Genomic DNA, 55958 nt, shown 5'->3' with positions numbered 1-55958 from the left:
CAGCGGCACCGAGATGGTGCCGACCATGGACAGCCCTCCCTTGGCCAGCCCGATCGAAAAGGCGGCGATCACCGCCAGCACCCAGCCCAGCATCTCCATCCGCGCGCCCCCGTGTCCCGCCCCTCCCGAGTAATCCAGCGGCGCAACCGCGGCAATACGCCGCCGCCATTTCCATGTTAGCGGTTGACAACAGCGGTTTTCGCGCCGGACCCGCAGCCAAGGCTTGCGATTCTCATCCCGAGGGACTAGGCCACCGCGCGAACCATCATGGAAATCGGAGGTTAACATGGCCCGACCCAAGATCGCACTCATCGGTGCGGGACAGATCGGCGGCACGCTGGCGCATCTGGCCGCGATGAAGGAGCTGGGCGACGTCGTCCTGTTCGACATCGCCGAGGGCACGCCCCAGGGCAAGGCGCTCGACATCGCGCAATCGGGCCCGTCCGAGGGTTTCGACGCCGTCATGAAGGGCGCCAACGATTATGCCGACATCGCCGGCGCCGATGTGTGCATCGTCACCGCCGGCGTGCCCCGCAAGCCGGGCATGAGCCGCGACGACCTGCTGGGCATCAACCTCAAGGTCATGAAATCCGTGGGCGAGGGCATCAAGCAGCACGCCCCGAACGCCTTCGTGATCTGCATCACCAACCCGCTGGACGCCATGGTCTGGGCGCTGCGCGAGTTCAGCGGCCTGCCGCATGAAAAGGTCGTCGGCATGGCCGGCGTGCTCGATTCGGCCCGCTTCCGCCACTTCCTGTCACTGGAATTCGGCGTCTCGATGCGCGACGTGACCGCCTTCGTGCTGGGCGGCCATGGCGACACCATGGTGCCGCTGACCCGCTATTCGACCGTGGCCGGCATCCCGCTGCCCGACCTGGTCAAGATGGGCTGGACCACCCAGGACAAGCTGGACGCCATCGTGCAGCGCACCCGCGACGGCGGCGCCGAGATCGTCGGCCTGCTGAAGACCGGCTCGGCCTTCTATGCGCCCGCGACCTCGGCCATCGAGATGGCGGAAGCCTATCTCAAGGACCAGAAGCGCGTGCTGCCCTGCGCGGCCTATGTGAAGGGCGCCTATGGGCTGGACGGGCTCTATGTCGGCGTGCCGACCGTGATCGGCGCCGGCGGCATCGAGCGCGTCATCGACATCACCCTGGACAAGGACGAGCAGGCGATGTTCGACAAGTCCGTGGACGCGGTCAAAGGGCTGGTCGCGGCCTGCAAGGGCATCGACGCCACCCTGGCCTGATCGCCGGCCAGCGACGGCAAGGACAGGCCCCGCCGGCTGCGGCGGGGCTTTTTCATGGCGCGGACGCACGGCCCGCGCAGCATAAGGCAGGCCAGCGCCGCGGCGGACGAACCGCTGGCCGTGCGGACCTCCTGGGCCCTGCCTGACCCCCGGCGCGCCCTGATCCGGGACGCGAAAGCGCCGGCCCAGGCCGGGGATTCCCGCCCCGCCGTCCCGGCAGCCGGGGATTTGCGATCACAGCCTCGAAAACTGTGATCACAAAAGGCGGATTACCGCCAGTTTTAGGGATTTCGCCCTTCATGGGGCTTTGGCGCCGGCGTGGAATGTGGCACAAGCCCCGCCAACCGACAACTGCGGGGGAAGACGATGAACATCCATGAATACCAGGCCAAGGCGTTGCTGCGCCAATACGGCGCGCCGGTCTCGGACGGGCGGGTGGTGATGAAGGCCGACGAGGCCAAGGCGGCGGCGGGGGAACTCGACGGGCCGCTCTGGGTCGTCAAGGCCCAGATCCACGCCGGCGGCCGTGGCAAGGGTCACTTCAAGGAAAAGGAAGCCGGTGAAAAAGGCGGCGTCCGCCTGGCCAAATCGGTGGAAGAGGCCGAGGAGCTGACCCGCCAGATGCTGGGCCGCACCCTCGTCACCCACCAGACGGGCGAGACCGGCAAGCAGGTCAACCGCATCTATATCGAGGACGGCAGCGACATCGAGCGCGAGCTGTATCTGGCGCTGCTGGTCGACCGCGGCACCTCGCGCGTCAGCTTCGTCGCCTCGACCGAAGGCGGCATGGACATCGAGGAAGTCGCCGCCTCGACCCCGGAAAAGATCGTGACCTTCAGCGTCGATCCGGCCTCGGGGCTTTCGGATTTCCACGGCCGCCGCGTGGCCTTCGCCCTGGGTCTTTCGGGCCCGCAGGTCAAGCAATGCGTGGCGCTGGTCAAGAACCTGTATCGCATGTTCATCGAGAAGGACATGGAGATGCTGGAGATCAACCCGCTGATCGTGATGAAGGACGGCAACCTCAAGGCGCTGGACGCGAAGATGGGCTTCGACAACAACGCCCTTTATCGCCAGCCCGACATCCTGGCGCTGCGCGACGAGACCGAGGAAGACCCCAAGGAACTCGCCGCCTCGAAATTCGACCTGAACTATATCGCGCTGGACGGCGAGATCGGCTGCATGGTCAACGGCGCCGGCCTGGCGATGGCGACGATGGACATCATCAAGCTGTTCGGCGCCGAGCCCGCGAACTTCCTGGACGTCGGCGGCGGCGCCACCAAGGAGAAAGTGACCGAGGCGTTCAAGATCATCACCTCGGACCCGAACGTCAAAGGCATCCTGGTTAACATCTTCGGCGGCATCATGCGCTGCGACATCATCGCGGAAGGCATCATCGCCGCGGTGAAAGAGGTCGGGCTGCAAGTCCCGCTGGTCGTGCGCCTGGAAGGCACCAATGTCGAGCTGGGCAAGCAGATCATCGGCGATAGCGGCCTGAACGTGATCGCGGCGGATGATCTGTCGGATGCGGCGCAGAAGATCGTCAAGGCGGTGAAGGGCTGACCACTATGGCTAAGGCGGTGGAAGGCAAAGCTGTCGAGATTACGGTTGGAAACGTGGATAACAATCATATCCCCGTTAGCCCAATCAGAGATTTGTTCCCCGCCGACTCGTTCGGCGGAGGAAACAAGTCGGAGGCAGGGAAGCCGATCACCGTCGAGCTTCATACAGTCGGCACGTTCGAAACTGATATTGCAACGGGCAAATGGATTCTTCGCATCAGAGCAAAGGATGCCATTGAGACGTTCTATAGGAATATCAACGCGAAAGACGGAACGCGGCTCTTCTTCGAGAAGATCGGACCGCGCAACTTTCGTGTTTCCGTAATCGCTTAAGGAGAGGCTAATGGCCGTTCTCGTCAACAAAGACACCAAAGTCATCTGCCAGGGGATCACCGGATCCCAGGGCACCTTCCACACCGAACAGGCGATCGCTTACGGCACGCAGATGGTCGGCGGCGTGACCCCCGGCAAGGGCGGCACGACGCATCTGGACCTGCCGGTCTTCAACTCGGTCCACGAGGCCGTGGAGAAAACCGGCGCCAATGCGACCGTGATCTATGTCCCGCCGCCCTTCGCGGCCGATTCGATCCTGGAAGCCATCGACGCCGAGATCCCGCTGATCGTCGCCATCACCGAGGGCATCCCGGTCCTCGACATGATGCGGGTCAAGCGCGCGCTGATCGACAGCAAGTCCACGCTGATCGGCCCGAACTGCCCCGGCATCCTGACGCCGGGCGAATGCAAGATCGGCATCATGCCGGGCTCGATCTTCTCGCGCGGGTCGGTGGGCGTCGTGTCGCGCTCGGGCACGCTGACCTATGAGGCGGTGAAGCAGACCACCGACGTCGGCCTGGGCCAGTCCACCGCGGTCGGCATCGGCGGCGACCCGATCAAGGGCATGGAGCATATCGACGTGCTGCGCATGTTCCTGGACGACCCTGAAACCGAATCGATCATCATGATCGGCGAGATCGGCGGTTCCGCCGAGGAAGAGGCCGCCGAATTCCTGGCCGAGCAGAAGCGCCGCGGCAAGTGGAAGCCGACCGCCGGCTTCATCGCCGGGCGCACCGCGCCGAAGGGCCGCCGCATGGGCCATGCCGGCGCCATAGTCTCGGGCGGCAAGGGCGACGCGGAATCCAAGATCGAAGCCATGAAATCGGCCGGGATCATCGTCGCCGACAGCCCCGCGGGCCTGGGCGAGGCGGTGCTGAAAGCGCTCGGCCGGTAACTTTGCCGCAAGGCTTTTGACTTGGGCGCGGCCCCTGCCTACCTTTACCGGGGGCCGCGCCAGACCTTACCAGCAGGTGCCAGATTGGACCGCCGTCGTCGCCAGATCGTCGCCAGAACCGCCGGGGCAGCGCCCTGCCCGGCCTGCGGCCCTGCCCCGCTGCCCAGCCGAGGCGCGGCATGATCCCGCAGCCCCAACCGCCGGCGGAACGCCCCGCCTCGCCCGTGGCGGCGCAGGACTGGGCGCTTTGCGTCTCGACCTATCAGCGCGGCAAGCTGCTTTGCGACTGCGTGCGTGCCGCGCTGGCCTCGACCGAGCGGCCGGCCGAGATCGTCATCGTCGATGCCAGCGCCGACTGGGCGCAGAACCGCGAGGGGGTCGAGGCGGTGATCGCCGCGGCCGGCGGCTGTCCGCTGACCTATGTGCCGGCCCGGCGCAAATCGCTGACCGTGCAGCGCAACCAGGCCGTCGCGCTGGCCCGTGCCGACATCCTGTTCATGATCGACGACGACGCGCTGCTGCATTCGGATTGCGCCGCGCAGATCATGGCGCATTACCGCGCCGACACGCAGGGCCGGATCGTCGCCATCTCGGCCCGCAATGCGCCGCTGGCCGGCGCGGAGACCGGGGACGAACGCAAGCAGACCAACCGCGCCGGCGCGCTGGCCAGGGGCCGGGCGGGGCCGGTGCAGCGCGGCATCGACCTTGCCCTGCACCACCTGCTGATGATCCCGGCCGAGCAGCGCTTCCTGGGCTACGACCGCCCCGAGCGGCGCTGGCAGGGCGACGCCACCCTGCCGCAGGGGCTGCTGCGCGTCGATTTCATCGTCGGCTTCGCCATGACCCTGCGCCGCCATCTGGCGCTGCGCGAACCCTTCGACGAAGGGCTGGCCGGCAGTTCGATCGCCGAGGATCTGGACGCCAGCTATCGCTTTGGCCGGCACGGGATGCTGGCCATCGCGCCGGATGCGCATATCCACCATTTCGAGGCGGCGGCAGGCCGCGACCGGCGCCGGATCAGCACCATGCTGGCCATGCTCAACATCGCCTATTTCGTCCGCCGCAATTCCGAGCGGCAGGGCCGCGACCTGGCCCGCTATGCGCTGTGGTACCTGCGCATGACGCTGGCCGAACTGCCCAAGGACATCGCCGGAGGCCGCTGGGATCTGCCGCAATTCCGCGGCGCCCTGCTGGCCGGCCGCAACCTGCCCGCCCTGCTGCGCCAGCCGCGCGCCGGGCTGCCGGCATGGTATCAGGATCTTCAGACCAGGCTGATGGCCGGGACCACCCCCGGACATGGCCCGAACAATGCGACCGCCCCTGATCAAGGCGCGAACGGATAGGATTTCCCGGAGGCAAGCCAATGAACGATCAATCCCCAAACTCGGCCTTCCACGATTCGAGCTTCCTGCAGGGCCATAACGCGGCCTATGTCGAGCAGCTTTACGGCCAATGGGCCCAGAACCCGGCGGCGGTGGATCAGGCGTGGGACGCCTTCTTCCGCAGCCTGGGCGACGAGGAGACCGTCGTCACCCGCGAGGCCAAGGGCGCAAGCTGGCAGCGCGCCGACTGGCCGCCGGTGCCCGCCGACGACACCACCGCGGCGCTGACCGGCGAATGGCCGATGCTGCCCAAGTCCGAGGCCAAGGCGGCGCTGGACAAGATCGCCGCCAAGGCCGGCGAAAAGGGCGTGAACCTGACCGACGAGCAGCTCAAGCGCGCCGTGCTGGACAGCGTCCGCGCCATCATGCTGATCCGCGCCTTCCGCATCCGCGGCCACCTGCATGCCGACCTGGATCCGCTGGGCATGCGCGAGATCCCCGACCACGGCGAGCTGGACCCCAAGACCTACGGCTTCACCGAGGCCGACCTGGACCGGCCGATCTTCATCGACAACGTGCTTGGCCTGCAGATCGCCACGATCCGCCAGATCGTCGACCTGATGAGCCGCACCTATTGCGGCACCTTCGCGCTGCAGTTCATGCATATCTCGAACCCCGAAGAGGCCGGCTGGCTCAAGGAGCGGATCGAGGGCTACGGCAAGGAGATCGCCTTCACCCGCGAGGGACGCCGCGCCATCCTCAACAAGCTGGTCGAGGCCGAGGGCTTCGAGAAGTTCCTGCATGTCAAGTATATGGGCACCAAGCGCTTCGGCCTTGACGGCGGCGAGGCGCTGATCCCGGCGATGGAGCAGATCATCAAGCGCGGCGGCGCGCTTGGCGTCAAGGACGTGGTGATCGGCATGCCGCACCGCGGCCGCCTGTCGGTCCTGGCCAACGTGATGGGCAAGCCCTATCGCGCCATCTTCCACGAATTCCAGGGCGGCAGCTACAAGCCCGACGACGTGGACGGCTCGGGCGACGTGAAATATCACCTCGGCGCCTCGTCGGACCGCACCTTCGACGACAACACCGTCCACCTGTCGCTGACCGCGAACCCCTCGCACCTCGAGGCGGTGAACCCGGTGGTGCTGGGCAAGGTCCGCGCCAAGCAGGACCAGCTGTCCGACCAGACCTATCGCACGGCGGTGCTGCCGATCCTGCTGCATGGCGACGCGGCCTTTGCCGGCCAGGGCATCGTGGCGGAATGCTTCCAGCTTTCCGGCATCAAGGGCCACCGCACCGGCGGCTGCATCCATATCGTGGTGAACAACCAGATCGGCTTCACCACCGCGCCGCATTTCAGCCGCACCTCGCCCTATCCGACCGACATCGCGCTGATGGTCGAGGCGCCGATCTTCCACGTCAACGGCGACGACCCCGAGGCGGTGGTCCATGCCGCCAAGGTCGCGACCGAGTTCCGGCAGAAATTCCACAAGGACGTGGTCATCGACATCTTCTGCTATCGCCGCTTCGGTCACAACGAAGGCGACGAGCCGATGTTCACCAACCCGGTGATGTACAAGAAGATCAAGGGCCAGAAGACCACGCTGCAACGCTATACCGAGCGGCTGGTCGCCGACGGCCTGGTCCCCGAGGGCGAGATCGAGGAGATGAAGGCCGCCTTCCAGGCCCATCTGAACGAGGAGTTCGAGGTCGGCAAGAACTTCAAGCCGAACAAGGCCGACTGGCTGGACGGCAAATGGTCGGGGCTCGAGGCCGAGCATGCCGAGGAGAACCTGGGCCAGACCGGCATCGCGCCCGAGACCATGGCCGAGATCGGCGGCGCGCTGACCCGCGTGCCCGAAGGGTTCGACCTGCACAGGACCGTCGGCCGCCTGCTGGAATCCAAGAAGCAGATGTTCGAGACCGGCCAGGGCTTCGACTGGGCCACGGGCGAGGCGCTGGCCTTCGGCTCGCTGCTGCTGGAGGGGCATCCGGTGCGCCTCGCCGGGCAGGATTCGACCCGCGGCACCTTCTCGCAGCGCCATTCGGCCTTCGTCGACCAGGCGACCGAGGAACGCTACTACCCGCTGAACCACATCCGCGGCGGGCAGGCGCGCTACGAGGTCATCGACTCGATGCTGTCGGAATATGCGGTGCTGGGCTTCGAATACGGCTATTCGCTGGCCGAGCCGAACAGCCTGGTCATGTGGGAGGCCCAGTTCGGCGATTTCGCCAACGGCGCCCAGATCATGTTCGACCAGTTCATCACCTCGGGCGAAAAGAAATGGCTGCGCATGTCCGGCCTCGTCATGCTGATGCCGCATGGCTATGAGGGCCAGGGCCCGGAACACAGCTCGGCCCGGCTGGAGCGCTGGCTGCAGATGTGCGCCGAGGACAACTGGATCGTGGCGAACTGCACCACGCCAGCGAACTATTTCCACATCCTGCGCCGGCAGCTGAAGCGGCCCTTCCGCAAGCCGCTGGTGCTGATGACGCCGAAATCGCTGCTGCGCCACCCGCTGGCGGTGTCCACGGCGGACGAGTTCCTGGCCGGCTCGACCTTCAACCGCGTGCTGGTGGACGATGCCGACCGCGGCAAGTCCGAGTTCAAGCTGGCCCCGGACGACAAGATCCGCCGCGTGGTGATCTGCTCGGGCAAGGTCTATTACGACCTCGCGCAGGCCCGCGACGCCGCCGGTGCCGAGGATGTGCATATCCTGCGGCTCGAGCAGTTCTATCCCTTCCCGGCCCAGAGCATGTCCAAGGAGTTGGAACGCTTCAAGGATGCCGAGATCGTCTGGTGCCAGGAAGAACCCAAGAACCAGGGCGGCTGGAGCTTCGTCGAGCCCAATATCGAATGGGTGCTGTCGCGCATCGGCGCCAAGCACGGCCGGCCGCGCTATGTCGGCCGCCATGCCGCGGCCTCGCCGGCCACCGGGCTTGCCTCGCGCCACAAGGCCGAGCAGGAGGCCCTGGTCCACGAAGCGATCACCATCGGGGCCTGACATGGCAGTGGAACTACGCGTCCCCACGCTTGGGGAATCGGTATCCGAGGCGACGGTGGCCACCTGGTTCAAGAAACCGGGCGACCGCGTCGCCGTGGATGAAATGCTGTGCGAGCTGGAAACCGACAAGGTGACGGTCGAGGTGCCCTCGCCCGTCGCCGGCAAGCTGGCCGAGATCGTCGCGCCCGAGGGCACGGTGGTCGCGCCGAACGCGCTGCTCGCGCAGATCATGGAACAGGGCGATGCCGGCCCGGAAGAAATGTTGCCCAAGGCTGATGCGGGCACGAAGGCTCAGGAAGGACAGAGGAAGATGAGCGGAAAATCCGTCGACGTGATGGTGCCCACCCTGGGCGAAAGCGTGACCGAAGCGACGGTCGCGACCTGGTTCAAGAAGGTCGGCGACGCGGTCGCGCAGGACGAGATGCTGTGCGAGCTTGAGACCGACAAGGTCTCGGTCGAGGTGCCGGCCCCCGCCGCGGGCGTGCTGGCCGAGATCCTCGCCCCCGAGGGCGCGACGGTCGAGGCCAGCGCCAGGCTGGCCGTCATCACCGAAGGCGCGACCGCGGCCCCCAAGGCCGAGGCCCCGGCGGCCGCCGCAGCCGCCGTGCAATCGCCCGGCGCCGGCCCGGAAACGCCCGCGCCGCGCAAGGATGTCGAGGACGCCCCTTCGGCCAAGAAGGCCATGGCCGAGGCCGGGGTCAGCCGCGATGCCGTCATCGGCACCGGCCGCGACGGCCGGGTGATGAAAGAGGACGTGGCACGCGCGGCTACCGCCCCTGCCGCCGCCTCGCCCGCCCCGGCCCCGGCCCAGGCGCCGCGCGCGCCGAGTTCCGCCGAGGACGCCGCCCGCGAGGAACGCGTCAAGATGACCCGCCTGCGCGCCACCATCGCCCGCCGGCTCAAGGACGCGCAGAACACCGCCGCGATGCTGACCACCTATAACGAGGTGGACATGAAGGGCATCATGGACCTGCGCAACACCTACAAGGACCAGTTCGAGAAGAAGCACAAGGTCAAGCTGGGCTTCATGTCCTTCTTCGTGAAGGCCTGCTGCCACGCGCTGAAGGAAGTGCCCGAGGTCAATGCCGAGATCGACGGCGGCGACGTGGTCTACAAGAACTTCGTCCACATGGGCGTGGCGGTGGGCACGCCGAACGGCCTGGTGGTCCCGGTGGTGCGCGACGCCGACCAGAAGAGCTTCGCCCGGATCGAGAAGGAGATCGCCGAGCTGGGCCTGCGCGCCCGCGACGGCAAGCTGACCATGGCGGAAATGCAGGGCGGCACCTTCACCATCTCGAACGGCGGCGTCTATGGCTCGCTGATGTCCTCGCCGATCCTGAACCCGCCGCAATCGGGCATCCTGGGCATGCACAAGATCCAGGACCGCCCCGTGGTGGTGGACGGGCAGATCGTCATCCGGCCGATGATGTATCTGGCGCTGAGCTACGACCACCGCATCGTCGACGGCAAGGGCGCCGTGACCTTCCTGGTCCGCGTCAAGGAAGCGCTGGAGGATCCGCGCCGCCTGCTGATGGATCTGTGATCCCTGCCTTCCGGGGGCGGCAGGCCCGCCCCCGGCCAGCCCAAGGCGCCGCGCAACTCTTTCCGGCCTGTTCCCGTTGACCCGCACGGGGCCGCCTTGCCGCTCATCCCGACGGGAAGCCGGGCCGAAACGGAGGAGTCTTCCATGACCCAGATGATCGCCCATTACAGCATCGCCGATTACGCCCGCTTCCGCGCCGCCTTCGACGCGGACGCCGAGGATCGCGGCAATAACGGCCTGTCGCTGCTGCAACTGTGGCGCGAAAGCGACCAGAGCGCCTGGGCGCTGTTCCAGGTCGGGGACGCGGCCGCCGCCAAGGCTTACCTGGAAGGCGCCGCGGGCGTCTTCAACAGCCAAGCCGGCGTCTCGGCCACCGCATTCCATTTCGTCGAGACCGCCTGATGGCCGCCGAGACCACCGCCCTGGCGCTGGCCGCGCTGCTGCAGGCCGTGCAGATCGGCCTGGCCGCCGCCTCGATGAACCGCGATGTCGGCGCGAAGTGGAACGCCAGCCCGCGCGACCGCCAGCCCGAGTTTTCCGCCCTGACCGGCCGGCTGCGCCGCGCGGTGGACAACCATTTCGAGGGGCTGATCCTCTTTACCATCGCCGTCGTGCTGGTAGTGCTTTCGGATGCCGGCTCGGCCCTGACCGTGCTTTGCGCCTGGAGCTACCTGCTGGCGCGGCTGCTTTATGTTCCCGCCTATGCCTATGGCTGGTCGCCCTGGCGCTCGGTCATCTGGGGGGTGGGGTTCGTCGCCACGCTGACGATGATCCTGATCGCCTTATTCACCTGAATCGAACGGGCGGCACCGCGAAAGGCGCCGCGAACTGCAAGGAGACCTGAATGTCCACCTATGACCTGATCGTGATCGGCGCCGGTCCCGGCGGCTATGTCTGTGCGATCCGCGCCGCCCAGCTGGGCCTGAAGGTCGCCTGCGTCGAAGGGCGCGAGACGCTGGGCGGAACCTGCCTGAACGTCGGCTGCATCCCCTCCAAGGCGCTTCTGCATGCCAGCCACATGCTGCACGAAACCCACGAGAATTTCGAGAAGATGGGACTGATGGGCGCCAAGCCCAAGGTCGATTGGGACAAGATGCAGGGCTACAAGGCCGAAACGGTCGCCGGCAACACCAAGGGCATCGAGTTCCTGTTCAAGAAGAACAAGATCGACTGGCTCAAGGGCTGGGCCAGCATCGAGGCGCCCGGCAAGGTCAAGGTCGGCGACCAGATCCATGAGACGAAGAACATCGTCATCGCCTCGGGCTCGGAACCGGCCAGCCTGAAGGGGGTCGAGGTCGACAACGCCGCCGGCGTGGTGGTCGATTCGACCGGCGCCCTGTCCCTGCCCAAGATTCCCAAGTCGATGGTGGTGATCGGCGCCGGGGTGATCGGGCTGGAGCTGGGCTCGGCCTATGCCCGCCTGGGGGCCGAGGTGACGGTGGTCGAGTTCCTGGACGCCATCACCCCCGGCATGGACGGCGAGGTGCAAAAGCAGTTCCAGAAGATCCTGGCGAAGCAGGGGCTGAAATTCGTCCTCGGCGCCGCGGTGTCCGAGGTCGAGGTCGAAAAGGGCAAGGCCGAGGTCACATACAAGCTGCGCAAGGACGACAGCGAGCACGAGATCAAGGCCGAATGCGTGCTGGTCGCCACCGGCCGCCGCCCCTATGTCGCGGGGCTTGGCCTCGACAAGGTCGGCGTGGCGCTGACCGACCGCGGCTTCGTCCAGATCGACGAGCATTGGCAGACCAGCGTCAAGGGCATCTATGCCATCGGCGACGCGGTGCCCGGCCCGATGCTGGCCCACAAGGCCGAGGACGAGGGCATGGCGGTGGCCGAGGTCATCGCCGGAAAGCATGGCCATGTGAACTACGACGTGATCCCCGGCGTGATCTACACCACGCCCGAGGTCGCCTCGGTCGGGCTGACCGAAGAGGCCGCCAAGGAAAGCGGCCGCAAGGTCAAGGTCGGCAAGTTCCCCTTCATGGGCAATGCCCGCGCCAAGGCCCTGTTCCAGGCCGAAGGCTTCGTCAAGATGATCGCCGATGCCGAGACCGACCGGGTGCTGGGCTGCCACATCATCGGCCCGAACGCCGGCGAGATGATCCACGAGGTCTGCGTGGCGATGGAATTCGGCGCCTCGGCCCAGGACATCGCGCTGACCTGCCACGCGCATCCGACCTGCTCGGAAGCGGTGCGCGAGGCCGCCCTGGCCTGCGGCGACGGCGCGATCCACGCCTGATCGGCGGATCGCCACCGAAATCGCCGCCGCACTGCGGCGGGTTTCCGCCGACGGACCGCCCCTGAACCGGGCGGTCCTTTCTTTTGATTTCCCCGACTCTGGCAGCTGCGGCTAATCCCTTGGTCAATGAAAAGACAAGGGGCAGTCATGAAATCCATTATCGGACTGTTGGCGCTGGCCGGCACGCTGGCCGTCGGCGCCTGCGGCGACAACCGGGTCGATCCCGACCGCCGCTATCTGGTCGAACCCCGCGCCTCGGCGGCCCAGGTCGCCGCGCTGCACCCCAACGAGACGCCGGAACTGCGCCGGCTGATCAACAAATACGCCGCGGAATACGACGTGCCGGTGGACCTGGTGCATCGCGTCATCATCCGCGAATCGACCCATCGGCCGGGCGCCCGCAACGGCCCTTATTACGGGCTGATGCAGATCCTGCCCGCCACCGCGCGCGGCATGGGCTATCGCGGCCAGCCCGCCGGGCTGCTGGATGCCGAGACGAACCTGAAATACGGCGTCAAATACCTCCGCGGCGCCTATATGGTCGCCGACGGCAACAAGGACGCCGCGGTGAAATGGTATTCCCGCGGCTATTACTACGAGGCCAAGCGCAAGGGCCTGCTGCAAGCCACCGGCCTGCGCTGAGGCGAGGGACAGAAGATCGCGGGGGCGGCCTTCGGGCCGCCCCTTGCATTACAGCTTGCGGTTGTAGCGGATGAAGGGCGACTTCTGCCCCACCCGGTCATAGAGCATCCGCCCCGGATAATTGTCCTCGGCCGTCAGCCAGTAGACGGCGGGAATGCCGGCGCGATCGGCCTCGGCATAGACGCCCTCGATCAGGGCGCGGGCGATGCCGCGGCCGCGGGCCTCGGGGGCGGTGAACAGATCCTGCAGATAGCAGACCCCCTCGTCGCGCCACAGGTTCGGGTGAAAGACGTAATGCGTCAGGCCCAGCAGCCGGCCGTCCGCCTCGGCCACCAGCCCGTGAAAGTCGCGCGGATCGCGCGCCATCAACCGGGCAAAGGCGCGGTCGTAAAACGAGGGCGGCCGGTCCGCGAAACCATAGAAGACCTGGTAGCCCTCATAAAGCCGCTGCCAGCCCTTGCGGTCCTCGGGACGCAGGGCGCGGATCATCGCTGCCGCCGCGCCATGAAGGCCAGCCGCTCGAACAGGGCCACATCCTGCTCGTTCTTCAGCAGCGCGCCATGCAGCTTGGGCAGCATCTCGCCGGCGGGGCGGCGAAGATCCTCGGGCGCCAGATCCTCGGCCAGGATCAGCTTGAGCCAGTCCAGAAGTTCGCTGGTCGAGGGCTTCTTCTTCAGCCCCTGCACCTCGCGCAGTTCCAGGAACTGGCTCAGCGCCTCGTCGAGCAGCCGCGGCTTGAGTCCCGGATAATGCACCTCGACGATGCGCTTCAGCGTCTCGGCATCGGGAAAGCGGATATAGTGGAAGAAGCAGCGGCGCAGGAAGGCGTCCGGCAGCTCCTTTTCGTTGTTCGAGGTGATGATGACCACCGGCCGGTGCCGCGCCCGCACCATCTCGCCGGTCTCATAGACATGGAACTCCATGCGGTCGAGTTCCTGCAGCAGGTCGTTCGGAAACTCGATGTCGGCCTTGTCGATCTCGTCGATCAGCAGCACCACCTTGCCGGGCGCCTCGAAGGCCTGCCACAGCTTGCCCTTGCGGATGTAGTTCGCAATGTCGTGAACCCGCGCCTCGCCCAGCTGGCTGTCGCGCAACCGCGACACGGCGTCGTATTCGTAAAGCCCCTGCTGCGCGCGGGTGGTCGATTTCACGTTCCATTCGACGATGGGCAGGTCCAGGCTGGCCGCGACCTGGCGCGCCAGTTCGGTCTTGCCGGTGCCCGGCTCGCCCTTGACCAGCAGCGGGCGTTCCAGCGTGATCGCCGCGTTCACGGCCATGGCCAGGTCGGCAGGAGCCACATAGGTTTCGGTCGAGGAAAACTGCATTCGCCTGTCCTTTGCGCAATCTGCGCGACCCTAGCCAGCACCCGCCGGCTTCGCAAGCCGCCGAGGAAAACCTGTCGGAATGGGCTAGTGACAATTGGTCTGCCATACTTTATGCGGGCGCCAAGGATCGGGCATCCAGTCGCCCGGCTCCCGGAGGAACGATGAAAGCCCAGACCTTTCTGCCCGAAGATTATCGCCCCGCCGAAGACGAACCTTTCATGAATGAACGGCAACTGGAGTATTTCCGCCGCAAGCTGATCGCATGGAAGCAGGAACTTCTGGACCAATCCGCGGAAACGCTGGAAGGTCTTCAGGACAGCGCCCGCAACGTGCCGGACCTGGCCGACCGCGCCTCCGAGGAAACCGACCGCTCGCTGGAACTGCGCACCCGCGACCGCCAGCGCAAGCTGGTGACCAAGATCGACGCCGCGCTGCGCCGCATCGAGACCGGCGAATACGGCTATTGCGAAATGACCGGCGAGCCGATCAGCCTCAAGCGGCTGGACGCGCGCCCCATCGCCACCATGACGCTGGAAGCGCAGGAACGCCACGAACGGCGCGAGCGCGTGCATCGCGACGACTGACCCGCCGGCCCCTTCGGGGGCCGCTTTCGCAGCCAAGGGCGCCATGTCCGGCCTGAAGCATCACCCCGTCACCATCATCGGCGCAGGCGTGGCCGGCCTGACCGCGGCCTGCGCCCTGGCGCAGCGCGGGGCAGAGGTCACGGTGCTGGAACGCGCCGGCGCCCTGCGCGAGGTGGGCGCAGGCTTGCAGATCTCGCCCAATGCCTGCCGGGTCCTTGCGGCGCTGGGGCTCGAATCCCGGTTCCGGGCGATCTCGCTGCCCTCCGAACGGGTCGAGCTGCGCGATTCGACCGGCCGCATGGTGGCGCGGCTGGACCTGGCGCGGCATCGCCCCGGAGATCCGTTCCGCCTCGTGCATCGCGCGCGGCTGGTCGCCCTGCTGGAAGAGGCCGCGCGAGAAGCCGGCGCCCGCATCGAACTGGGCCATGACGTCGCCGAACTGCCCGAGGTGCCGCTGCTGATCGGTGCGGACGGGGTGAAAAGCCGCCTGCGCGCGGTGCTGAACGGCCCCGAGACCCCCTTCTTCACCGGCCAGACCGCCTGGCGCGCGCTGATCCCGGCCGAACCCGATGCCGCGCCGGTGGCGCAGGTCTTCATGGGACCGGGCCGGCACCTGGTCAGCTATCCGCTGGGCCAGGGCCAGCGCAATATCGTCGCCGTGGTCGAACGGCCGGACTGGCAGGAGGAAGGCTGGTCCATCCTCGGCGAGCCCTCCGAGCTGCGCGCCGCCTTCGCCCGCTTCGGCGGCCCGGTGCCCGGCTGGCTGGAACGGGTCGAGCAGGTCGGCATCTGGGGCCTCTTCCGCCACCCGGTCGCCGCGCATTGGCAGGACGGCCGGCGGGCGCTGATCGGCGACGCGGCCCATCCCACCCTGCCCTTCATGGCGCAGGGCGCGGTCATGGCGATCGAGGATGCCTGGGTGCTGGCCGCCTGCCTCGACGCGGGCCCGGACCAGGAAGCCGCGCTGGCGCGGTTCCAGACGCTGCGCCAGCCGCGCTGCCGACGCATCGTCGAGGCGGCCAATGCCAATGCCCGCAACTACCACCTGCGCGGCCCGACCCGCGCGGTCGCCCATGCCGGGCTGCGCGCCGTCTCGCGCCTCGCCCCGACCCGGCTGATCGAGCGCTTCGCCTGGCTCTACGACCACGACCCGACGGCCCTCTAGCCGGGCGCCCGAACTTCTCTGTTCCCCAAATACCCATACGGCAGCGACGCCGGCACGGTCGCATGGGTATTTGGGGAACAGAGAAAGCGCCGGGGCGCGCCCCATGGCGCGCCCACGCCCGTTTCACGGTTTCTCGAATACTCCCGCCGACGCCGCCGCCAACGCGACGCCGCAGACGGTCAGGCGGCCCTTTCGACCGCCGCGACGATGTTCTCGACCACCTCGCGCAGCACCGTCTCGTCCTCGGCCTCGGCCATGACCCGGATCAATGGCTCGGTGCCGGACTTGCGGATCAGCACCCGGCCGCAGCCGTTCAGCCGCGCCTCGGCCCGCGCGATCTCGGTCTGGACGCTATCCTGGGACAGCGGATCGGCACCCTGGGCATAGCGCACGTTCTTGAGGAGTTGCGGCACCGGCTCGAACTGCGCCACCAGGTCCGAGGCACGCCGGCCGCTGTCCGCCAGCGCCGCCAGGAATTGCAGGCTGGCGATCAGCCCGTCGCCGGTGGTGGCGTAGTCGGTCATCACGATATGGCCCGACTGCTCGCCGCCCAGGTTGAAGCCTGCGCCGCGCATCCGCTCGACCACGTAGCGGTCGCCGACGGCGGTGCGCTCCAGCCGCAGCCCGCGGCTTTGCAGGAAGCGTTCCAGCCCCAGGTTCGACATCACCGTCGCCACCAGCGCGCCGCCGCGCAGCCGGCCCTGCGCCGCCCAGCGGTCGGCCAGCAGCGCCATGATCTGGTCGCCATCCGCCACCTGGCCCTTTTCGTCCACGATCATCACCCGGTCGGCATCGCCGTCCAGGCTGATGCCCATGTCGGCGCCATGTTCCAGCACCGCGCGGGCGCAGGCCTCGGGATGGGTCGAGCCCAGCCCGTCGTTGATATTGTGCCCGTTCGGGGAAACCCCCAGCGGGATCACCTCGGCGCCCAGTTCCCACAGCACGTCCGGCGCGGCGCGATAGGCGGCGCCGTTGGCGCAATCCACCACCACCTTCAGCCCCTCCAGCCGCTGGCCCGAGGGGAAGGTGGTCTTGGCATATTCGACATAGCGCCCGCGCCCGTCGTCGATGCGCTTGGCGCGGCCGATGTTCTGCGGCTGGGCCGGGACGATCTCGCCCGCGACGATGGATTCGATCTCGGCCTCGGCCTCGTCGGACAGCTTGAAGCCGTCGGGGCCGAAGAACTTGATGCCGTTGTCCTGCGCCGGGTTGTGGCTAGCCGAGATCATGATGCCGACATCCGCCCGCATGGACCGCGTCAGATAGCCCACCGCCGGCGTCGGCACCGGGCCCAGGAGCAGCACGTTCATGCCGGTCGAGGTCAGCCCCGCCGTCAGCGCGTTTTCCAGCATGTAGCCCGACAGGCGCGTGTCCTTGCCGATGACGACGCGGTGGTGATCCTCGCCGTTGCGGCGGAAATAGCGGCCGGCGGCGGCACCCAGGCGCAGCGCCATCTCGGCCGTCATCGGATGGGTATTGGCGCGGCCCCGGACGCCGTCGGTGCCGAAAAGTTTCCTGCTCATCTTGCCCCGCTCATCTTGTCTATATGGTCACGGCCCGCCAGAGGGCGAGGCCCTGCCTTGTTTCTGCCACGTCATGGACGCGGTGGATCTGTATGCCCTGCGCGATCCCGTAGAGTGTTACCGCCAGCGTCCCCGGCACCCGGTCCGCCGGCCGCTCGGCCCCGCCGATGCCGCCGATGAACCGCTTGCGCGACACCCCCAGCAGCACGGCGCAGCCCAGCCCGTGATAGACCGAGATCCGCCGCAGGATGGCCAGATTATGCTCTTGCGTCTTGCCGAAACCAATGCCCGGATCGATCACGATCCTGTCGCGCGGGATGCCCGCCGCCTCGGCCCGCGCGATGCGCTCGGCCAGCGCGTCATAGACGTCCAGCAGCACGTCGCCATAGCTCGGGTTGTCCTGCATCGTCTCGGGGATGCCCTGGGCGTGCATCAGGCAGACCGGCACGCCCGCCGCGGCCACCGTCCCGGCCATGGCCGGGTCGAAGTCGAAGCCCGAGACATCGTTGACCAGCCCCGCCCCGGCTGCGATGGCGGCCCGCGCCACCTCGGCCTTGCGGGTATCGACCGAGATCGCCGCCAGGCCACGGCCCGCGACGATGGCGGGGGCGAGGCGGGCGATTTCCTCGGCCACCGGCACCTCGCGCGCGCCGGGCCGGGTCGATTCGCCGCCGATGTCCAGGATCTCGGCCCCCTGTGCGGCCAGCAACCGCGCCTGCTCGGCCCCGTCATAGGCGCCACCGTCCGAGAAGCTGTCGGGCGTGGCATTGACGATGCCCATGATGCGCGGCCGGTCCAGGGACAGGCCCAGCAGCGGCGCGCGGGGCGCGGTCAGCGCCGCCAGCACCGCATCCGGGGCGCGGTCCACCACGCGCGGCGCCTCGCCGCGGCGCAAAAGCTCGCATTGCGAGAAACGCACCCAGCCGCCGGCCAGCTGCCAGCGGCCCGTCTCAGATGGGATGGGGCGGAAGTAATCGGTCATGCCTTGCGTCTCTACGCCGGCGCACGGCCGATTCAAGCACGAAGATCAAAGACGTGCGGTCGGAATGCAAAAACCTGCCGGCACCGCCGGCTGGGCGGCGCCCTCGGGCAGCGCCCAGTCGAGGCAGCTTGCCCCCAGCCGCTCGGCCAGCCACAGCGCCAGCGCCTGCGGCTCGGCCGCCAGCCCGGCCACGTCGCGCACCATGCGCGCGGGCGCCCAGACCACGGCGCGGCCTTCGGTCGCGGCCCAGTCCAGCTCAGTGCGGCTGTCGGCCACGGTCAGCCCCAGCCGGCCGGCCAGGGCCCAGGCGGCCTGGTCCAGCGCCAGCAGCGCGATCTCGCGCAGGTTGCCGCCCTGCGGCAGCGGCAGGCCCGGCGCATCGGGAACCAGCGCCACCGCGCCCTCGGGCAGGGCCAGGTCGCGGCCGTGAAAGACCACCCGGATCGGCGCCCGGACCTGGTCGGCCTCGACCCGCGCCTGGCGGCGCACCAGCGTCACCCCCAGCGCGCCGGGGATGCGGTCCAGCTTCTCGACCGTGACCGAAACCTGCGCCGCGCGCGGATGCGCCAGGATCTGCGCCGCGATCTTCTCGGCCAGCGTCTCGAGCAGGTCATAGCGGCGATCCGCCAGCCCGGCCGCCACGGCGCCGGTCAGGATGTCATAGGAAAGGATCCGGTCCACCTCGTCGTTGACGCCGACGACATGGGTCGCCAGTTCCACGTCGATGTTGAAGCGCAGGCGCTGCGGCTGGCCGCGTTCGGTCTGGAACGCGCCGATCTCGGCCGAAAGGATATAGTCGCGCAGGTGGATACGGTCAGGCTGGTCCATGCCGCCCGTGTTTTCAGGAAAACGGCCCCGCCGCAAGGGACAGGGCCGCGCATGGCATGGCAGATTTGCGTCGCCGCCTAGGTCGCCGCCTCAGTTCGAGGCCAGCCGGCGATCCGAACGGTAGAAGGTATGGCTGCCGATCCGAATCGTGCGCTCGAACCGCTTGGACCAGGAGGGGCTGACGCCGCGGGCGTGGAAATAGGTCGCGCCGTTGGTCAGGGTGCGCGGCGCGCCGGCCAGGGCGGCCATGGCCACCCTTTGCACCCTGGCGTAGGTGCCCTTTTCGCGGATGCGGGCGTTCTTGTTATAGGTGAACTGGCCGCGCTGGTTCACCACGCCGCAGACGGTCTTGGGAAACCGCGGATGATCGACGCGGTTCAGGATCACCTCGGCCACGGCCTGCTGGCCCTGGACGCCCTCGCCGCGGGCCTCGAAATACAGCGCCTCGGACAGGCATTGCAGATCGGCGGGATTGATCTGGACGGTCGCCTGGCGCGTCGCGCGGCCGGACTTGGTTTCATAAGCGACCTGGTGCTTGCCGTCGGCCATGGCCGGAGTGGTTGCGACAGGGGAAAGGGCGACAGCCACACACACGGAAACGCGCGCCAGCCATGACTTGCTAATCGACATGTTGGTCCTGTTTTCGGTCCGGGCCCGGCCCGGTCTGGTTCGTCGGAAGGTCCGCCCGAGGGGTGCCCCGTGGGCGGCGGTCTGGCGTTAAAGGCCCGAAACAGGGCGGGCCGATCCAGCCCACATGGACGTGAGGGACGCGATTCGCTTGAAATCAAACGATTTTGGCGGAAACCCGCCGACGACAAAACGGCCAACGGGCAGATTCCGGCCAAAACCGGCTGGTCCTAGGACTCCGTCCCGGCCGCCGATTCCGCCTCTTCCCGGCCCATGAGAATCGATTCCTGCGCCGCAGCGAGCCGCGCCACCGGCACCCGGAAGGGCGAGCAGGAAACGTAGTTCACCCCGGCCCGCAGGCAGAAGGCGATGGATTCGGGGTTGCCGCCATGTTCGCCGCAGACCGAAATGGTGATATCGGGCTTGTGGCTGCGGGCGCGCTCGGTGCCGATGGCGACCAGCTCGCCCACCCCGTCGCGGTCGAGGATGTGGAACGGATCCTCGGAATAGACGCCCTGGTTGACATAGGTGCCCATGAAGCGGCCGGCGTCGTCGCGCGACAGCCCATAGGTCATCTGCGTCAAGTCGTTGGTGCCAAAGGACAAGAAGGCCGAATGTTCCGCGATGTCGCCGGCGCGCAGCGCGGCGCGCGGCGTCTCGACCATCACGCCCAGGCGATAGGTGAAATCCTTGCGCGTCTCGTTCCTGACGGCAGCGGCGACCGCGTCGATGCGGTTCTTGACCAGCTCGACCTCGCGCCGGGCGCTGACCAGCGGGATCATGATCTCGGGCACCACCGGGTCGCCGTTGTGGCTGGCCTCGATGGTGGCCTCGAAGATGGCGCGGGCCTGCATGTCATAGATCTCGGGCACGGTGATGCCCAGCCGCACGCCGCGCATGCCCAGCATCGGGTTGAATTCCGACAGCGCCTCGACCCGGCGGGTCACGTCCGACAAGGGCAGGTCCAGCGATTCGGCAAGTTCCCGCATGCCTTCGCGGTCATGTGGCAAAAATTCGTGCAGCGGCGGGTCGAACAGGCGGATGGTGACGGGCAGCCCGGCCATGATCTCGAACAGCGCCGCGAAATCGCTGCGCTGCATCGGCAAGAGGCGTTCCAGCGACAGGCGCCGGTCCTCGGGCTTGCCGGCGAAGATCATCTCGCGCATGGCCGGCAGGCGCTCGTCGTCGAAGAACATGTGCTCGGTGCGGCACAGGCCGATGCCCTGGGCGTTGAACATGCGGGCGGTGCGGGCGTCCTCGGGCGTGTCGGCATTGGCGCGGATCCTGATGCGGCAATGCGCGTCGGCCCATTCCAGAAGCTGGGTGAAGCTTTCGTCCAGCGCCGGCTCCAACATCTCGGCGGCGCCGGCCAGCACCTCGCCCGAGGTGCCGTCGATGGTGATCTCCTCGCCCTCGTGGAACAGCCTTCCGCCGACCAGCATGGTGCGGGCGCGGGTGTCGATCGAGATGCCGCTGGCGCCGACGATGCAGGGCAGGCCGATGCCGCGGGCGATCACCGCGGCATGGCTGGTCATGCCGCCGCGCTCGGTCAGCACGGCGACGGCGGCATGCATGCCGCGGATGTCCTCGGGCACGGTCTCGCGGCGCACCAGCACGCAGCGCTCGCCCCGCGCCTCGGAGGCCTGGGCGGCGGCGGCGGTAAAAACCATGCGCCCGGTGGCGGCGCCGGGGCTGGCATTGATGCCGCGGGCGATCACGTCGCGGGGCGCGCGCGGATCGACCTGGTGGTGCAGCAGGTCCGACAGGGCCCGCGGCTCGACCCGCATCACCGCCTCTTCGGCCGGGATGATGCCGTCGCGGGCCAGCGCCACGGCGATGCGCACGCTGGCGCGCGAGCTGCGGCTGACCCGCACCGCGTCGATGATCGCAAGCCGGCTGTCCGAGACGACGAATTCGATCTGCATCTCTTCGCGCAAGCGTTCGCGGGCGGCGACGCCGAAGCGGACCAGATCGGCAAAGACCTCGGGCGCGGCTTCCTCCAGCGAGGGGCCGCGCGGGTCGCGGGTCAGGTAGAGCGTTTCCGCCCCCTCGCCCTTGGAGCGGCCCTGGGTCTGGCCGCGGAACCGGCCGGTCAGGCGCGGCGCGCCGGTCACGCTGTCGATGAACTGGATGGTGCCCGAGCCGGTGACGCCCGGCCCGATGGCCAGCGCCATGTCCTGCACCACCAGCCCCAGCGGCGCATTGGCCGGCGCGCCCTTGGCCTGGCGCAAAAGCCGCGCAGTCGGCCCGTCCCAGGCGCGCGCCATGCTGCGTAGCACCTCGGCCAGCTGCCGGGTCGGGTCCTGGGGGAATTCCTCGTCGGTCTCGTCCTCATAGGCGCGCAGGGCGGCGGCAAGCCCGCCCTCGCTGTCCGAGAACATGTCGGGGTCCAGCCTTGCGACATGGATGGCATAGGATTGCACGAAGCCCAGGTAGATCGCATCCGCCGCCGCCTGGCCGCGGCTTTTCACCAGCCGGGCGTGGCATTCGTGGTTGATGCCCACGTTCAGCACCGTGCCCGGCCCGCCCCAGGCCGGGTTCATCGCCGAGGGCCGCACGCTGACCAGCCCGTCGGCGCGCTCGATGATGGCGGCAAGACGGGCGCGGTCGGGCATCTGGCCGGCGGCGATGGCGCGCACCGCCTCGGCCGACAGCGCGAAGCTGGTCGGCACCGGCAGTTCCATGCGGATCAGGCGCTGCAGGCATTTCGCGCGCCAGCCGTGGCGTGCGGTCTGGATCCCCGCCGAGGGGGTGATTTCGACGATGGCACCTAGGTCTGTCAGCGCGGTCATGATGCCGTCACATTAGGCATGGCCGGCGCATTGCTGCAAGTGCGAAGAACAGCAGGTGGTGCGGCGGGCCGGGGGGCTCTGCCCCCCGCGCCTCCTGCGCCCCTCGACGGGGCGCCGGAGGCGCTCCCCCCGGAGTATTTTTGCAACGGAGAAAAGGGGGTCAGCCCTCGATCCGGCCGAAATCCGCGACCAGCCGGCCGGCTTCGCGGATGCGCGAGAGCAGGTTCAGCCGGTTGCGGCGGGTGATCTGGTTGTCGGTGTTGATCTGCACCGCCTCGAAGAAGGCGTCGATGGGCGCGCGCAGGCTGGCGATGCCCTGGGTCGCAGCCTGGAAATCCTCGAGCCGCACCGCCTCGCGGATCGCCGGTTCCGCCTTGTCGAGAGCGGCGAACAGGCTGCGTTCCTCGTCGGTCTCGGCAAATTTCGGATCGGCGCCGAAGCTGTATTCGACGCCGTCCTTCTCTTCGGCCTGGGCGAGGATGTTGCCGGCGCGCTTGAGCCCCTGCAGCAGGTTGGTGCCGTCCGCGGTCTTGAGCACGTCGTTCAGCGCGGTGGCGCGGTTGACCAGCAGCACCAAGTCGTCGCTGCCGGGCATGTTCAGCACCGCGTCGATGATGTCGTGGCGGATGCCCTGGTCGCGCAGGTGGACTTTCAGGCGGTCGTGGAAGAAGGCGAGGAGGTCGGCGGAACAGGCTATATCGCCTTCTTTTAGAACACCTGTGACTTTCGCCGCAATCAAAGCCGAAACCGCTTCGAGTTCGACATTCGACTCCTGCAATCTTCGCGCTGCGAATAGCTGTGATAGAATAGCATCAAGCGATACTCGCACCCCGTTCACCAGCACCAGCCGGATCACCCCCAGCGCGGCGCGGCGCAGCGCGAAGGGGTCTTTCGAGCCGGTGGGCTTTTCGTCGATGGCCCAGAAGCCGGTCAGCGTGTCGAGCTTGTCGGCCAGCGCCACCGCCACCGACACCGGCGCCGAGGGCACCGCGTCCGAGGGGCCGAGCGGCGAGTAATGGTCGCGGGCGGCGTCGGCCACCGGCTCGGGCAGGCCGGCCGCCAGCGCGTAATAGCGGCCCATGGTGCCCTGCAGTTCCGGGAACTCGCCCACCATGGCCGAGCGCAGGTCGAGCTTGGCCACCCTGGCCGCCTGTTCCGCCTGGTCCGGGTCGGCACCGACCAGCGGCGCGATCTCGCGCGCCAGCGCCGCGATGCGGGCGATGCGGTCGGCCTGGCTACCGAGCTTGCTCTGGAACGTCACCGAACGCAGCCCCTCGGCCCAGTCCTGCATGCCCGCTTTCGCCTCGCGCAGGTCATTGTCCCAGAAGAAGGCCGCGTCCGACAGCCGCGCCGCCAGCACGCGCTGGTTGCCTTTCAGGATCGTCTCGCCATGGTCGGGGGTCTCGATATTCGCCACGGTGACGAAGCCCTCGATGCGGCCGGTCCTGGGATTGCGGGCCGAGAAGAACTTCTGGTGTTCCTTCATCGAGGTTTGCAGCACCTCGGGCGGCAGCGCCAGGAAGCGGTCCTCGATGGCGCCCATCAGGGCCACCGGCCATTCGACCAGGCCCGCGACCTCGGAAAGCAGGCCCTCGTCCGGCACGATCTCCCAGCCGCGGGCGAAGGCGAGGTTCGCCGCCTCCTGCCGGATCGCCGCCTCGCGTTCGGCGGGGTCCAGCATGACGCGGGCGCGGCGCAGCTTGGCGGCGTAGTCCTCGAAGCCCGAGACGGTGATCTGATCCGGCGCCATGAAGCGGTGGCCGCGGGTGGTGGCACCGGCGCGGATGCCCTCGATCTCCAGCGGCACCACGCTGGCGCCGGATTCGTCCGAGAGCAGGCAGATGATCGAATGCAGCGGCCGCACCCAGCGCAGGGATCCCGAGCCCCAGCGCATCGACTTGGGCCAGGGGAAATCGCGGATCGTGCGCTCCAGCACCTCGGCCACGATCTCGGCGGCGGGACGGCCGGGCTTGGCGACCACCGCGAACCAGACCTGGCCCTTCTTGTCGTCGCGCGCCTCCAGCTGCTCGCGGGCCAGGCCGGTCGAGCGCAGGAAGCCCTCCAGCGCCGCCTGGGGCGCGTCGGTGCGGGGGCCCTTGCGTTCCTCGCGCGTGGTCGGGCTTTCCGCGGTCAGCCCCTCGACGGCCAGCACCAGCCGGCGCGGGGTCGAGAAGGCGCCGGCCGAGCGATAGGTCAGGCCCGCCTCGACCAGCCCGTCGGTGACGCGCTTCTTCAGATCCTCGCGGGCGCGGGCCTGCATCCGCGCCGGTATCTCCTCCGAGAAAAGCTCGATCAGAAGGTCGGGCATCAGTCCATCACTCCGCGTTCGGGGGTCTTGTCGTTGAATTGGTGCCAGGCAAAGGCGCGGCCGTCGGGATAGACCACGATCACCCGGTCCACGTCGGGGCGGATCTCGGCCTGGCCCAGCACGGCGCGGGCCGCGCCCGATTCCAGGTCGGCGGTCAGCGCCCTGGCGGAATAGCACTTGAACCAGCCCGGCCCGTTCAGCGGCGTCGCACCGGCATAGGGCGCGGCATCGGCCAGCTCGGCCGGGTCCAGCGTGAAGCAGGCGCGATAGCGGATGGGCGAGCTTGTGGCGTCGATGGCCTTGAAATCCGCGACCGCGACCGGATGTGTCGCGCCCTGCGCATCGGTGACGACGATGTCCTGCGCGCCGCTGATCTCGTCCACCTGGTCGTAGAAGCCATAGACCTGCAGATACCAGACGGCCAGGCCGGCCATGACGGCCACCAGCACCAGCATCGAGGCGACGATCTTGCCCGAGCTCATGCCGCCCCTCCCCCTACCGCGCCAGCCGCCTCGGTGGTCACGAACAGGTCGGCGCAGCGTTTCGCCAGCGCCCGGACGCGGCCGATATAGGCCTGGCGCTCCGTGACCGAGATCACGCCGCGCGCATCGAGCAGGTTGAACAGGTGGCTGGCCTTGATCGCCTGGTCATAGGCCGGATGCGCCATCGGGATGCGGCGCCCGGCGCCGTCCGTGTCCGCGGCGGCCAGGATGCGGTCGCATTCCGCCTCGGCATCCTTGAAATGCTGCAGCAGCATGTCCGTATCGGCCTGTTCGAAGTTCCAGCGGGAATATTCGCGCTCGGCCTGGCGGAAGACGTCGCCATAGCTCAGCGGGATCGGGCTGCCGGGCGGGTTGAAGGGCATGTCCATCACATGCTCGACCCCCAGCACATACATCGCCAGCCGCTCCAGCCCATAGGTCAGCTCGCCCGAGACCGGGCGGCAGTCATGCCCGCCGACCTGCTGGAAATAGGTGAACTGGCTGACTTCCATGCCGTCGCACCAGACCTCCCAGCCCAGGCCCCAGGCGCCCAGCGTCGGGCTTTCCCAGTCGTCCTCGACGAAGCGTACGTCGTGGATCATCGGGTCCAGGCCGATGGCCGCAAGGCTGCCCAGGTAAAGCTCCTGCAGGTTCGGCGGCGAGGGTTTGATGATGACCTGATACTGGTAGTAGTGCTGCAGGCGGTTCGGGTTCTCGCCATAGCGGCCGTCGGTCGGGCGGCGCGAGGGCTGGACATAGGCCGCGGCCCAGGGCCGGGCGCCGAGGCTGCGCAGCGTGGTCGCCGGGTGGAAGGTGCCGGCGCCGACCTCCATGTCATAGGGTTGCAGCACCGCGCAGCCCTGTGCGGCCCAATAGGATTGCAGGCGCAGGATCACGTCCTGGAAGCAGACGGGTTTCGCCGTCTGATTGTCCTTTGGGCTGGTCATCGGGGCTTCCTTCGGCATAACTGGCAGGAAATGTCTGCCGCCTTCTAGGCAGAGGGCGGCGCAGGGTCAATGAGAGGGACATGCCCATGCGGCGCTTTGCATTCGTCATCGGTGCGGCTCTGCCGCTGTCTCTGGGCTTTGCGGCGCAGGCCGAGGACGTGGTGATCCGCATCGAGGCCAAGCGCGGCGCCGACGCCGCGGCCGCCACCGCCCGGAACTGGGGCGCGGAGTTCCCCGATGTCGTGACCTTCCCGCTGGCCGACGGCTGGGTCGGCATCGCACTTGGCCCGATGCCGCGCGAAGAGGCGGCGGCGCGGCTGGAACAGCTGAAGCAGCAGCGCAAGGTGCCGGGCGACAGCTTCCTGGCCGCCGCCGAGGGGCGCGAACTGACGCGCATCGGCGACGCAGCGCCCACCGAACCCCCCGCCGATCCCCAGGCGACGACGTCCGGCGGCAATGCCTCGACCTTCCCCCAGGCCCAGCCCGCGACCGCAGGGGACGAGCCCGTCCCCGGCGACCTGGCCGGCAAGGCTGCGACCCCGACCGCCGATGCCGGCGCCTTGGCAGAACCCGAACCCGCGCCCGAGCAGTTCTTCCTGCGCCTCGAATCCACCACCGACCGCGCGCGGGCCGAGGAATTGCTGGCGAAATGGCGCGAGACCCTGCCCGAGGCCGGGCTGTGGACCCTGCCGGGCGGCCGGCTGACCATCGGCTTTGGCCCGATGGACCGGGCGACCGGCACCGCCTGGCTTCAGGCGTTCCGGGATGCGGGCGCGGTGCCCAAGGACGCCTTCCTCGCGCCGGGCGAGGAGATGGGCGAGATCGCGATCATCGGCAAGGTGCCGGACCTGGGCGCCCCCCCTGCCCCGGACGCGGCGCCGGTGCCCATGCCGCCGCTAGAGGAGATCCAGCGCGCCCTGCGTTGGGCCGGCCATTACGACGGGGGCATCGACGGCAAGGACGGCCCCAAGACCCGCGCCGCCATCGCCGAGGAAATCGTGCGCCTGCGCGCCTCGCCCGATACCGCGACCGCCATGGCCGAACTGATCCGCCGCCGCGAAGCCTGGCGGGCCGAGATGGGCCTGGCCGAGCTGCGCGACGCCCATACCGGCCTGATGCTGCCCGCGCCGATGGAGAAGCTGCAATTCGACCGGGCCGAGCGCGCGCTGTCGATCTATGGGCCCAAGGACGGCTCGGGCGCGGCGCTGATCCTGTTCTCGCAGCCCGGCGGCCAGCAAGAGATGCTGGACCTCGCCGGCCTCGTCACCGCGCTCGGCTGGGTGCCGGCGCCCGAGCGCAAGGTGGAACGCGGCAGCGTCACGCTGGACGGGCGCAACCAGACCCATATCGGCCATGCCGAAGGCCGGGTGGTCGACGGCCGGGTGCAGGGCTTCGTGCTGATCTGGCCGATCTCGGACCCCGAGGACCAGCACCGGCTGGCGGCCGAGATCTCGGACAACCTGGCCCGCTTCGCCCCCGGCGCCACCGAGGCCGGGCCCGAGGCGCCCGCCATCGCCCCGGCGATCGCGCAGGACTAGCCGCGCCAGAACCGCGGCAGCAGCAGCACCAGCACCGAGATCAGCTCCAGCCGGCCCAGATACATCCCCCAGATCATCAGCCATTTCGAGGCGGTGGGAAAATTCGTCACCGCCCCCTCGGGCGTCAGCTCCGGCCCCCAGACCACGCCGACATTGGCGATCGCGGTCCAGGCCGCGGTCAGCGCCGTGCGCGGATGCAGCCCGGTCAGCGCCAGCCCGACGATCAGCAGGCCGAAGCTGAGGATGAACAGGGTAAAGAAGGCCATCACCGAATCGACCACGTCCTCTTCCAGCGGGCGGCCGCCATAAAGCAGCGGAAACACCCGGTGCGGCGACTGCATGCGCTTGAGCTGCGCCCTGACCGCCTGGAACAGCACCAGATAGCGGAACACCTTGACCGAACACGAGGTCGAGCCGGTACAGCCGCCGATCAGCCCGACCACGATCAGCACGACAAAGGGGAAATGCCCCCATTGCGTCACGTCGGTCGAGGCGAAGCCGGTGCCCGAAAAGGTCGAGACGACGTTGAACGTGGTCTCGCGGATCACGTCGAAGGGGTTCTTCGCCTCGAGCCACAACAGCCGGTAAAGCACCACCAGCGCGATGGCATAGAAGGTCCAGCGCAGATAGGCGCGGACCTGGATGTCGCGCCAGATCGGCTCGGCCGAGCCGCGGATCAGCTGCACCATGCGGATGAAGGGGATCGAGGCCAGGATCATGAAGAAGGCGGCGGCATATTCCGCCGGCCCGATGAAGGGCGCGAAACTGGCGTCGTAATTGGAAAAGCCCCCCGTGGAACAGGTGGACAGCGCCAGCACCAGCGCATCGAAGCCCTTCATGCCCAGCAGGATATAGACCACCATGCAGCTTGCGGTCATGGCGATGTAGACCCCGGTCATCTCGCGCGCGATATCGAAGGCGCGGGGCAGGATCTTGCCCAGCGTGTCGAAGCCTTCCGAGCGAAAGAACTGCATGCCGCCGACCTTCATCACCGGCAGGAAGATCATGGCGACGACGATGATCCCCAGCCCCCCCGCCCAGTTCAGGAAGGCCCGCCACAGGTTGGTGCCCTTGGGCAGGTTGTCGAGATCGGGGAATGCGGTGGTGCCGGTGGTGGTGACGCCCGACATGGCCTCGAAATAGGCGTCGGTGAAGCCGACCTGCGGCGCGCCCAGCATGAAGGGCAGCGCGCCGGCCACCGGCACCACCAGCCACAGCATCGCGGTCAGCAGGAACACCTGCTGGATGGTCAGCGACTTGTCCTTTTGCCGCGTGGACAGCGCCACCAGCCCGCCGGCCAGCATGGTCAGGATGCCGCATTCCAGGAAGATCAGCCAATGCGGGTCGCCATGCCACCAATCGACCAGCATGGGCAGCGCCATCGCCGTCCCCAGCGTGACGACGACCTTGCCGACGATATTGGCCACGGGACGGATATCGATCATGCCGCCCTGCTTGCCCCGCCGCCCCGCAGGCGTCAAGCGCGCGACGCTTGCACGAACCCGCGCCACCCCCTATAGAAAGGCGCGACGCGGGTGTAGCTCAATGGTAGAGCAGCAGCCTTCCAAGCTGAATACGTGGGTTCGATTCCCATCACCCGCTCCACCCCTTCCCCGCATGCCGCACCGCCCGCCCGAAACCGGCTTTCTCCGTTTCCCAAATACTCCGGGGGGAGCGCCTCACGCGCCCCATCAAGGGGCGCATGAGGCGCGGGGGGCAGAGCCCCCCGACCGCCGCGCCCTTCCGTTCCCGCCCGCAAGGCCCTATATCCTGCGGGCAACTTTGCCCGACGCGCCGAAAGGAAGCCCATGTCCCGGAAAGCCATGCAGCGCCTGTCCTTCTTTCTGCTGATGGGCCTGACGCTCTATGCCTCCTTCCTGGGCGCGGGCTGAGGGGGCGGCGATGGCAAGGCGTTTCGGCGGCCGCTTCTCGCCGCAGCCCCGGCCGGACGGCACCGGCCCGCGCCCGCCCGCGCGCCCCGCACCGGGCGAGATCCGGCATCCGCTGGAATCGCGCACGCGCTGGGTCACGATCATGGCGGCCCCCTTTCTCATCAGCGCCTTCTGGCAGGATCCGGCCGGGCTTGCCCTGCACCTGATCGCCTTCGGCACCATCGCCTCGGGCATGTGGATGACACGCCAGGGGCTGCAGGCCGAGGCCGCCTATGACGCCCGCCGCATCGCCCGCCGCCCGGCGATCCCGCGCAAGCTCTTCGGCGGCATCCTGACCGGGCTCGGCCTTGCCCTGGGCGCCTATGTGCCGGGCGCCGAGGCCGGCGCCGGGGTGATCGGCGTCGCCGGGGCCATGCTGCACTGGCTCGCCTTCGGCGGCGACCCGATGCGCGACAAGGGCATGGAGGGCATCGACGGCGTCCGCCAGGACCGCGCCCAACGCATCGTCGCCGAGGGCGAGGCGCATCTGAAGGCCATGCAGGACGCCATCCTGCGCAGCGGCGACCGCCGGCTCGAGGCCCGTGTCGGCATGTTCGCCGCCACCGCGCGCGAACTCTTCGCCCATGTCGAGGACAATCCCGACACCATCGCCGCCCTGCGCCGCTATCTCAGCGTCTACCTGCAAGGCGCGCGCGACGCGACGGTCAAGTTCGCCGACCTCTACGCCCAGACCCGCGACCCGCGCGCGCGCCGGGATTACGAGACGCTGCTGGACGACCTGGAAACCGAGTTTGCCGCCCGCAGCGCCAAGCTGCTGGAAGGCGGCCGCAGCGACCTGGACATCGAGATCGGCGTGCTGCGCGACCGGCTGGCACGGGAAGGCGTGCGGCCCCGGCCCGCGCCCGCCGAGCCGGCCGAGCCCGCCGAATTGCCGCGCTCGATGACGCTCGACGACCTGCTGATCCCGCGCGAATCCGACAAGCCGCGCCGCTAGCCATGCCCCGTTTCGCCCTGTTGATCGAATATGACGGCAGCCCCTTTGCCGGCTGGCAGGCCCAGGCCGACCGGCCCAGCGTGCAGGGCGCCATCGAGGCGGCGCTCGGCCGGCTCGATCCCGGTTTCGCGGCCGGGGCGCGGATCGCCGCGGCGGGGCGCACCGATGCCGGGGTCCATGCCACCGGCCAGGTCGCGCATGCCGACCTGCAGCGCGACTGGGATCCCTTCCGGCTGTCCGAGGCGCTGAACTGGCATCTGAAGCCCGCCCCCGTCGCCGTCCTGGCCGCGGCACGGGTGGCGGACGACTTTCACGCCCGCTTCTCGGCGCATGAGCGGCGCTACCTGTTCCGGCTGGTCGCGCGCCGCGCGCCGCTGACCCATGACCGCGGCCGCGCCTGGCAGGTGCAGCACCCCCTGGACCTGGCCGCCATGCGCGCGGGCGCGGCGCATCTGCTGGGCCGGCACGACTTCACCACCTTCCGCTCGACCATGTGCCAGGCGCAGAGCCCGGTGAAGACGCTGGACGAGCTGACCATCCAGGAAACCCCGATCCCGCAGGGTCGCGAATACCGCTTTACCCTGCGGGCGCGGTCCTTCCTGCACAACCAGGTGCGCTCGATCGTCGGCACGCTGGAGCGGGTCGGCGCCGGCGCCTGGCCGCCCGGACGCGTGGCCGAGGCGCTGGCCGCACGCGACCGCGCCGCCTGCGGGCCGGTCTGCCCGCCGCAGGGGCTTTACCTGACCGGGGTCGGCTATGGCACCCCGCCCTTCCCCGAGGCGCTGAACCAAGCCGGCGCCTTCATTTAGGAAACCATGCGATTGCGCCGGCGCTGTCGGTGAGTGCCTTTGACGAGGCGACGGTTTCCTCGCAGCGGGGCGCGATGCGGCGGAAGGGTTTGATCCGGTTGAAGAAAACATGCGACCGTGCGGCGCTTCTTACGGAGACTCCGGCCGGGGGGTGCCTTCCAGCCCGGCTGCGGTGGCGCGCAGATCGCCAAAAATGAACCGGCGCAGGAATCCCTGCCGCATCCGGCAAATCCCTGCCGCATCCGGCATCGGCGATGGCTTGGCAGGGGCCGGCCAGGCCGCAGAGCAATCCCTTGGCCTGCGGGCTACCGGCGCCATGGCCAGGCGTCACTGGGAACCTTGCCGGGCAGGGTGCATCCACCGCGGCATGAACTCTCGTGGTCAGCCCGCCGCGGCACCATCTGCGAGATCGCATCGGCATGAACCCTTGAGATCGGGGCATCGATCGACGGAGATCGGCTCTCAACTCCTTGAAAAGACAACCCCACACCCTGGCGCGAGGCCCGCGGCGGAATCGGGGCAAGCACCCCTCCAGCGCCCCGGCTCCGGCGGCAGGTCACGCCGCGCCACGTGACGCGCCAGCCGCAGAACCGCGTCGATGCCGGAGCCGGTTGTCAGCCCCGCTGCCGCCCCGGTCACCCGCCTTGCCCGGCAGAGGTGGTTCAATCCGCCCCCATTGCCCATCGATCAGGGCTCGCCTGCTCAAGATCGCCCCGGTTCTCGATCCTGAAACAGAGTTCGGGCAAGGTGGGCATCCCCAGATGCAGATGCCCTCTAGCCAGCCGGACCCAGCCTGTCCCAAAGCATGTCCAGCCCCGATCGCATGTCCGTGGCGGCGACGAAGCCCAGCCGGTCGCGCGCGGCCTGCGGACAGCCGCAAGAGGCGCGGATGTCGCCGGGGGGCGCCGGCGCGTGTTCGATGGCGCTGGCCCCCCGCCCCGCGACCGCGTCGATCTGGCGCACCAGATCTAGCAGCGTGGTTTCGACCCCGGTGCAGAGGTTGAAGACCTGGGCGCCCGGCGCCCTCCCGGCCAGGTCGCGGGCGCAAAGCAGGCCCTCGACCACATCGGCGACATAGATGAAATCCCGGCTCTGCTGCCCGTCGCCAAAGATCACATGCGGCCGGTCCGCCAGCCGGTTGGCGCAGAATCGCGAAATCACCCCGGCATAGGGCGAGGCCGCGTCCTGGCGCGGGCCATAGACGTTGAAGAACCGCAGCCCGACCGAAGAAAGGCCGTTCACCGCCGCCATGGCGCCGGCCTGATGCTCGGCGGCCAGCTTGTCGGCGGCATAGGGCGAAATCGGCAGGGGCAGGTCGCTTTCGCGGCAGGTGGCGCCGGCGCGGTTGCCATAGACCGCCGCGGACGAGGCATGGACCACGGGAATGTTGCCGGCCCGGTGCGCGGCGTGCAGCACGGCCATGGTGCCGCCCAGGTTGACGCGATGCGCGGCCATCCAGTCGGTGATGCAAAGCTGCACCGAAACCCGCGCGGCAAGGTGAAAGATGCAGTCCACCCCGGCCAGCAGCCTGCCGACCAGATCGGCATCGCAGACGTCGCCCCGGACCAGCCGCACCTCCGCGGGCAGATTGTCCATCCTGCCGCTGGAGAGATCGTCCAGGACGACGACCTCCTCTCCGCCGGCCAGCAGCCGGTCGACGAGGTGGCTGCCGATGAACCCTGCCCCTCCGGTGACGAGAGCCTTACGCTGCAAGCATTTCCCTTTCCGTTTCCGCGCCGGTGGCGTCAGAATCCTGTAGGCCTAGGATGGATATACCGCCATAACGCCCGGCGGGGGCGGGGGATCCGCGCGCATCGGAAAAATCGCCGGGGGCCTTACTTGCGGCCGCGGCGGCGGGGCCGCTCGTCCTTGTAAAGCACGATCAGCACGGTGCGCCAGATGATCCAAAGGTCCAGCGCCAGCGTCCGGTTCTTCTGGTAGATCAGGTCGATTTTCAGCTTGGTCGGCAGGCAGCGCCGGGCATAGGCGGCCTCGGTCGCCTCGGCGCTCTTGCAGCGGCGCAGGATGCGGTCCTCGTGCCGGTGATAGATCAGCGTCGCCAGCCCGGTGACGCCGGGCCGGCTTTTCAGCACCTGGCCATAGACCGCGGGATAGCGTTCGACATATTCGCGGATGGTCGGGCGCGGGCCGACAAAGCTCATGTCGCCCTTGAGGATGTTGAACAGCTGCGGCAATTCGTCGATGCGGGTGCGGCGCATGAAATGGCCGAGCGGCGTGATGCGCCAGGCCTTGTGCGCGCCGGTGACGCCGAAATCGTCCTGCTGGCACAGCATGGTGCGGAACTTGAGATGGGTGAAGGTCCGCCCCGGCGCCGCCATCCGCGGCGCCGCGTAAAAGATCGGCCGCCCCTGCAAGACCAGCAGGATCAGGGCAAAGACCGCCATGACGATGGACAGCGGCACCAAGGCCACCAGCGCCAGGGTGATGTCGAAGACCCGCTTCGACAGGGGCATGGTGGCCATGGCGGGCGCATGCGCCTGGTCCTTGAACCACGACATCTCGGCTTGGGCCACTGTGGCGAGCCGTGCGATATCGGCTTTTTCCCAGTCCTGGTGAATCGTCACAATTCCGTCCCGCGTTTTGGCGCTGTGGCTACTTCTCCCGCCTACCATAGCACTCGTTAATTTTGAATGAGCGCAAGGGCGAAAACTGTGCCGGACTTGCGCAAGCGTGTCCTTTCGGCCAGTCTTTGCTCATTCCAAGGCAACCGGGGCGGGATTCATGCGGAAATTTCTGGTGGTTCTGGACGATTCCCGCGAATGCCTGAACGCCATCCGCTATGCCGCCCTGCGCGCGGCAAAGACCGGCGGCGGGGTGCAGGTGCTGGCGGTCATCCCCACCACGGCCATCCAGCACGGCATGGGCGTCGCGGACGTGATGCGCGCCGAAGCCTATGAGCGGATCGAGGCGCATTACGAGGTCTTCGCCAAATGGATGCGCGACCGCCCCGGCATCGAGCCCGAGCTGGTGGTGCGCGAGGGCGAGCCGGGCGCCGAGCTTCTGGCCCAGATCCACGACGACCCCGAGATAGGCGTGGTGGTGCTGGCCGCCTCGACCGAAAGCGCGGGGCCGGGGCCGCTGGTCACGCGGCTGATGCGCGAGGTGGCGAACCTGCCCTGCCCCGTCACCATCGTGCCCGGCGACATCTCGCGCGAGCGGCTGGAACAGATCACCTGAGCCGCCCGCTGCGGCGGATGGTCGCGGCACCTGGCGGATACCGCCGGCCCCCCGGCGGCGGCCCTGGGTCATGCGCCGATGGTTTGCGCCGCATTTTCAAGGCCGCCCGTCGGGGATGGGGGCGGCCTCCGACTTGACTTGTCCGCCCTTCGATCCCCATATCCGCCTCAAAGGAGCCCCGCGCCATGTTCATCCAGACCGAAACCACCCCGAACCCCGCGACGCTGAAATTCCTGCCGGGCGAAACCGTCCTGGGCAGCGGCACCGCCGATTTCCCCGCAGCCGAAGCAGCGGCCACCAGCCCTCTGGCGCGCCGCATCTTTGCCGTGCCGGGCGTGACCGGGGTCTTCCTCGGCTCGGATTTCGTGACCGTGACCAAGGCCGACGACGCGGTATGGGACCACCTGAAGCCCTCGGTCCTGGGCGCGATCATGGAGCATTACCAGTCCGGCGCCCCGGCCATCGAGGGCGCATCCGCCGGCGGCCATAACGACCAGGACGGACCGGACGCGGAAATCGTCAGCCAGATCAAGGAGCTGCTGGATACCCGCGTGCGCCCGGCCGTGGCGCAGGACGGCGGCGACATCACCTTCCACGGCTTCGACCGCGGCGTGGTCTACCTGCACATGCAAGGCGCCTGCGCCGGCTGCCCCTCGTCCACGCTGACGCTGAAGATGGGGATCGAGAACCTGCTGCGCCACTACATCCCGGAAGTGACCGAGGTCCGTCCCGTTGGCTGAGCCGCTCTCGCTGGGCTTCGGCACATCGGCCGCGCATTGCGCGGCCGCTTTGCTGCAAGGCGACCGCCTGCTGGTCCAGCACCACGAGGACATGGCCCGCGGCCAGGCCGAGCGGCTGTTTCCGCTGCTTGGCCAGGTGCTGGCCGAGGCGGGCGTCGGCTGGCGCGACCTTTCCGTCATCGGCTGCGGCATCGGGCCGGGCAATTTCACCGGCATCCGCATATCGGTGGCGGCGGCGCGCGGGCTGGCGCTGTCGCTGGGCATCCCCGCCGTCGGCGTCAGCGTGACCGAGGCGGCCGCGCATGGCCTGCCCCGCCCCTGCCGCGTCGCCGTGCCCTCGCGCATGGGCGAGGTGATCTGGCAGGATTTCGGCACCGGCGCCGCCACCCGGCCGCAACAGGCCCCCGCGCATGAATTGCCGCCCGGCCCCGCGCCGCTGCCCGCGGCCATGCCGCTGGCCGAAGCCATCGCCCGCATTGCCGCCGCACGGCGCGACCAGCCGGACCTGCCGCGCCCGGCGCCGATCTATCTGCGCCCGGCCGATGCCGCGCCGGCGCGCGACCGCGGCCCGCTGATCCTGTCATGACGCCCGAGGATCTGGCAGCGCTGCATGGCCGCTGCTTTGCCGCGCATCCGCGGCCCTGGACGGCGGCCGAGTTCCAGGCGCTGCTGGCCGGCCCGCCGAATTTCCTGCTGACCCGGCCGCAGGGCTTCCTGCTGGGCCGTGCCATCGCCGACGAGGCCGAGCTGCTGACGCTGGCCATCGCGCCCGAGGCGCGCCGCCGCGGGCTGGCCTCGGCGCTGCTGGCCGAATTCGCCGCGACGTCACGGACGCGGGGCGCGCGCGAAGCCTTCCTGGAAGTCGCCGCGGACAACGCGGCCGCCATCGCGCTTTATGCCGGCGCAGGCTGGGAAACCCTTGGAAAGCGGCGGAATTATTACGCCCCCGGACTGGATGCGGTGCTGATGCGGCAGGCGCTCTGACCCCAGACAAGATTGTTGACGGATTCCGGCCCATGCGCCCTAATCCGACAATCCTGGGCCGACTCGCCCGCAAACCGTCCTGAGGTCCGACATGTCCCTGATGAAATCCCTGCTCGCCGGCGCCTGCCTGACCCTGCTGCCCGTCGCGGCCCTGGCCGATCCGGCGCTGATCTTCGACCTCGGCGGCAAGTTCGACAAATCCTTCAACGAGGCCGCCTATAACGGCGCCGAGCGCTGGAAGGCCGAGACCGGCGGCACCTACAAGGAACTGGAGATGCAATCCGAGGCGCAGCGCGAACAGGCCCTGCGCCGGCTGGCCCAATCCGGGGCCAATCCCATCGTGATGACCGGCTTTGCCTTTGGCGAGGTGCTGGCCAAGATCGCGCCGGACTATCCCGACACGAAATTCGTCATCATCGACATGGTGGTCGAGCAGCCCAATGTGCAATCCGTGGTCTTTACCGAAGAGCAGGGCTCGTACCTGGCCGGCGTGGCGGCGGCGCTGGCGTCGAAATCGGGCACGGTCGGCTTCATCGGCGGCATGGACATCCCGCTGATCCACAAGTTCGAATGCGGCTATGCCCAGGGCTTCAAGGCCACCCGGCCGGACGGCACGCTGATCATCAACTATACCGGCACCACGCCGGCGGCCTGGAACGACCCGGTGAAGGGCAGCGAGTTGCTGAAGGCGCAGGTCTCGCAAGGCGCGGACGTGGTCTATGCCGCGGCGGGCGGCACCGGCATCGGCGTGCTGCAGGCGGCGGCGGATGCCGGCGTGCTGTCGATCGGCGTGGACAGCAACCAGAACCACCTGCATCCGGGCAAGGTGCTGACCTCGATGGTCAAGGGCGTGGACAATTCCGTCTACGAGGCCTTCAAGGCCGGGACCGAGGTCGAGCCGGGCGTGAGGGTCATGGACCTGGCCTCGGGCGGGGTGTCGCTGGCCATGGACGAGAACAACAAGCCGCTGATCTCGGACGAGATCGCCGGCGCCATCGATACCGCCGCCAAGGCCATCGAGGCGGGCGAGATCACGGTTCACGACTACATGGCCGACAACACCTGCCCGGTGCAGTGAATGACGGCCACGCCCGCCCCGGCGATCGAATTGCGCGGGATCTCCAAGGCTTTCGGGCCGGTGCAGGCCAACAGGGACATCGACCTGGTGGTGCCGCGCGGCACCATCCACGGCATCATCGGCGAGAACGGCGCCGGCAAGTCGACGCTGATGTCGATCCTCTACGGCTTCTATCGCCCCGACGCGGGCGAGATCCTGGTCGGCGGCAAGCCCGTCGCCATCGCCGACAGCCAGGCCGCGATCCGCGCCGGCATCGGCATGGTGTTCCAGCATTTCAAGCTGGTGCAGAACTTCACCGTGCTGGAAAACGTGATCCTGGGCGCCGAGGACGGCCGCCTGCTGCGCCCCTCGCTGTCGCGGGCGCGCGGCGAGCTGAAGCGGCTGGCGGCCGAATACGGCTTGCAGGTCGATCCCGACGCGCTGGTCGAGGAGCTGTCGGTCGGCCACCAGCAGCGGGTCGAGATCCTGAAGGCGCTGTATCGCCGCGCCGACATCCTGATCCTGGACGAGCCGACGGGCGTGCTGACCCCCGCCGAGGCCGACCACCTGTTTCGCATCCTGCGCGGGCTCAAGGACGAGGGCAAGACCATCATCCTGATCACCCACAAGCTGCGCGAGATCATGGAGATCACCGACAATGTCTCGGTCATGCGGCGGGGCGAGATGGTGGCCTCGGTCAGGACCGCCGAGACCGGCCCGGCCGAGCTGGCCGAGCTGATGGTGGGCCGCAAGGTGCTGCTGCGGGTGGACAAGCCCCCCGCCCGGCCCGGCGCCCCGGTCCTGGAAGTGCGGGGCCTGCGCATGGTCGATGCCGAGGGCGTCGAGCGGCTGCGCGGCATCGACCTGGAGATCCGCGCCGGCGAGATCCTGGGCATCGCCGGCGTCGCCGGCAACGGCCAGACGCAGCTGCTGGAGATCCTGGGCGGCTTTCCCGAGGCGGGGGCAAGGCTGCAGGGCGAGATCCGGCTTGGCGGCCGGCCCCTGCCGCTGCAGGGTCCAGGGGCCGACGGCCGCGCCCGCCGCCGCGCCGGCATCGGCCATGTCCCCGAGGACCGGCAGGCCGAGGGGCTGATCATGGATTTCACCGCCTGGGAAAACATCGCCTTCGGCTATCACCATGCGCCGGAGTTCCAGCGCGGCCCGTTGATGGACAATGCCGCCATCCGCGCCGATGCGATGGGCAAGATCCAGCGTTTCGACATCCGCCCGCCGAACCCGGACCTTGCGGCAAAAAGCTTCTCGGGCGGCAACCAGCAGAAGATCGTGGTGGCGCGCGAGGTCGAGCGCAACCCCGAGCTGCTGCTGATCGGCCAGCCGACGCGCGGGGTGGACATCGGCGCCATCGAATTCATCCACAAGCGCATCGTCGCCTTGCGCGACGCCGGCCGCGCGGTGCTGCTGGTCTCGGTCGAGCTGGACGAGATCATGGCGCTGTCCGACCGCATCCTGGTGATGTTCGACGGCCGCATCATGGGCGAGCGGCTGCCCGCCGAGGCGACGACCGGCGACCTGGGCTGCCTGATGGCCGGGGCGGAACCGGCGCGCGCCGATGCCGGCGGCAGTGCGGGATGAGGCGTCGCATGCCTCCGGCGGGGGTATTTGGAAAACGGAGAAAGCCGGGAGAGGCGGGTTGATGGAGCGAATGCCGAAATGGGCGGATGTGATCCTGACGCCGCTGATCTCGCTGGTGCTGGCCTTTGCCATCTCGGCGCTGGTGATCCTGGCCATCGGCGAAAGCCCGGCCGAGGCGCTGAAGGTGATGGTGCAGGGCGCGCTGGGGTCCAGCTATGGCTGGGGCTTCACCCTGTATTACACGACGAATTTCGTCTTTACCGGCCTGGCGGTGATGGTTGCCTATCATGCGGGGCTGTTCAACATCGGCGGCGAGGGGCAGGCCGCCATGGGGGGCTTGGGCGTGGCGCTGGTGGTGCTGGCCTTGCCCTGGCCGCATTGGGCGTTGGCGCTGCCGGCGGCGGCCATGGGGGCGGCGCTGTTCGGCGCGCTTTGGGCGCTGGTCCCGGCCTGGTTGCAGGCCCGGCGCGGCAGCCATATCGTCATCACCACCATCATGTTCAACTTCATCGCCGCCGCGGCCCTGAACTATATGCTGGTGAACGTGCTGCGGCCGGTGGGCAGCATGGACCCGGCCTCGGCCCGTTTCCCCGAGGCGGCGCATCTGCCGAAGCTTTCCGAGATGGCGCTGGGGCTGGGCGTCGAATGGGGCCGCAACACCCCCGCCAACGTCACCTTCTTTCTGGCCATCGCCGCCTGCCTGCTGGTCTGGCTGCTGATCTGGCGCACGCGGCTGGGCTATGAGATCCGCGCCTTCGGCAAGTCCGAGCCCGCCGCGCTTTACGCCGGCATCTCGCCCGTACGCATCACCGTGCTGGCCATGCTGGTCTCGGGCGCGCTGGCCGGGCTGATGGCGGTCAACAACGTCATGGGCGAGGCCGAGCGGCTGGTGCTGAACGCGGTCGAGGGCGCCGGCTTCATCGGCATCGCCGTGGCGCTGATGGGGCGCAACCATCCCCTTGGCGTGCTGCTGGCGGCGCTGCTCTTCGGTTTCCTCTACCAGGGCGGGGGCGAGCTGGCGCTGTGGACCTCGATCCCGCGCGAGCTGATCGTGGTCATCCAGGCGCTGGTGATCCTGTTCACCGGGGCGCTCGACAACATGGTGCGCATGCCGCTGGAGCGGCTGTTCGCGGCGCTGCGCCGAAAGGGGGCGTGATGGATTTCGCGACGCTGATCCAGATCCTCGATTCGGCGGTGCGGCTGATGACGCCCCTGCTGCTGGCCTGCCTGGCCGGGCTTTATTCGGAACGCGCCGGGGTCTTCGACATCGGGCTCGAGGGCAAGATGCTGATGGCGGCCTTCGCCTCGGCCTCGGTCGCCTATGCCACCGGCAGCGCCTGGCTGGGGCTGCTGGCGGGCATCGCCGGCGCGGCGGCCATGGCCGGGCTGCACGGGCTGGCCTCGATCGGCTTTCGCGGCAACCAGCTGATCTCGGGCGTGGCGATCAACTTCCTCGCCTCGGGGCTGACGGTGCTGCTGGGACAGAAGATCTTCGGGCTGGGCGGGCGCACGCCCTCGCTTTCCGGCGCGGCGCGCTTCGGCGAGATCACCCTGCCCTTCGCCGACAGCCTGCGCCCGGTGCCGGTGATCGGGCCGATCTATGCCGAGCTGGTCTCGGGCCACACCGTCCTGGTCTATGTCGCCTTCGCCATGGTGCCGCTGACCTGGTGGGTGCTTTACCGCACCCGCTTCGGCTTGCGGCTGCGCGCCGTGGGCGAGAACCCGGCCTCGGTCGATACCGCCGGCGTCTCGGTTGTCCGGCTGCGCTTTGCCGCGGTGATGATCTGCGGTGTGCTGTGCGGCATCGCCGGGGCCTATCTCGCCACCGGCATCTCGGCCGGTTTCGTCAAGGAAATGACCGCCGGGCGCGGCTTCATCGCGCTGGCGGCGCTGATCTTTGCCAAGTGGCGGCCCTGGGGGGCGCTGGGGGCGACCTTCCTCTTCGGCCTGCTCGAGGCGGTGGCGAACCGCTTTCCGAACCTGGATCTGGGTTTCGTCACCGTGCCTTCGATGTTCATGAACGCCCTGCCCTATATCCTGACCGTCGTCATCCTGGCCGGTTTCGTCGGCCGCGCCATACCGCCGCGTGCGGGAGGAGAGCCCTATGTCAAGGAACGCTGAACTCGCCCGCCTGATCCGCGACCGCGCCGGCGCGGCGCCGCCGGAATACGGGCTGGTCCTCGGCTCCGGCCTCGGGCATCTGGCGGCGGCGGTCGAGGGCGTGGCCATTCCCTATTCCGACCTGCCGGGCTTTCCCCATGCCGGGGTGTCGGGCCATGTGCCGCAACTAGTCGTCGGAGCGCTGGAGGGCCGGCGCGTCGCGGTCCTCGGCGGGCGGGCGCATTACTACGAATCCGGCCGCGCCGATGTCATGCGCCCCGCGCTCGAGGTGCTCAAGGCGCTCGGCACCGAGCGTCTGATCCTGACCAATGCGGCCGGCAGCCTGCGCGCCGCGATGCCGCCGGGCTCGCTGATGCTGCTGTCGGACCACATCGCCTTCGCCGGCACCAACCCGCTGATCGGCGAGCCGTCCGAGGCGCGCTTCGTGCCGATGACCGAAGCCCATGACCCAGGCATCCGCGCCGGGCTGAAAGCCGCCGCCGAGGCCGAGGGGATCGCGCTGCCCGAGGGGGTCTATTGCTGGTTCTCGGGGCCTTCGTTCGAAACCCCGGCCGAAATCCGCGCCGCCCGCATCCTGGGCGCCGATGCGGTCGGCATGTCCACCGTGCCCGAGGTGATCCTGGCGCGCTTCCTCGGCCTGCGCTGCGCCGCCGTCTCGGTCATCACCAATATGGGCGCGGGGCTCTCGGACGAATCGATCAGCCATGAACACACCAAGGCCATGGCACCCCTGGGTGCGGCCAAGCTGGAACGCATCCTGCGCCGCTTTCTCGCCCAGGGCGCCTGACCCCGGCTTCTTTCGTGTTCAAATATCCCCGCCGGAGGCCGCCGGCCGCGCCACCGGCGCCGGCCTGGCAGGGTCAAGCCCGACCAGCACCGCCTCGACCGCCGAAGCGGCGGCTTCCAGGTCTTCCAGCCCGTCCAGCGCCACCACCGGCCCGCGCCCGTCGTCATGACGCGCGCGGTGCTTTTCATAGCGCGGGTCGTAGTGGTCGCGCATCAACCCCTCGGCCAATCCACCCCAGTCGGCCACGTCGATCATGCGCAGCCAGCCCTCGATCCGGTCGGCCGGGTGCAGCGGGCGCAACAGGCCCACGATCCGTGCCACCGCCTCGGGGTCGGCGCAGGTCTCGGCATAAGCGCGGGCGGTATAGGCGGCGCGGGCCTCGACCGGCACGGCCAGGCGGATGCGCGGCGCCGCGGTGATCGCCTGCCAGATGCCGCGCGGCAGGTTCAGATCGCCGATGCGCGAGCTTTCGGCCTCGACCAGCAGCGGCCGGGCGGGGTCCAGCGCCTCCAGCGCCATGGCAAGGCGGCTTTCGAAGCGCTTCTGCGACGGCTGGCCGCCCGGCATGGCGCCGAACAGGCTGCCGCGGTGGTTCGCCAGCCCCTCCAGGTCGACGACCTGATGGCCGCGCGCGGCAAGCCGCGCCAGGATCTCGGTCTTGGCGCTGCCGGTATTGCCGTCCAGCACCAGCACCGGCGCGGCGACGGGCGCCGCCACGCGCGCCACCACCAGCGCCCGCCAGGCCTTGTAGCCGCCCTCGAGCCGCCCGACGCGCCAGCCGATCTGCGACAGGATGCCGGCAAAGGCGCCCGAGCGCTGGCCGCCGCGCCAGCAATAGACCAGCGGCCGCCAGCCGCCGCCCAGCCCCGCCAGCGGCCCGGCGATATGGCGCGCGGCATTGGCGGCGACCATGGCGCCGCCCAGCTTGCGGGCGTCGAAGGGCGAGACCTGCTTGTAGATCGTGCCGACCTGCGCGCGCTCCTCGTCGGACAGCACCGGCAGGTTGATCGCGCCCGGCAGGTGATCCTCGGCATATTCCAAAGGCGAGCGCGTATCGATGACGGTATCGAACCCGGACAGCGCCGGGTCCGACAGCGATGTCAGTCGGATGTCCACCTAGTAGACGTAGACGGGGGTTCCGATCGGCACCTGCTCGAACAGGTCCATCACCGCCTCGTTGCGCATGCGGATGCAGCCGTTCGAGACGGCGCGGCCGATCGAATTGGGCTCGGTCGTGCCGTGGATGCGGATCGAGGTGTCGTTGCCCTTGGCGTCGTAAAGATACAGCGCCCGCGCGCCCAGCGGGTTGCCGGGGCCGCCCGGCATGCCGTCGGCCCAGCGGGCATATTGGCCGGGATTGCGCTTGATCATCGCCGGCGTCGGCGTCCAGCTGGGCCATTCGGTCTTGCGCCCGACGGTGGCGCGGCCCTTCCAGACCAGCTCGGCCTTGCCGACGGCGACGCCATAGCGCACCGCCCGGCCCGGAGCGACGACGTGGTAGAGGAAGAAGTCCTTCGAGACCACGACGATGCTGCCGACCTCGAAATCGTTGCGGATCGAGACCTCGGTCGGGGCATAGGGGTCGCGCTTGGGCTCGGCCTGGGTGGTCAGCGCCGCCGGCTGCGCCTGTCCCTGTGCGAAAACCAGCGAAGGCGCGGCCACCAGCGGCAAGGCGGCCATCAGCATCTGTCTGCGGTTCATCTGTCCGTCCTGAATCCTTGCGTTTCTTGACCATGCGCCTAACCGCTTGGGCGTCCGGGATCAACTCAAAGCGCCGTGACGCGGTTGAAACGCGCGGCAAACGTGCCTAGCTTGCATCGGGAAAGGACCGCCTGCCATGACCTGCGCGACCTGTGCCTCCATCCGCCGCCCGCCGCGCCGCGCGCCCACGCGCGCCCCGCATCTGTGCCGGGGCCGGGGCGGGCGCGGTTGCCGCTGCCATGTCGCGGCCCGTCCGCGCCTGGCCCGCCCCGTGCTGGCGGGCGACGGCCACCCGCTGCGCTGGCGCCCCGCGCCGGGCGAGGGGCCGCCCCGGCAGCCCGGCCTGCACCATGTGCCGCAACATCCGCAGGCCCCGCCCCACCCTGTCTGAATCGCGTCTTTTCCGCCATTCTGACAGGACAAAACGATGAAACATCACCCAAACGATGCCGAGCTGACCGTCTCGGGCATGAGCTGCGCCTCTTGCGTGACCCGCGTCGAAAAGGCGCTGGCCGCCGTGCCGGGGGTTGAGGAGCCGCGGGTCAACCTGGCCACCGGCCGGGCGCATTTCCGCTTGGCCGCGCCCGAGGCCCTGCCCCGCGCCGTCGAGGCGCTGGCAAGCGCCGGCTACCCGGCCGAGCCGCTTGAAACCCGCCTGGCGATCGAGGGCATGAACTGCGCCTCTTGCGTGGGCCGGGTCGAAAAGGCGCTGGCCGCGCTGCCCGGCGTGGATTCGGCGCAGGTGAACCTGGCCACCGCCAGCGCCACCATCCGCCATTCCCCCGCCGTCGCGCCGCAGGCGCTGGCCGACACCGTGACCGCCAAGGGCTATCCGGCGCAGGTGCAGGCCGAGGCCGGCCATCACATGCACGACCATGGCGGCGACGCGGCGGCGCTGAAGCGCAACTTCCTGATCGCCCTTGCGCTGACCCTGCCGGTCTTTGTCGCCGAGATGGGCGGCCATGCCTTCCCGGCCTTCCACCATTGGCTGCACATGGCGCTTGGCCAGCGCACGCTGTGGGTGCTGGAGTTCCTGCTGACCACGGCGGTCCTGGCCGGGCCAGGGCGGATGTTCTTCCGCATCGGCTTTCCGGCGCTGATGCGCCGCGCGCCCGAGATGAACAGCCTGGTCGCGCTTGGCGCCTCGGCGGCCTGGCTCTATTCGACGGTGGCGACCTTTGCGCCGGGCGTGCTGCCGCCGGATTCGGTGCATGTCTATTTCGAGGCCGCCGCCGTCATCGTGACGCTGATCCTGCTGGGCCGCTGGCTCGAGGCGCGCGCCAAGGGCCAGGCCGGCGACGCCATCCGCCGGCTGATCGAACTTGCGCCCGACAGCGCCCATGTGGAACGCGGCGGCCAGATCGTGGAAGTCCCGGTGGCCGAGCTGCGCCCCGGCGACATCGTGCATCTGCGCCCCGGCGAGCGGGTGGCGGTGGACGGCGTGCTGACCGAGGGCAGCGGCGCGGTGGACGAATCCATGCTGACGGGCGAGCCGGTGCCGGTCGCCAAGCAGCCCGGCGATCCCGTGACCGGCGGCACGGTGAACGGCAATGCGGCGCTTGCCTATCGCGTGACCGCGACCGGCGGCGACACGGTGCTCGCCCGCATCATCCGCATGGTCGAGGACGCGCAGGCCACCAAGCTGCCGGTGCAGGCGCTGGTCGACCGCATCACCGCGGTCTTCGTGCCGCTGGTGATGGGGCTGGCGCTGCTGACCTTCGTTCTGTGGATGATCTTCACCGGCGCGCTGGGACAGGCACTGGTTGCGGCGATCTCGGTCCTGATCATCGCCTGCCCCTGCGCCATGGGGCTGGCGGTGCCGGTCTCGATCATGGTCGGCACCGGGCGCGGGGCCGAGCTGGGCGTGCTGTTCCGGCGCGGCGATGCGCTGCAAAGGCTGGCCGAGGCGCGCATCGTCGGCTTCGACAAGACCGGCACACTGACCCAGGGCGCCCCCGCCCTGACCGCCATCGAGGCCGAGGACATCGCCCCCCTGGACGCCCTGCGCCTTGCCGCCGCGGCCGAGTCGCGTTCCGAGCATCCGCTGGCCGCCGCCATCGTCGGCGCCGCGCGGGACAAGGGGCTGGACCTGCCCCCGGCCGAGGCGGTCGCGGCCAATGCCGGGCGCGGGCTTTCGGCGCGGGTCGAGGGGCGCGCGCTGCTGATCGGCAATGCCGCCGCGCTGGCCGAGGCGGGCATTCCCGCCGCCCCCGTCCTGATCGCCGCGGCCGAAGGCTGGGCGGCGAACGGCGCGACCCCGGTGCATCTGGCCGTGGACGGCCGGCACGCCGCCGCCATGGCGCTGGCCGATCCGATCCGCCCCGAGGCGGCCCAGACCGTGGCCGAGCTGCACGCGCTCGGCCTGCAAACCGAGATGATCTCGGGCGACGTGCAGGCCACGGCCGAGGCGGTGGGCCGCAAGCTGGGCATCGACCGCGTGACCGCGGGCGTGCTGCCCGAGGGCAAGCTGGCCGCCATCCGCGAGATGGGGCCGGGCACGGTCTTTGTCGGCGACGGCATCAACGACGCCCCGGCGCTGGCCGCGGCCGAAACCGGCATCGCCATCGGCACCGGCACCGACGTCGCCATCGAATCGGCCGAGGTGGTGCTGGTCGGCGGCGATCCGATGGGCGTGGCGCGGGCCATCCGCCTGTCACGCAGCGTCATGCGCAACATCCGGCAGAATCTGTTCTGGGCCTTCGGTTACAATGTGGCCCTGATTCCCGTGGCCATGGGGGCGCTGGTGCCCTTTGGCGGGCCGCAGATGTCACCCATGCTGGGGGCCGGGGCGATGGCGCTGTCCTCGGTCTTCGTGGTCAGTAACGCGTTGCGATTGAGGCGTGCCGTATGAAGCTGAAAGCCCTTGTCCTGATCCTGGCCCTTGCGGCCGCACCGATGGCGGCGGCGACGCCGCTGCGCATCCTGGCCTTCGGCGACAGTCTGACCGAGGGCTACGGCCTGCCGCGCAAGCACGGGCTGGTGCCGCAATTGCAGGACTGGCTAAGGGCGCGCGGCCATGACGTGCTGGTGCTGAACGGCGGGCTTTCGGGCGACACCACCGCCGGCGGGCGGGTGCGGATCGGCTATTCGCTGGCCCGCCACAAGCCCGACGCGGTGATCGTCGAGCTGGGCGGCAACGACCTGCTGATGGGCTTTTCCCCCGCCATGGTCGAGGACAACCTGGATTCGATCCTGGGCCAGGCCGGCAAGACCGGCCGGCCGCTGCTGCTGGTCGGCATCGCCTCGCCCGACCATGACGAGCCGCTGAGCCGCGACTGGGCCGGGATCTGGCCACGCATGGCCGCGCAGCACGACGCGCTGCTGATGGAGAACCTGTATCAGCCGCTTTTCGACCTGCCGGACGAAGGCTACAGGACCATGCTGCAAGCCGACGGGCTGCATGCCTCGGCCGAAGGCGTCGGGCTGATCGTGCAATCGCTGGGCCCCAAGGTCGAGGCGCTGATCGAAAAGGCCGAAGGCCGGCGCTAATGCCCCGCAGCGGGTCCGGGCATGTGCCTGTTATCCACCGGCAGGCGGGTTTCGACCCTGCCGCAGGGGCCGAAGTCCAGCGTCAGCGCCAGCTGGTCGCCATCCGCAAGCGGTTGCTTCAACCCCATCAGCATCACATGATCGCCACCCCGCGCCAGCGCGTGCCGGCTGCCGGCGGGAATGCGGATCGGATCCGCCTTGACCATCCGCATCACGCCGCCCTCGTCGCGATGGGTATGCAATTCGACGCGCTCGGCCGCGTCCGAGGCGACCGAGGAAAGCGTGCAGGCCTCGGTGCCGCGATTCTCGATCACCATGAAGGCGGCGCCGGAGCGCGGATTGGCGGCGCGGGCATAGCCGTCACGGACGACCAGCGCCGCATCCTGGGCCGGCGCGGCAAGGGGGATCAGGGCCAGGCAAAGGGCGGGCAGCAGCGGTTTCATCTCGTCTCCTTGCGCAGCGGGCAAAGCCTGGCGCCGGATGCGCCCCGCCGCAACCCGATTCCGCCCGCCATGGAAAAGGCCCGCCGAACGGGGCGGGCCTTGATGCGGCGTCTTGCCGGGGTCAGAGGCGCGAGGCCACGTTTTCCCAGTTCACCAGCTTGTCGAGGAAGTTTTCCAGGTATTTCGGCCGCGCGTTGCGGAAGTCGATGTAATAGCTGTGTTCCCACACGTCGCAGCCCAGCAGCGCGGTCTGGCCGAAGCAGAGCGGGTTCACCCCGTTCTCGGTCTTCGTGACCTTGAGGCTGCCGTCCTTGTCCTTGACCAGCCAGGCCCAGCCCGAGCCGAACTGGCCGACGCCGGCCTCGGCGAATTTCTTCTTGAACTCGTCCACCGAACCGAAGGCTTCGGTCAGGGCCTTTTCCAGCTCGCCCGGAATGGCGCCGGGGTTCGGGCCCATCATTTCCCAGAACTGGGCATGGTTCCAATGCTGGCTGGCGTTGTTGAAGATGCCGTTCTGCGCCACGGCCCCCGACTGGTAGGTGCCCTTGACGATGTCCTCGAGGCTCTTGCCTTCCCATTCGGTGCCGGCGATCAGCTCGTTCAGCTTGTCGACATAGGCCTTGTGGTGCTTGTCGTGGTGGTATTCCAGCGTCTCCTTGGACATGCCGCCAGCGGCCAGCGCGTCGTGAGCATAGGGAAGATCGGGAAGCGTGAAGGCCATTTTCGATTTCCTTTCCAACGGTTTCGGATTGTGTTCTGGCACAGGAGCCAGTCGGGGAAAAGCCCTGTCGGCCGCTAAACGCCTTCAAGGCGGCGCGGGTTCCTGCCCTATCCCCCGCCGGGCGAGCCGCAGGCCCCGGTCCCGGTCATGACATTGTCATAGCCAAGCGCCGTCGCCGTCACCAGCGCGCTGCCATCGGCCTTTTGCACCGTCAGCCGGTAGTCCAGCCGCTCGGTCCGCTGCCCCGAGGCATTGCGCACCCCGGCCAGCGCCCAGCCATAGGTGCGGCTGGTGCGGTCGTCGGCGGTGATCCTGGCCTCGATCGGCTGGCCGAGGATGCGTTGCAGGATCGGGTCGAAAACCTCGATCCGGCCCTGGCGCGGGCCGGAGGTCTGGCGGGTCATCATGATGAATTCGGGCACCCAGCCGGTGCCGCTGTGGTCGATGATCTGGCACATCATCACCACCGGCGGCTCTTGCCCCCAGTCCTGCGCCATGGCGGCGGGAACCGGCAAAATCAGGCCGGCCAGAAGAATGGGCAGAGGCAGGGCGGGACGCATGGAATCAACCGGGTGGCTTTCACCCCCATCCATACGCCGCCCTGCCGCAGCCACAAGTCCTAGCGCGGGCTAAGCTGCGTGCCCGGCGCCGCCGCGCCGGTCAGGATGCCGCGCAGATAGTCCGTGACCGAGCGGAAGCCGATCAGCACATAGCCGCCCGGCTCGCGCCAGATGCCGCAGGCGACCTGGGCCGCGCGGGTGCGGCGCAGCCCGTCCTCGGGCATGGCCGCCAGGTCGGTCGGGCACAGCTTCATCAGCACGTCCAGCGCGCGGGCGCCCTGGATACGGAACACCGCGCGCATGTCGCTGACATCCAGCGCCAGCGCGTGCTCGGTCGCAAGCGCGTCCTGCAACGCGGCCAGCGCCTCGGCCGTCTCGGCCCGCGGCAGGATCAGCAGCAGCTCGTCCGGCGACATCCAGCCAAGCGAACGGCTGCCGTCGGTGGTGATGCGGCCCTGTTCGGGCAGCGCGACCCCTGCCGCCCCGGCGATGGCATCGCCCGCCCGCGCCAGGTCGGCGCGGATCTGGATCATGCCCCAGTCCTGCACCTGAGAGATCTTCGCCAGTGCCTCAGCCATTCGCCCGGCTCCCTTCCTTGTCATAGAAGACCGGATCGACGATCCGCGCCTTGTAGCTTTCCTGACCCGCGACGGGGAATTCCAGCACCTCGCCCATGCGGTCCGGCCCCTGCCGCACCAGGCCCATGGCGATGGGCCGGTCGAGCGTCGGCGAGATGTAGGTCGAGGTCACGCGGCCCTGCACCTTGCGCTGGCCATTGGCGTTCACGCCTTGGTCGACCGCATAGACCCCGTCGGGCAGCACCCGGCCGTCCACGCTTTCCAGGCCCACCAGCTTCCAGCGGCCGGGATCGGTCATGAAGCTGCGCTCTTGCGCACGCTTGCCGATATAGTCGGTCTTTTTCTTGCTGATCGCCCAGGACATGCCCAGATCCTGCGGGATCACCGTGCCGTCGGTTTCGTCGCCGATCATGATGAAGCCCTTTTCGGCGCGCATGACGTGCATGGCCTCGGTGCCGTAGGGGGTGATGTTCAGGTCGCGCCCGGCCTCATGCAGCTTTTCCCAAAGCTCCAGGCCCCGGTTCGCGGGCACCGCCACCTCGAAGGAAAGCTCGCCCGAGAAGCTGATGCGATAGACCCGCGCCGGGATGCCGGCGATCTCGCCCTCGATCCAGCCCATGAAGGGCAGCGCCTCGGGCGACAGGTCGATCTGGCCGCCCAGCCGTTCCAGCAGCACGCGGGCCTTGGGGCCGACCACGGCGACCTGCGCCCATTGCTCGGTGACGTTGGCGGTCCAGACCTTCCAGTCCCACCATTCGCATTGCAGCCAGTCCTCGAAATGGCCGTGCATGCGGTCGGCGCCGCCGGTGGTGGTGTGGACCAGCCAGGTGTCCTCGCTGAGCCGCGCGGCCACGCCGTCGTCGATGAGGAAGCCGTTCTCGTTGCAGATCAGGCCATAGCGGCACTTGCCGACCGGCAGGGTGGACATCATGCCGGTATACATCATGTCGAGGAACTTGCCCGCATCCGGGCCCTTGACGATGATCTTGCCCAGGGTCGAGGCGTCGAGCGTGCCGACCGAGGCGCGCACCGCGCGGATCTCGCGCGCCACCGCGTCGCCATGGCTTTCGCCGCCCTTGGGGTAGCAATAGGGGCGGCGCCAATGGCCCACCGGCTCGAAGAAGGCGCCCTGCGCCTCGTGCCAGCCATGCATCGGCGTCTTGCGCAAGGGCTGGAAGATCTCGCCCCGCGCCTCGCCGGCGATGGTGCCCAGCGTCAGCGGCGTATAGGGCGGGCGGAAGGTCGTCGTGCCCGTGGCCGGGATCGGCTGGTTCAGCGCATTGGACAGCACGGCCAAGCCGTTGATGTTGCTGACCTTGCCCTGGTCGGTCGCCATGCCCAGCGTGGTATAGCGCTTGGTATGCTCGACGCTGTGATAGCCTTCCTGCGCGGCCAGTTCGACATCCGAGACCTTCACGTCGTTCTGGAAGTCGAGCCACATCTTGAACTTCATCTTGCGCGTGGCGTGGGCCGGCATGACCCAGACCGGCATGGTCGCCGCCTCGGCCTGCGCCCCGGTCAACTCCGAGACCAGCAGGTCGCCCGCCGCCGCACCCACGCAGCTGGCCATCGCCTTGCCGTCGGCCCCGGTCGGGGGGCGGTTCGGATCGGGCGCGAACATCGACTGCGCGTCGGACCAGTTCAGCTTGCCGCCGCAATGGCTCCACAGGTGGACCACCGGCGACCAGCCGCCGGACATGGCGACGCAATCGGCATCCACGGTCTCGGTCACCTGGCCCGAACCGGAATGGGCGCAGATCTTGACCGCCTCGACCGCCTGGCCGCCCTTGATGCCGGCAACGGCGCTGCCGGTCAGGACGCGCACGCCGCGGGCGCGGACAGCCGCGGGCAGCGCGCCCTCGGCCGTGCTGCGCGCGTCGATCACCACGGCGACTTCCAGCCCCGCATCCAGCGCCACCAGCGCGGTGCGATAGGCATCGTCGTTATTGGTGACGACGACGATCCGGCGGCCCGGCGCCACGCCGTAATTGTCGATGTAATCCCGCACGGCCGAGGCCAGGATCACGCCCGGCACGTCGTTGCCGGCAAAGCTCAGCGGCCGCTCCAGCGCGCCGGTGGCGACGATCACATGGCCCGCGCGGAGGCGCCACAGGCGCTGGCGCGGAATGCCGGCGTTCGGGTCGTGGTCGGCCAGCGATTCCCGCACCAGCAGATAGCCGTGGTCGTAAAGCCCGGTCGCCTGGGTCGAGCGGCGCAGGGTGACATTGGCCATCCCCCGCAGCTCGGCCAGCAGCGCATCGACGCGGGCCTGGCCCTCGGCATGGTCGGTGGGGGTGCGGCCGCCGAAATGCGGCGTCTGCTCGACCAGCCAGACCGATTTGCCCTCGCGGCCCGCGTCGCGGGCTGCGGTCAGCCCGGCGATGCCGCCGCCGACGACCACCACGTCCACATGGGCATAGGCCTGTTCGTACTTGTCCGGGTCGGCCTCGGTCGGCGCCTTGCCCAGGCCGGCCGAGCGGCGGATGATCGGCTCGAACACATGCTTCCAGAACGGGCGCGGATGCATGAAGGTCTTGTAATAGAAGCCCGCCGGGAAAAAGCGATACATCCAGTTGTTGATCGCGCCGATGTCGGCGTTCAGGCTGGGCCAGCAGTTCTGGCTGGTGGTGGCCATGCCGCCGACCAGCGGCGTGGTGGTGGCGCGCTGGTTCGGCTCGAACCGGCCGCCCTGGCCAAGGCCCAGCAGCGCGTTCGGCTCTTCCGCGCCCGAGGCGATCGGGCCGCGCGGGCGGTGATACTTGAAGCTGCGGCCCATCATCAGCTGGCCGTTCGCCAGCAGGGCCGAGGCCAGCGTGTCGCCCGCGACCCCGCGCATCTGGCGGCCGTCGAAGCGGAAGGGCAGTTGATAGGCGCGGTCGATCAGGCGGCCGCCGCGCGGCAGGCGGAAGGGTCCGGTCTGGGTCATGCGTTCAGGCTTTCGGCGGGGGTTTCGGCGGTGGCGGGCGTCCAGTCGGGCTGCCAATCCGGGCGGACGGCCTGGACTGCGGCGACGATCTCGGGCGTGGGATACGGGGTCTGGGCGCTGTAGGTGCCAAAGACCTGAAGCGTGGCGGTGTCACGCGCCGCCATGAACCACTTGCCGCAGCCATAGGCATGGCGCCAGCGTTCGAAATGCACGCCCTTGGGGTTCTTGCGGGCGAACAGATAGGCCTCGAACTCGGCATCGGACGAGCCGGGGCCGAAGCGCTTCAGATGCGCCTCGCCGCCGGGCTGCAGCTCGGTTTCCTCGGCCGCGACGCCGCAATAGGGACAGGTCAGGGTCAGCATGGATCACTCCTTGGGCGGCAGGACGCGCAGGCGGGCCGGCGCCCAGGGGGTCGGCCGGGCGCGCATGGCGGCAATGGAAAGCGAAAGGTCGATGAAGGGCGCGCAGCCGGCAATGCCCGGCGCGGCGGCGCGGGCTTTGCGGCTTGCAGAGAGGGGGCGCGGGTGCGCCGCGCTTGGGCGCAGCAGGTCATCGCCGGGGCAGCCCGCGCGGCCGCCGAACACGGCATGGCCAGAAGCCGAGGGGCAAATCGCCCCCCGGCCCTGGAGAGAGAGGGCGCCCGAAGGCGCCGAAAGGGGCGCCTTAGTTGGCCGGAGCCGGGGTGGCAGGCTCGGCCGGGGCGGGAGCAGCGGGAGCAGCGGGATCGGCCGGAGCAGCATCGGCCGGCGGCTCGACCGAGACGGCGCCGTCATCGACCGGTGCGGGTTCGGACGAGACGGCCGGCGCGGTCGGCGGCTCGGTCGCGGTTGGCTCGGTGCCTGAAGACACGAACCAGTAAATGACGACCAGCACGACGACGACGACGCCGACGATGAGCCAGAGGTTGCTCTTGTTCTGTTCGGCCATGAAGAAAACTCCTTGGTCATGGTGACGTAATCCAACAATTCACCAGACGAGGAACAGTTTCCCAACCCTTGCGAAAAATTTTCCGTCGCAACCGGCACTTGGGCAAAAATCGGCCCAAAAACCGCATGCGCCGGCAGGATCATGCCCGCGCTGCGCATCAATGCGCCACCCCCGCGGCGACGCTTTCGTCGATGAAGCGGCCCTGGACGAAGCGGTTCAGCCCGAAATCGGCGGCCAGCGGACCCGGCTGGCCCTTGGCCACCAGTTCCGCCATGGCCCAGCCCGAGCCGGGGATGGCCTTGAAGCCGCCGGTGCCCCAGCCGCAGTTGACGAAGATGTTGCCGACCGGCGTGGCCGACAGGATGGGCGAGCGGTCGCCGGTCATGTCGACGATCCCGCCCCATTGCCGCAGCATCTTGAGCCGCGACAGCATCGGGAAGGTCTCGATCAGCGCGCGCACGGTTTCCTCGACATGGTGCCAGGAGCCGCGCTGGGTGTAGTTGTTGAAGCCGTCGGTGCCGCCGCCGATCACCATCTCGCCCTTGTCGGATTGCGACAGGTAGCCGTGGACGGTGTTGGCCATGATGACCAGGTCGCAGCAGGGCTTGATCGGCTCGCTCACCAGCGCCTGCAGCGCCAGCGATTCGATGGGCAGGCGGAAGCCCGCCATCTCGGCCAGGACCGAGCTGTGGCCGGCGGCGATCAGCGCCAGCTTGTCGCATTCGATCCGGCCCTTGCCGGTGTTCACCGCCCTGACCTGGCCGTTTTCGGTCTCGATGCCGGTCACTTCGCAGTTCTGGATGATATGCATGCCCATGGCCGAGCAGGCGCGGGCATAGCCCCAGGCCACGGCGTCGTGGCGAGCGGTGCCGCCGCGCTCCTGGTAAAGCCCGCCCAGGACCGGATAGCGCGGCCCCTCGATATTGATGATCGGCAGCATGTCCTTGATGCGCTTGGGGCTGACCCATTCGGTCGCCACGCCCTGCAGCTGGTTGGCATAGACGGTGCGCTTGTAGCCGCGCACCTCATGCTCGGTCTGCGCCAGCATCAGAAGGCCGCGCGGGCTGAACATGATGTTGTAGTTCAGATCCTGCGACAGGTTTTCATAAAGCTTCAGCGCCTTGTCATAGATCGCCGCCGACGGGTCTTGCAGGTAGTTCGACCGGATGATGGTGGTGTTGCGGCCGGTGTTGCCGCCGCCCAGCCAGCCCTTTTCGATCACCGCGACATCGGTGATGCCGAAATTCTTGCCCAGGTAATAGGCGGTGGCCAGGCCGTGGCCGCCGGCGCCGACGATGACGACCTGGTATTTCTTCCTGGGCTCGGGGCTGGCCCAGGCGCGTTTCCAGCCGGTATGCAGCCGCATCGCCTCTTTCGCGATGGCAAAGACCGAATAGCGGCCGGTGCTGGAACTTGCAGATGCGGGCATGGGGGAACCTCTTGCGACTCGATCCATGCAGAGTGAAGCGAGGGCGGTTTTCGGGCAAGCCGCGTTGCGACGGGGCGATTGTCGAATTGCGTCAGGGGTCGGCGCAGATGTCCCGCGGTCCAGTTCGCGATTTGTCGCAGGGCTTTGACTTTCTCGGCCAGCGGAAAACCGCTATCACCGGACCAGCCAAAGAGAGGAAGCCGATGTTCTGGATCATCTGCGCCGCGCTGGCGGGGGTGGTGGCCGTGGCCATCGCCGCGCCGCTTCTGCGCCGGCAGGGCGAGGCGGCCGAGCCCGCCGCCGCCTATGACCTGCGAATCTATCGCGACCAGCTGCGCGAGGTCGAGCGCGATCTGGAGCGCGGCGTGATCGACGCGGCGGATGCCGAGCGGCTGCGGGTCGAGATCGGGCGCAAGGTGCTGGCCGCCGACCGCGCGCTGGAACGCGCCGGCACCACCCGGCGCAGCGCCGGCGGCTGGGCGGCGCTGGCGCTGCTGGCCGTGCTGCTGGGCGGGGCCTTTCTGACCTACCAGCGCCTGGGCCAGCCCGACCGGCCCGACGCCCCCATCGCGCAGCGCATCGCCCAGGCGCAGGAGCTTTACGACACCCGCCCCAGCCAGGCCGAGGCCGAGGCGCAGGCCCCCCGCCCCGCCCGCCCCGAGCCCGATGCCGACTATGTCGCCTTGATCGAGCGGCTGCGCGAGGCGGTCATGAAGAACCCCAACGACCCGCGCGGGCTGGAGCTTCTGGCCGAGCACGAGGAGCGGCTGGGCAACCTGGTCGCCGCCAAGGATGCGCAGCGCCGGCTGGTTGCCCTGCGCGGCGACAAGGCCAGCGCCGAGGATCTGGCGCGGCTGGCCGGGCTGACGATCGAGGCGGCGGGCGGCATCATCACCCGCGAGGCCGAGGATACCGTGGCCCAAGCCCTGGCGCGCGATGCCCGCAATCCGCAGGCGCGCTTCATGGCCGGGCTGCTGCACCTGCAGAACGGCCGGCCCGACCAGGCGTTTCCGGTCTGGGCCCGGCTGCTGGCCGAAGGCCCCGAGGACGCGCCCTGGATCGCGCCGATCCGGGGCTCGATCCAGGATCTGGCCTGGTTTGCCGGCCACCCGGACTAT

Annotated in this window: 52 protein-coding genes and 1 tRNA gene (2 of these 53 running past the window's edge); 29 read left to right on the top strand and 24 right to left on the bottom strand. The window is 68.9% G+C overall.

The window, feature by feature from the left end; genetic code table 11:
* Positions 1-99, bottom strand: partial view of a sulfite exporter TauE/SafE family protein gene (locus E3U26_RS10420; protein ID WP_072461034.1) — the start only. The gene continues 636 nt to the left of window position 1, outside the view; the window shows 99 of its 735 coding nt (coding positions 1-99); the start codon lies at positions 97-99; the stop codon falls past the left edge of the window.
* Positions 100-286: 187 nt separating this feature from the next.
* Between E3U26_RS10420 and mdh the strand changes: the two genes are divergently transcribed.
* The 11 genes from mdh (at position 287) to E3U26_RS10365 (ending at position 12790) form a co-directional block, all read left to right on the top strand.
* Positions 287-1249 (top strand): malate dehydrogenase, encoded by a 963-nt coding sequence (gene mdh, locus E3U26_RS10415; RefSeq protein WP_036750251.1) that lies wholly within the window; start codon positions 287-289, stop codon positions 1247-1249.
* A 366-nt stretch (positions 1250-1615) separates the two neighbouring features.
* Complete coding sequence (gene sucC, locus E3U26_RS10410) at positions 1616-2809, top strand: ADP-forming succinate--CoA ligase subunit beta (RefSeq protein WP_243783614.1); 1194 nt, start codon at positions 1616-1618, stop codon at positions 2807-2809.
* Positions 2810-2814: 5 nt separating this feature from the next.
* On the top strand, positions 2815-3141 hold the full coding sequence (locus tag E3U26_RS10405) for a hypothetical protein (protein WP_243783613.1): 327 nt from the start codon (positions 2815-2817) through the stop codon (positions 3139-3141).
* Between the two features lie 10 nt (positions 3142-3151).
* A complete protein-coding gene (sucD, locus tag E3U26_RS10400; RefSeq protein ID WP_243783612.1) occupies positions 3152-4036 on the top strand; it encodes a succinate--CoA ligase subunit alpha in 885 nt (294 codons plus the stop codon).
* Between the two features lie 179 nt (positions 4037-4215).
* Complete coding sequence (locus E3U26_RS10395) at positions 4216-5379, top strand: glycosyltransferase family 2 protein (protein ID WP_243783611.1); 1164 nt, start codon at positions 4216-4218, stop codon at positions 5377-5379.
* Between the two features lie 20 nt (positions 5380-5399).
* Entirely contained in the window at positions 5400-8366 is a 2967-nt protein-coding gene (locus E3U26_RS10390) for a 2-oxoglutarate dehydrogenase E1 component (protein WP_243783610.1), read from the top strand.
* Position 8367: 1 nt separating this feature from the next.
* Positions 8368-9909 (top strand): 2-oxoglutarate dehydrogenase complex dihydrolipoyllysine-residue succinyltransferase, encoded by a 1542-nt coding sequence (gene odhB / locus E3U26_RS10385; protein ID WP_276241704.1) that lies wholly within the window; start codon positions 8368-8370, stop codon positions 9907-9909.
* Between the two features lie 144 nt (positions 9910-10053).
* Positions 10054-10311: a hypothetical protein gene (locus E3U26_RS10380; RefSeq protein WP_036750271.1), complete on the top strand. Its 258-nt coding sequence runs from the start codon at positions 10054-10056 to the stop codon at positions 10309-10311.
* On the top strand, positions 10311-10703 hold the full coding sequence (locus tag E3U26_RS10375; protein WP_036750274.1) for an MAPEG family protein: 393 nt from the start codon (positions 10311-10313) through the stop codon (positions 10701-10703). Before E3U26_RS10380 ends, E3U26_RS10375 begins: the two co-directional genes overlap by 1 nt.
* 50 nt (positions 10704-10753) lie before the next feature.
* Positions 10754-12148: a dihydrolipoyl dehydrogenase gene (lpdA, locus tag E3U26_RS10370; protein WP_243783608.1), complete on the top strand. Its 1395-nt coding sequence runs from the start codon at positions 10754-10756 to the stop codon at positions 12146-12148.
* A 147-nt stretch (positions 12149-12295) separates the two neighbouring features.
* The gene (locus E3U26_RS10365; RefSeq protein ID WP_036750279.1) at positions 12296-12790 is read left to right on the top strand and encodes a lytic transglycosylase domain-containing protein; all 495 of its coding nucleotides are present in this window, start codon (positions 12296-12298) and stop codon (positions 12788-12790) included.
* A gap of 48 nt (positions 12791-12838) precedes the next feature.
* Here E3U26_RS10365 and E3U26_RS10360 read toward each other — a convergent pair whose 3' ends face one another.
* Both E3U26_RS10360 and E3U26_RS10355 read right to left on the bottom strand, forming a co-directional pair.
* Positions 12839-13279 carry a GNAT family N-acetyltransferase gene (locus E3U26_RS10360; protein WP_243783607.1) on the bottom strand — a complete coding sequence of 147 codons (441 nt, stop codon included), beginning with the start codon at positions 13277-13279 and terminating at the stop codon, positions 12839-12841.
* Entirely contained in the window at positions 13276-14115 is an 840-nt protein-coding gene (locus E3U26_RS10355) for an AAA family ATPase (RefSeq protein WP_036750285.1), read from the bottom strand. Before E3U26_RS10355 ends, E3U26_RS10360 begins: the two co-directional genes overlap by 4 nt.
* Positions 14116-14276: 161 nt before the next feature.
* Between E3U26_RS10355 and dksA the strand changes: the two genes are divergently transcribed.
* Together dksA and E3U26_RS10345 are read left to right on the top strand one after the other, a co-directional pair.
* Positions 14277-14699 carry an RNA polymerase-binding protein DksA gene (gene dksA / locus E3U26_RS10350; RefSeq protein ID WP_036750287.1) on the top strand — a complete coding sequence of 141 codons (423 nt, stop codon included), beginning with the start codon at positions 14277-14279 and terminating at the stop codon, positions 14697-14699.
* A gap of 43 nt (positions 14700-14742) precedes the next feature.
* Entirely contained in the window at positions 14743-15864 is a 1122-nt protein-coding gene (locus E3U26_RS10345) for an FAD-dependent oxidoreductase (RefSeq protein WP_114535119.1), read from the top strand.
* Positions 15865-16043: 179 nt separating this feature from the next.
* Here the strand turns inward: E3U26_RS10345 and glmM are convergent, their stop codons facing one another.
* The 8 genes from glmM to E3U26_RS10305 form a co-directional block, all read right to left on the bottom strand.
* Positions 16044-17387, bottom strand: coding sequence for a phosphoglucosamine mutase (gene glmM, locus E3U26_RS10340; protein WP_243783606.1), 1344 nt, complete (start codon positions 17385-17387; stop codon positions 16044-16046).
* A gap of 19 nt (positions 17388-17406) precedes the next feature.
* Complete coding sequence (gene folP, locus E3U26_RS10335; protein WP_243783605.1) at positions 17407-18369, bottom strand: dihydropteroate synthase; 963 nt, start codon at positions 18367-18369, stop codon at positions 17407-17409.
* A gap of 45 nt (positions 18370-18414) precedes the next feature.
* Positions 18415-19197: a dihydroneopterin aldolase gene (locus tag E3U26_RS10330; RefSeq protein WP_243783604.1), complete on the bottom strand. Its 783-nt coding sequence runs from the start codon at positions 19195-19197 to the stop codon at positions 18415-18417.
* A 90-nt stretch (positions 19198-19287) separates the two neighbouring features.
* Positions 19288-19746, bottom strand: coding sequence for a cell wall hydrolase (locus E3U26_RS10325; RefSeq protein ID WP_240540279.1), 459 nt, complete (start codon positions 19744-19746; stop codon positions 19288-19290).
* Between the two features lie 308 nt (positions 19747-20054).
* Complete coding sequence (locus E3U26_RS10320) at positions 20055-22616, bottom strand: putative PEP-binding protein (RefSeq protein ID WP_116223034.1); 2562 nt, start codon at positions 22614-22616, stop codon at positions 20055-20057.
* A 160-nt stretch (positions 22617-22776) separates the two neighbouring features.
* On the bottom strand, positions 22777-24924 hold the full coding sequence (gene glyS / locus E3U26_RS10315) for a glycine--tRNA ligase subunit beta (RefSeq protein ID WP_243783603.1): 2148 nt from the start codon (positions 24922-24924) through the stop codon (positions 22777-22779).
* Entirely contained in the window at positions 24924-25406 is a 483-nt protein-coding gene (locus tag E3U26_RS10310; RefSeq protein ID WP_011746884.1) for a DUF6446 family protein, read from the bottom strand. The genes glyS and E3U26_RS10310 overlap by 1 nt, the downstream gene beginning before the upstream one ends.
* A complete protein-coding gene (locus tag E3U26_RS10305) occupies positions 25403-26353 on the bottom strand; it encodes a glycine--tRNA ligase subunit alpha (RefSeq protein ID WP_114535166.1) in 951 nt (316 codons plus the stop codon). The genes E3U26_RS10310 and E3U26_RS10305 overlap by 4 nt, the downstream gene beginning before the upstream one ends.
* A gap of 86 nt (positions 26354-26439) precedes the next feature.
* Here E3U26_RS10305 and E3U26_RS10300 point away from each other — a divergent pair, with 86 nt between their 5' ends.
* The gene (locus E3U26_RS10300; RefSeq protein WP_243783602.1) at positions 26440-27891 is read left to right on the top strand and encodes a peptidoglycan-binding domain-containing protein; all 1452 of its coding nucleotides are present in this window, start codon (positions 26440-26442) and stop codon (positions 27889-27891) included.
* Here E3U26_RS10300 and E3U26_RS10295 read toward each other — a convergent pair.
* Positions 27888-29336: a TrkH family potassium uptake protein gene (locus tag E3U26_RS10295; RefSeq protein WP_243783601.1), complete on the bottom strand. Its 1449-nt coding sequence runs from the start codon at positions 29334-29336 to the stop codon at positions 27888-27890. The two genes, E3U26_RS10300 and E3U26_RS10295, sit on opposite strands and share 4 nt — an antisense overlap.
* Positions 29337-29422: 86 nt before the next feature.
* Between E3U26_RS10295 and E3U26_RS10290 the strand changes: the two genes are divergently transcribed.
* From E3U26_RS10290 to truA, 3 genes are all read left to right on the top strand, one after another.
* A tRNA-Gly gene (locus tag E3U26_RS10290) sits at positions 29423-29496 on the top strand.
* A 297-nt stretch (positions 29497-29793) separates the two neighbouring features.
* Positions 29794-30777: a 5-bromo-4-chloroindolyl phosphate hydrolysis family protein gene (locus E3U26_RS10285; RefSeq protein WP_214273294.1), complete on the top strand. Its 984-nt coding sequence runs from the start codon at positions 29794-29796 to the stop codon at positions 30775-30777.
* A gap of 2 nt (positions 30778-30779) precedes the next feature.
* Positions 30780-31586 (top strand): tRNA pseudouridine(38-40) synthase TruA, encoded by an 807-nt coding sequence (gene truA, locus E3U26_RS10280; protein ID WP_243783600.1) that lies wholly within the window; start codon positions 30780-30782, stop codon positions 31584-31586.
* A 774-nt stretch (positions 31587-32360) separates the two neighbouring features.
* On the opposite strand, the gene E3U26_RS10275 is transcribed toward truA, so the two are convergent.
* Together E3U26_RS10275 and E3U26_RS10270 are read right to left on the bottom strand one after the other, a co-directional pair.
* Positions 32361-33299 carry an NAD-dependent epimerase/dehydratase family protein gene (locus E3U26_RS10275; RefSeq protein WP_243783599.1) on the bottom strand — a complete coding sequence of 313 codons (939 nt, stop codon included), beginning with the start codon at positions 33297-33299 and terminating at the stop codon, positions 32361-32363.
* Between the two features lie 122 nt (positions 33300-33421).
* On the bottom strand, positions 33422-34171 hold the full coding sequence (locus tag E3U26_RS10270) for a sugar transferase (protein ID WP_083538983.1): 750 nt from the start codon (positions 34169-34171) through the stop codon (positions 33422-33424).
* 157 nt (positions 34172-34328) lie between these two features.
* Between E3U26_RS10270 and E3U26_RS10265 the strand changes: the two genes are divergently transcribed.
* The 9 genes from E3U26_RS10265 to E3U26_RS10225 all read left to right on the top strand — a co-directional run bounded on the left by E3U26_RS10265 (position 34329) and on the right by E3U26_RS10225 (position 42066).
* Entirely contained in the window at positions 34329-34784 is a 456-nt protein-coding gene (locus E3U26_RS10265; RefSeq protein ID WP_036750313.1) for a universal stress protein, read from the top strand.
* 185 nt (positions 34785-34969) lie between these two features.
* Positions 34970-35524 carry a NifU family protein gene (locus E3U26_RS10260; protein WP_036750316.1) on the top strand — a complete coding sequence of 185 codons (555 nt, stop codon included), beginning with the start codon at positions 34970-34972 and terminating at the stop codon, positions 35522-35524.
* The gene (gene tsaB / locus E3U26_RS10255) at positions 35517-36110 is read left to right on the top strand and encodes a tRNA (adenosine(37)-N6)-threonylcarbamoyltransferase complex dimerization subunit type 1 TsaB (RefSeq protein ID WP_243783598.1); all 594 of its coding nucleotides are present in this window, start codon (positions 35517-35519) and stop codon (positions 36108-36110) included. Before E3U26_RS10260 ends, tsaB begins: the two co-directional genes overlap by 8 nt.
* A complete protein-coding gene (locus E3U26_RS10250) occupies positions 36107-36508 on the top strand; it encodes a GNAT family N-acetyltransferase (RefSeq protein ID WP_116223041.1) in 402 nt (133 codons plus the stop codon). The genes tsaB and E3U26_RS10250 overlap by 4 nt, the downstream gene beginning before the upstream one ends.
* 91 nt (positions 36509-36599) lie before the next feature.
* Positions 36600-37586: a BMP family lipoprotein gene (locus E3U26_RS10245; RefSeq protein WP_036750325.1), complete on the top strand. Its 987-nt coding sequence runs from the start codon at positions 36600-36602 to the stop codon at positions 37584-37586.
* Positions 37587-39158 (top strand): ABC transporter ATP-binding protein, encoded by a 1572-nt coding sequence (locus tag E3U26_RS10240; protein ID WP_499104783.1) that lies wholly within the window; start codon positions 37587-37589, stop codon positions 39156-39158. It abuts the gene before it with no gap.
* A 61-nt stretch (positions 39159-39219) separates the two neighbouring features.
* A complete protein-coding gene (locus tag E3U26_RS10235; protein ID WP_036750330.1) occupies positions 39220-40314 on the top strand; it encodes an ABC transporter permease in 1095 nt (364 codons plus the stop codon).
* Entirely contained in the window at positions 40314-41279 is a 966-nt protein-coding gene (locus E3U26_RS10230; protein WP_276241702.1) for an ABC transporter permease, read from the top strand. The genes E3U26_RS10235 and E3U26_RS10230 overlap by 1 nt, the downstream gene beginning before the upstream one ends.
* Positions 41263-42066 (top strand): purine-nucleoside phosphorylase, encoded by an 804-nt coding sequence (locus tag E3U26_RS10225; protein WP_072461054.1) that lies wholly within the window; start codon positions 41263-41265, stop codon positions 42064-42066. The genes E3U26_RS10230 and E3U26_RS10225 overlap by 17 nt, the downstream gene beginning before the upstream one ends.
* Before the next feature lie 18 nt (positions 42067-42084).
* Here the strand turns inward: E3U26_RS10225 and mnmH are convergent, their stop codons facing one another.
* Positions 42085-43182 (bottom strand): tRNA 2-selenouridine(34) synthase MnmH, encoded by a 1098-nt coding sequence (gene mnmH / locus E3U26_RS10220; protein ID WP_276241701.1) that lies wholly within the window; start codon positions 43180-43182, stop codon positions 42085-42087.
* A complete protein-coding gene (locus tag E3U26_RS10215) occupies positions 43183-43767 on the bottom strand; it encodes a L,D-transpeptidase (RefSeq protein ID WP_072461056.1) in 585 nt (194 codons plus the stop codon).
* Positions 43768-44194: 427 nt separating this feature from the next.
* Between E3U26_RS10215 and E3U26_RS10210 the strand changes: the two genes are divergently transcribed.
* Together E3U26_RS10210 and E3U26_RS10205 are read left to right on the top strand one after the other, a co-directional pair.
* Complete coding sequence (locus E3U26_RS10210; RefSeq protein ID WP_499104781.1) at positions 44195-46618, top strand: heavy metal translocating P-type ATPase; 2424 nt, start codon at positions 44195-44197, stop codon at positions 46616-46618.
* Entirely contained in the window at positions 46615-47256 is a 642-nt protein-coding gene (locus E3U26_RS10205) for an arylesterase (RefSeq protein WP_072461059.1), read from the top strand. Before E3U26_RS10210 ends, E3U26_RS10205 begins: the two co-directional genes overlap by 4 nt.
* On the opposite strand, the gene E3U26_RS10200 is transcribed toward E3U26_RS10205, so the two are convergent.
* From E3U26_RS10200 to E3U26_RS10165, 8 genes are all read right to left on the bottom strand, one after another.
* On the bottom strand, positions 47253-47699 hold the full coding sequence (locus E3U26_RS10200) for a copper chaperone PCu(A)C (RefSeq protein WP_243783594.1): 447 nt from the start codon (positions 47697-47699) through the stop codon (positions 47253-47255). The two genes, E3U26_RS10205 and E3U26_RS10200, sit on opposite strands and share 4 nt — an antisense overlap.
* Before the next feature lie 121 nt (positions 47700-47820).
* Positions 47821-48420 (bottom strand): superoxide dismutase, encoded by a 600-nt coding sequence (locus E3U26_RS10195; protein WP_036750350.1) that lies wholly within the window; start codon positions 48418-48420, stop codon positions 47821-47823.
* 107 nt (positions 48421-48527) lie between these two features.
* Positions 48528-48980, bottom strand: coding sequence for a hypothetical protein (locus E3U26_RS10190; protein WP_072461061.1), 453 nt, complete (start codon positions 48978-48980; stop codon positions 48528-48530).
* Positions 48981-49039: 59 nt separating this feature from the next.
* Complete coding sequence (locus tag E3U26_RS10185) at positions 49040-49558, bottom strand: sarcosine oxidase subunit gamma (protein ID WP_036750356.1); 519 nt, start codon at positions 49556-49558, stop codon at positions 49040-49042.
* Positions 49551-52484: a sarcosine oxidase subunit alpha family protein gene (locus E3U26_RS10180; protein ID WP_243783593.1), complete on the bottom strand. Its 2934-nt coding sequence runs from the start codon at positions 52482-52484 to the stop codon at positions 49551-49553. The genes E3U26_RS10185 and E3U26_RS10180 overlap by 8 nt, the downstream gene beginning before the upstream one ends.
* Positions 52481-52846, bottom strand: a complete 366-nt coding sequence (locus tag E3U26_RS10175; protein WP_243783592.1) for a sarcosine oxidase subunit delta — start codon at positions 52844-52846, stop codon at positions 52481-52483. The genes E3U26_RS10180 and E3U26_RS10175 overlap by 4 nt, the downstream gene beginning before the upstream one ends.
* 301 nt (positions 52847-53147) lie before the next feature.
* Positions 53148-53411 (bottom strand): hypothetical protein, encoded by a 264-nt coding sequence (locus E3U26_RS10170; RefSeq protein WP_243783591.1) that lies wholly within the window; start codon positions 53409-53411, stop codon positions 53148-53150.
* 157 nt (positions 53412-53568) lie between these two features.
* Complete coding sequence (locus E3U26_RS10165) at positions 53569-54840, bottom strand: sarcosine oxidase subunit beta family protein (RefSeq protein WP_036750370.1); 1272 nt, start codon at positions 54838-54840, stop codon at positions 53569-53571.
* A 203-nt stretch (positions 54841-55043) separates the two neighbouring features.
* On the opposite strand from E3U26_RS10165, the gene ccmI reads away from it, so the two are divergent.
* Positions 55044-55958, top strand: the 5' portion of a protein-coding gene (gene ccmI / locus E3U26_RS10160; protein WP_114535100.1) for a c-type cytochrome biogenesis protein CcmI. It continues 333 nt past the right edge of the window; the window shows 915 of its 1248 coding nt (coding positions 1-915); its start codon is at positions 55044-55046; its stop codon lies beyond the right edge, outside the window.

Source organism: Paracoccus ferrooxidans, from assembly GCF_029909815.1.
GTDB classification, from domain to species: domain Bacteria; phylum Pseudomonadota; class Alphaproteobacteria; order Rhodobacterales; family Rhodobacteraceae; genus Paracoccus; species Paracoccus versutus.
The sequence above is the reverse complement of the archived record's forward strand: the minus strand, read 5'-3'. Positions and strand labels throughout refer to the sequence as shown.

Excerpts from the sequence above, each read along its gene's own strand:
- mdh (WP_036750251.1), top strand. The coding sequence starts at position 287 with ATGGCCCGACCCAAGATCGCACTCATCGGTGCGGGACAGATCGGCGGC.
- sucC (WP_243783614.1), top strand. The coding sequence starts at position 1,616 with ATGAACATCCATGAATACCAGGCCAAGGCGTTGCTGCGCCAATACGGC.
- E3U26_RS10405 (WP_243783613.1), top strand. The coding sequence starts at position 2,815 with ATGGCTAAGGCGGTGGAAGGCAAAGCTGTCGAGATTACGGTTGGAAAC.
- sucD (WP_243783612.1), top strand. The coding sequence starts at position 3,152 with ATGGCCGTTCTCGTCAACAAAGACACCAAAGTCATCTGCCAGGGGATC.
- E3U26_RS10395 (WP_243783611.1), top strand. The coding sequence starts at position 4,216 with ATGATCCCGCAGCCCCAACCGCCGGCGGAACGCCCCGCCTCGCCCGTG.
- E3U26_RS10390 (WP_243783610.1), top strand. The coding sequence starts at position 5,400 with ATGAACGATCAATCCCCAAACTCGGCCTTCCACGATTCGAGCTTCCTG.
- odhB (WP_276241704.1), top strand. The coding sequence starts at position 8,368 with ATGGCAGTGGAACTACGCGTCCCCACGCTTGGGGAATCGGTATCCGAG.
- E3U26_RS10380 (WP_036750271.1), top strand. The coding sequence starts at position 10,054 with ATGACCCAGATGATCGCCCATTACAGCATCGCCGATTACGCCCGCTTC.
- E3U26_RS10375 (WP_036750274.1), top strand. The coding sequence starts at position 10,311 with ATGGCCGCCGAGACCACCGCCCTGGCGCTGGCCGCGCTGCTGCAGGCC.
- lpdA (WP_243783608.1), top strand. The coding sequence starts at position 10,754 with ATGTCCACCTATGACCTGATCGTGATCGGCGCCGGTCCCGGCGGCTAT.
- E3U26_RS10365 (WP_036750279.1), top strand. The coding sequence starts at position 12,296 with ATGAAATCCATTATCGGACTGTTGGCGCTGGCCGGCACGCTGGCCGTC.
- E3U26_RS10360 (WP_243783607.1), bottom strand. The coding sequence starts at position 13,279 with ATGATCCGCGCCCTGCGTCCCGAGGACCGCAAGGGCTGGCAGCGGCTT.
- E3U26_RS10355 (WP_036750285.1), bottom strand. The coding sequence starts at position 14,115 with ATGCAGTTTTCCTCGACCGAAACCTATGTGGCTCCTGCCGACCTGGCC.
- dksA (WP_036750287.1), top strand. The coding sequence starts at position 14,277 with ATGAAAGCCCAGACCTTTCTGCCCGAAGATTATCGCCCCGCCGAAGAC.
- E3U26_RS10345 (WP_114535119.1), top strand. The coding sequence starts at position 14,743 with ATGTCCGGCCTGAAGCATCACCCCGTCACCATCATCGGCGCAGGCGTG.
- glmM (WP_243783606.1), bottom strand. The coding sequence starts at position 17,387 with ATGAGCAGGAAACTTTTCGGCACCGACGGCGTCCGGGGCCGCGCCAAT.
- folP (WP_243783605.1), bottom strand. The coding sequence starts at position 18,369 with ATGACCGATTACTTCCGCCCCATCCCATCTGAGACGGGCCGCTGGCAG.
- E3U26_RS10330 (WP_243783604.1), bottom strand. The coding sequence starts at position 19,197 with ATGGACCAGCCTGACCGTATCCACCTGCGCGACTATATCCTTTCGGCC.
- E3U26_RS10325 (WP_240540279.1), bottom strand. The coding sequence starts at position 19,746 with ATGGCCGACGGCAAGCACCAGGTCGCTTATGAAACCAAGTCCGGCCGC.
- E3U26_RS10320 (WP_116223034.1), bottom strand. The coding sequence starts at position 22,616 with ATGACCGCGCTGACAGACCTAGGTGCCATCGTCGAAATCACCCCCTCG.
- glyS (WP_243783603.1), bottom strand. The coding sequence starts at position 24,924 with ATGCCCGACCTTCTGATCGAGCTTTTCTCGGAGGAGATACCGGCGCGG.
- E3U26_RS10310 (WP_011746884.1), bottom strand. The coding sequence starts at position 25,406 with ATGAGCTCGGGCAAGATCGTCGCCTCGATGCTGGTGCTGGTGGCCGTC.
- E3U26_RS10305 (WP_114535166.1), bottom strand. The coding sequence starts at position 26,353 with ATGACCAGCCCAAAGGACAATCAGACGGCGAAACCCGTCTGCTTCCAG.
- E3U26_RS10300 (WP_243783602.1), top strand. The coding sequence starts at position 26,440 with ATGCGGCGCTTTGCATTCGTCATCGGTGCGGCTCTGCCGCTGTCTCTG.
- E3U26_RS10295 (WP_243783601.1), bottom strand. The coding sequence starts at position 29,336 with ATGATCGATATCCGTCCCGTGGCCAATATCGTCGGCAAGGTCGTCGTC.
- E3U26_RS10285 (WP_214273294.1), top strand. The coding sequence starts at position 29,794 with ATGGCAAGGCGTTTCGGCGGCCGCTTCTCGCCGCAGCCCCGGCCGGAC.
- truA (WP_243783600.1), top strand. The coding sequence starts at position 30,780 with ATGCCCCGTTTCGCCCTGTTGATCGAATATGACGGCAGCCCCTTTGCC.
- E3U26_RS10265 (WP_036750313.1), top strand. The coding sequence starts at position 34,329 with ATGCGGAAATTTCTGGTGGTTCTGGACGATTCCCGCGAATGCCTGAAC.
- E3U26_RS10260 (WP_036750316.1), top strand. The coding sequence starts at position 34,970 with ATGTTCATCCAGACCGAAACCACCCCGAACCCCGCGACGCTGAAATTC.
- E3U26_RS10250 (WP_116223041.1), top strand. The coding sequence starts at position 36,107 with ATGACGCCCGAGGATCTGGCAGCGCTGCATGGCCGCTGCTTTGCCGCG.
- E3U26_RS10245 (WP_036750325.1), top strand. The coding sequence starts at position 36,600 with ATGTCCCTGATGAAATCCCTGCTCGCCGGCGCCTGCCTGACCCTGCTG.
- E3U26_RS10240 (WP_499104783.1), top strand. The coding sequence starts at position 37,587 with ATGACGGCCACGCCCGCCCCGGCGATCGAATTGCGCGGGATCTCCAAG.
- E3U26_RS10235 (WP_036750330.1), top strand. The coding sequence starts at position 39,220 with ATGGAGCGAATGCCGAAATGGGCGGATGTGATCCTGACGCCGCTGATC.
- E3U26_RS10230 (WP_276241702.1), top strand. The coding sequence starts at position 40,314 with ATGGATTTCGCGACGCTGATCCAGATCCTCGATTCGGCGGTGCGGCTG.
- E3U26_RS10225 (WP_072461054.1), top strand. The coding sequence starts at position 41,263 with ATGTCAAGGAACGCTGAACTCGCCCGCCTGATCCGCGACCGCGCCGGC.
- E3U26_RS10215 (WP_072461056.1), bottom strand. The coding sequence starts at position 43,767 with ATGAACCGCAGACAGATGCTGATGGCCGCCTTGCCGCTGGTGGCCGCG.
- E3U26_RS10210 (WP_499104781.1), top strand. The coding sequence starts at position 44,195 with ATGAAACATCACCCAAACGATGCCGAGCTGACCGTCTCGGGCATGAGC.
- E3U26_RS10205 (WP_072461059.1), top strand. The coding sequence starts at position 46,615 with ATGAAGCTGAAAGCCCTTGTCCTGATCCTGGCCCTTGCGGCCGCACCG.
- E3U26_RS10200 (WP_243783594.1), bottom strand. The coding sequence starts at position 47,699 with ATGAAACCGCTGCTGCCCGCCCTTTGCCTGGCCCTGATCCCCCTTGCC.
- E3U26_RS10195 (WP_036750350.1), bottom strand. The coding sequence starts at position 48,420 with ATGGCCTTCACGCTTCCCGATCTTCCCTATGCTCACGACGCGCTGGCC.
- E3U26_RS10190 (WP_072461061.1), bottom strand. The coding sequence starts at position 48,980 with ATGCGTCCCGCCCTGCCTCTGCCCATTCTTCTGGCCGGCCTGATTTTG.
- E3U26_RS10185 (WP_036750356.1), bottom strand. The coding sequence starts at position 49,558 with ATGGCTGAGGCACTGGCGAAGATCTCTCAGGTGCAGGACTGGGGCATG.
- E3U26_RS10180 (WP_243783593.1), bottom strand. The coding sequence starts at position 52,484 with ATGACCCAGACCGGACCCTTCCGCCTGCCGCGCGGCGGCCGCCTGATC.
- E3U26_RS10175 (WP_243783592.1), bottom strand. The coding sequence starts at position 52,846 with ATGCTGACCCTGACCTGTCCCTATTGCGGCGTCGCGGCCGAGGAAACC.
- E3U26_RS10170 (WP_243783591.1), bottom strand. The coding sequence starts at position 53,411 with ATGGCCGAACAGAACAAGAGCAACCTCTGGCTCATCGTCGGCGTCGTC.
- E3U26_RS10165 (WP_036750370.1), bottom strand. The coding sequence starts at position 54,840 with ATGCCCGCATCTGCAAGTTCCAGCACCGGCCGCTATTCGGTCTTTGCC.